This is a genomic window from Paenibacillus sp. SEL3 (assembly GCF_054602585.1).
In genome coordinates, this window is record NZ_CM137725.1 from 5834332 (window position 1) to 5890908 (window position 56577).

The following is a 56577-nucleotide window of genomic DNA, read 5'->3' on the forward strand; positions in this document are numbered from 1 at the left end:
AACTACAACGGCAAGGACATCACCAAAGAGTTGTCCGATTACTTATTGGACTTTACTTATACCGATGCGGAGCCGGGGACGCTGGACGATCTACAAATTAACCTTGAGGATAAGGCGCGTAAATGGTCAGGGCCTTGGTCCCCAAGCGCTGGAGACAGGATAACTGCCTATATAAAGACGGTCGGGTGGGACAAGCCTGGGGAGATTAAGCGGCTTAATTGTGGCACGTTCGAGGTCGATTCAATCGACTTCGCTGGCCCACCAGATACAGTTAGCATTAAAGCTGTATCGCTTCCCGTTTCCACAAACGTACGGCAGGAAAAGAAAACGAAGGCTTGGGAGTCGGCTACTCTCAAGTCTATTGCTGCTGAAATCGCCAAGCGTGCGGGCTTCTCCTTGATGTACGAGGCTTATAACAATCCGAAATACGACCGTCAGGATCAGACCGATGTGTCTGATCTGGCTTTTTTAAATGACCTGTGTAAGCAGGAAGGTATTGCGTTGAAGGTTACAGGCAAGAAGCTGGTTTTATTCGATGAATACGTCTATGAACAGAAACTGCCAGCGCTGACCATAGAACGCGGTGTGTCGGACATTATCAGCTATGGTTTTTCATTCACCACTCAAGACGTGGCATATGCAGGCTGTGAGGTCAGTTATCAGCCTGCCGCAAAAAAGAGCACGTCTAAGAAAAAAGATGATAAGGGTACAACAAAAACTGCTGCTGAATCTACTTCTAAGGATTCGAAAAAGAAGAAAGAAAAATCGGAACAGCCAAAACCGATTAAGGTGATTTATCGCCCGCCTGGTGCTCCAAAAGATGGACCAATCTTAAAGGTGTCTCAGAGTGTTGGTTCACAGGCGGAGGCTATCAACGCGGCCCGTAAAAGCCTCCGTGAAAAGAATAAAGAGGCTGGTAAAGCTACTTTGTCCCTTATGGGGCATGTCGGCCTTGCAGCCGGGATGACGATCACTATAAAAGGGTTTGGCAGGTTTGATGGTAAGTACATTATTGTTTCTGCAACCCATTCGGTCGGAAGTTCTGGATACACAACAAATTTAGAAATTAGGAAAGTGCTGGGGTGGTAACATGGCGGCAGATGAATTAGTAAGGATCGGGGTTGTCTCCAGCGTTGACACTGACACTGGAATGGTCCGGGTAGTCTTCCCCGACATGGATAATATGGTTTCCCCGGAGCTTCCTCTTTTAACAACTGGGACAGGCTGGGGGCTATCAAATGCGATGCCGGAGCCGGGCGACAATGTGCTGTGTGTTTTCCGTGGGAATGGTCGGACTGATGGTTTTTGCTTAGGGTCCATTTATGACGGTAGTTATGATATGCCTGCGGACCAATCGCAGCGTGGTATCTACTTCGAGGATGGCAGCTATGCATATTTTGATAAGACTACCGGCTCTATTGAGATCAACGCGGTCGGAACCGTGAACGTACAGGCGAAGGCTGTAAGCATTAAAGCGGAGTCTGTTCAAATAAATGGGGAATCCGTGACTATTCAGGCCAAGAGCGTGAATGTCAATGCCGATACCGTGCAAATAAGCGGTAAATCATTCACTGTCGATTCACCAAAGGTCCGTATGAACAGCAATGTCACGGTTGTAGGCAAGCTTGACGTACTTAATCAGGAGATTGGAGGGGGCTGATTGTGGCAGCTAAAATAGGCAGTTATGGAGATATCCCTTTTGTAGTCACACCAAAGGTTATACGCACGTTCCGCGAGCTTACCCGGTCTAGTGCCAGCCGATGGGCGGACCATGAAATAATGCTCAGGAAACCTAAATCGCAGTTTCTTGGTCCTGGACTGGACACCGTGACATTTACGATGTACTTTGCCGCTTGGCACGGCACCAACCCCCGCAAAGAAATGGAAAAGCTTGTGGAATGGGACCGGAAGGGTAAGGCCGGAGCGCTGACAATTGGCGGTAAAAAGTTGGGTGTCGGTCTGTGGGTTATAACAGGGCTTGAGCAGGCTTGGAGTTATGTGGACAACCGTGGAAACCTGTTAGCAGGGACCATCAACATAACACTAAAGGAGTACGTTAAATGAGCCAGTACAATCTTACGTTATCCGGTACCCGCTCGATTGACTTTGCACCAGCTACTAAAGAGGAAGAATTACGACAGAATCTATTCGTGCTGCTCACAACATGGAGAGGATCAGTTGTTTTAAATCGACAGTTTGGATTCGATCCAGGAGCATTGGACGAGCCGACAGAGGTCTCCAAGGCACTTATCACCTCGCAAATCTATGAGCTGGTTGGGGAATATGAGCCAAGAATATTAATACAAGAAGTACAGTTTGTAAATCCGCAGGACGATCCAGCTGGCGGCCGATTAATTCCGGTCATTTACTTCGAGGAACAGGAGGTGAGCGACGAATGAACATGCTGGCTGAACTACCAGATATTGATTTTGTCCAAGCGGATGTTAAGGCTATGCAGGATTCTCTTATTACGCTGTATGAATCTATCGCAAAGCGACAGCTTGCCCCTGCCGATCCGCTGCGAATTTTTATAAATGCGATATCGTACAAGATGTTAATGCAAGAGGTTAAAGTGAATCAGGTAGCCAAAGGGCAACTACTCCGGTATGCACGCGGTGCTGTACTGGATCATTTGGGGGCCTTTGTAGAAACACCACGTTTGGGTGCTGATTATGCTGTCACCCTAATCCAGTTCACGTTGTCCACTCCACTCACCAGTGTTCAGATTATTCCTGCAGGGACCCGAATAGGTCCAAGGGAGGGTGACGGTACTATATACTTCTCTACAAAAGAGGTCGTTTCGGTGCCGATCGGTGATGTTGTGGTAACAGTGGCAGCGGAATGCAATGTGTCCGGTCCAGAAGGCAATGGATATATCGCAGGCCAACTCACAACGTTAATTGACCCGCTGCCTTATGTAGCGTCCGTGACGAACTTAACCGAAACATCGGGCGGAGCTGCCGTGGAGGACAATGACCCATACCGCGAGCGAATTCACATTGCTCCAGAGTCTTTTAGTGTAGCCGGTCCAGATGGTGCGTATGAATATTGGGCCAAAACTGCCAGTGCATCAATAGCAGACGTACATGTGGATTCTCCAGGTCCTATGCAGGTAGTGGTTACCGTGTTGCTTGCTGGTGGGGTCATCCCCACACAAACCGTTCTTGACGAAGTGTTCGTGGTGTTGGACGACAGAAAGCGGCGACCTCTAACGGACAAGGTTACTGTTCAAGCTCCTACAGAGGTCGATTACGATGTTGATTTGACCTACTATATCCGTAAATCAAGGGCAACAGATGTAACGAGTATTCAAAAAGGCGTAGAGGCCGCTTTATCCGAGTACAAGCTATGGCAAAAGTCGCGATTAGGCCGAGACATAAACCCATCTCAGCTAACGCATATGTTTGTTGCAGCCGGAGCTTCACGACTTGAAATTCGATCACCTGTATTCTTGGAGCTTAATTCAAGTCAGGTAGCCAAGGAAGGGACTACGACGGTGGTTTTTGGAGGGCTGGTCGATGATTAAGCTTTCAGAATTAAGCCTGTTGGACGTGTTACCTGATAACTTGCGGACAGATAAGCAGGTGCATGACGCAGCGATGGCCCTAGACGTGAAAATGGACGAGCTGACGGCGACGATCCAGAAAGTCAATTTGTTTGGACGAACGGATTGGACGGACGAAGAAACGGACGAACTGGCTTGGCAGTTCCATGTAGACTACTACGACCCTACATTGCCGCTTGAGCAGCGTAGGGAGCTTGTTCGACAGTCTATCCCACTCCATCGTCGCAAGGGCACACCTAGCGCTGTAGAGGATCTAGTGACCACTATATTCGGCTATGGCAAGGTGGAGGAATGGTGGGAGTATGGCGACGATCCTGGCTATTTTCAAGTGGTTGTATCCAACCCAAAGGCAACAGAAGAACAGGCACAGCAGTTCATCGAAATTGTTGAATCTGTGAAGCGAAAAAGCGCCCACTTGCGCCGCGTTGTTGTCTTGGATTCGGCAAAGGGGACGCACTATTACGGCGTGGGTACTCAGCAAGTGGATATTATTACTCTAAGGCAGGTGAACTAAATTGGCGTTCGACGGAATCCAAATTACAATTCGCGGTCAGAATCTGCTGGCAAAAGCGGAAGCTGGCCTGACTAAAATAACATATACAAGATTTTCAGCCGGGGATGGGAAGTTGTCCGGTCAGATGCCGATTGCATTAAAGGCGCTTATTAACGAGAAAATATCTTTCCCGGTCAGCCGCTTAAAAGTGCAATCCGAAAATGTGGTCGTACCTGGGTTCGAATTCAGCAATCAGGGGATTGTCACGGGTTTCTATTTTCGTGAAGTTGGATTGTGGGCGACTGATCCAGACTTGGGTGAGATCCTTTATGCGTACGCTAATGCAGGTGAGGGGGCAGAGTATGTCGATGCTCAAAACACATCCGCTGTCCTGAAAAAACTATTCAACTTTGAACTGACGGTAAGCAATGAGTCGCGAGTAACTGTGGTAGTGGACGATTCGATTATATACGCTACTCCGCAGGATGTAGCGGATTCCCTTGATGCTGCTAAACAATATACGGATACGGCGATCAATAATGTAAAAGTGCCAGACGCAACGACTACGGTTAAGGGTATCGTCAGACTAAGTGCAGATTACAAGTCTACATCTTCTGCGACTGTGCCGAATAGTAAGGCTCTTTCGGACTTGTACACCGCTTCAATGGCTGACAAAGGCAAGGTTTTTATGGATGATTTTAATTTTTTGCTGTCTCCGGGTGCGTGGCGGGTTGACAGGTCTTCTTTTACTCCTGCCACGGACCATAGCCCACCGGGAGCATATCCTAAAGGTGTCCTTTTTGTCGCAATATCAAATGTGACGGAAGGGCTAGCGGTTGTCCACGTGTACGTAGACGATACAGGTGGTATTTTTAAACGAGTAAGGACAGTTGCTGGAGTTTGGACAACTTGGAGCGAATTAGCCGACAAGAATTACGCAGCTCCAAAGCAACATAGTCATACGGCATCAGACTTGCCCTCTGCGTCAACACAGGCGCGGGGCATTACACAGCTTAATACGTCTACCAACAGCACTGCTACCGATCAGGCAGCTACACCGTCTGCCGTTAAAGCGGCATATGATCGGGCTGACCAGGCTTTTACGCAAGCCGTTGATTTGAAAAATAAAATTTCAGGCGCGATCAACGGCAAGGGTGGAAGCGCCAACCAGGATATGAATGGAGATCAGTTAGCAGCAGCAATAACGAACCTACCCGTAAAGCGCTTTGCGTCTGGTACATTTAATGGTCAAAATGCGCAGGCATCTAGTTGGGGAATGTCCATATCCATGCCTGTTTCTGTTGGTGGTCTTTCTTTCACTCCTTCGAGTGTATTTATAAGAGTCCGGTTAACTGAATCGGACGGCTTCCGGCAGGTTGAAGGTTTCGCACGTACCAGCACCTCCAGTGATGACACTATTTACGGATGGAGGGGGAATAAAGTATGGGTTTCTATTCTACGCCAACAAGCCGGAGGGTTTAACGCGACCATCGAGGGCAGCAAAATAGACGCATACGCCGGGGGGTCGCCTGTTTCTAAGGTATGGGCGTATGAATGGTGGGCATTCGAATAATAGAAAGGGTGGTTTATATGAAAATTGGGCCAAAGGTTTACTGGAGAAAATCAAGCGGTGAGGTTATTTTTATGACTTCCCAAGTCGAATCAGAGTCAGCACGTGAGACCACTAAAGAGGATGATATGGGCTTTTATCCTCAGTTAAAAGGATACGATCCTGGACAGGTAGACGTCCTCAAACTTGAGTTTGATAAGTATACTGAAGACTTCTACCACGCGACCAGTTACAGAGTGAATCCAGATACTAAGACAATGGAATTCACATACCCGTCCAACAGTGGTAGTGACTCGCCCCCTACGAAACCTCTTACGGATCAGGTGGCAGAGCTCAAGACGCGCCAAGATAGTACGGAGGCCGCTATGCTTACTCTTATGGATGTTACAACCAAATCCTAACGGAAGGAGGTGAAGCCTTATGTATGGGTTCTTGTTGAACATGTGGACTATGAAAAAGGTCGATGAACAACGGCTAATTTCATACACTCCAAAATTTATAACAGAAGATGAGCAAAAAGCGATATTAGCAATACCGCAAAATGTCTAAGCAGCGTATCCAATGGGATGCGCTATTTTTATGCCCTCGGAGTGGTCGGGGGCATATTTATTTGAGAGGACGGGGGAAGTCATGGACGACAGATTAACACACATTTTTAAGGGAGCGGCGGCGGGGTTTGGAGCGATAGCCGGCTACCTGCTTGGAGAGTGGAGTGTCATGATACATTTGCTTTTTATTTTAGTGATTGCGGACTGGTTGACCGGATGGATTGCTGCATGGATTCGAGGGGAGTTACGCAGCCGGATAGGGTATCACGGCATAGCGCGTAAGGTAGTCATTTTCTTGATCGTGGTGGTGGCGCATTTCATAGATGTGGCGTTGGGCAACCTACATTATTTTCAGGACGCAGTGATCTTTTTCTATTTGGCGAACGAGTTGTTGTCCATTATAGAAAATGTAGGTCGCATGGGTGTTCCGATGCCAGATGTACTCAGGAATGCGGTCAAGATTTTTGAGTCTCGCTCAGAGGCTCCTAAAAATCCAAATATGCCAGAACCAGAAAACAAAGATCAGCAGAAGCCTGCTGTATAGGGGGGATTGTTTTGCAAGCGCGAAAAAAGGGTAACGCCCAAGGGATCGACGTGTCCCATCACCAGGGCGACATAAATTTTAAAAAAGTAGCTGCTGACGGCATATCGTTCGTTTTTATAAAGGCAACGCAGGGCAAGTCATTCCGCTCCAAAACGTTTCTTGAATTTGTGAAGGATGCGAAGGCCGCTGGCTTGATGATCGGGGCGTATCACTATGTCGATGATTCGGCAACCACTCCAGAGATGGCCCGACAAGAGGCAGCAAACTTTGTCTCTGCCATCAAGGCTGCTGGAGGCATTCAGGTGTTTGATTTACCGCCTGTTATGGATTATGAGTCCAATAAGTCCAACCTGAGCAAAACGGCGATTACAGCCGTAGCCAAGGCGTTTCTACAGGAGGTTGAGCGGCTTACTGGAGTGTTGCCTATCATATACACATATCCGTCATTTATCGGTAACTTTTCGTGTTTGAGCAATTACCCGCTATGGATTGCGCGATACCATGCCACAAAGGCTCCATCTGACGCGTCTGGATGGTCACGTTGGGACTTTTGGCAGTACAGTGACGGCAGCCAGGGGGGGTACAGGCCAGACGCCACACGTAAAGTCGATGGGATTGATGGAGCGGTTGATCTGAATGAGTACAACGGGACTGAGGCAAACCTGAGAGCAAGATTTACTAAATCTAAAGGGGATGAGAAAGGTATGGAAGAACGGGACGTTGACCAGGTTAGCGAATGGGCAGCAGCGGCTTGGGAGGAAATGAAGGCAAATGGGTACTTTGATGGCAGCCGTCCCGGTGCGATCGCAACCCGCGAAGAGGTGGCCATTGTCATAAACCGGTTACGTGGTAATTTCCTGAAGCTGATCAGTGGGAATAGTGAGAATATAGCTGATTTCAAACGTTTAAAAGAAATCGAAGCCGCTGCTGCAAAGGATGGTGAATAACCATGAACAAATTGATTTGAAAAGCAAACTTTTCAGCCGTAAGTTTGGGTGCTACTGGCCGGTCTGGTAGGTGCAGTGATGACCGCTGCAAAGAATGAGTATGATCGGTGCCTTTGCTTCCATTGCCGTGTACATTTAGGTTAAGTCATATGGCTGACGGAAAAAGTGGGATCTTGGACTAGAAGAAAAAGTGAAAAAACGACAAGCCCTGCTAGCATGTATGCGCAGGCAGGGCTCTCTTGTTTGAAATTTTAGAATCTCCATGTTCCAGTTACAGTTCCTGATGCATTTCCCCTACTGTCAGCGGTTATAGAACCGGTAACAGGCCCCCAAGTCCCTGTTACAGTTCCTGAAGTATTTCCTCTATTGTCACCAGATACAGATACAGAACCAGACTCTCCTAAGGGATAAAGTGCACTGTCAATTTCAATTTCTCTAAGCCCTTTAATACCTAGCTCTTGAAGTATTTCTACTCCATTTGGCATTGTTGGGAATGTTTTAATCATATCGTTTATAATGGAGAAAATTGAAATCCCTTCGTTATTGACAAACTTACCATTAATACTTTGGCCAGCTGCATGATGCAAACCCACTAATTCCCAATTATCATTATAGATTGGACTTCCAGATGCACCTGGTTCTGTATCAGTAGTGTATAAAATGAAGTTGTGATCATTTGGATTAATCTTCTGAAAAAAGTTGTTTCTTATAGCTATTTCTTTACGTCTCATTCCTGGATGTTGAATAATATTTAGATTATCGGTCACGTTGACAGACAACTTAGGGCTTAAAGGGGTAAAACCTTGTGCGTTCCCAGGAATGGACCTTTGAAAGCTGCCGTTTTGAATAATTCTGTTAACCTTAACAACTGAGTAATCTAATTGCTCATTTGTATAAAAGAAATCATTAGGGTTGCAGAAGTAAACCGAATATGGTTTTGCATTCCCATGAATGTCATTATCAAAATTAAAGTTAATTTCAGCTTCATCTGCTGTTTTGCTATCTGGAAATACATGGTTATTTGTCAGCAGTAGATCATTAGAAATTAAAAAACCACTAGCTCCTCCATTTGGCAATTTGATAAAGCTTACAGTTTTCGCCTTTTCTACAGCTGCTTCTAAAAAAGCGACTGAAAGAAGTTCGTTAGGACCAATAAGCACCTCGTTATTTAGATCCCCGCCAAATCCCTTGATCAATTTTCTGCGTTGATCCATTTCTAAAGTTGTTTTTCTAATTAATTGTTGCATCTAAATAATCACTCCTTAAATTTGCTTTAGCTAAACAACATTTGCTAAGCTAAAATAAATTTTGCGGAACTTTGCTGTCTTTTATACAGTAAATTTTATTTGCCTTAGAGTAGTAAGGTCATCGACTTTATTATTTGGTACAATTAAAATAAACTGGGGCAGATACATTATCTGATGTAATAAACAAGCGCGACAACAATAAAGGTCCATTCAGTAGATCGTATCTTAACGTTTGAAGTAAGTGAATATTCTAAATAAAGCAATCCCCGCCGACCAATAAAGGTTAGCGGGGATTTTCTTTTAGACAATAAACTCGGTGAACACTGGACTCCGCAGCAGACCCGCCTTTGTCCAGTTCCGCATTTTAACACGGGCTCTTATACGCGGCTCCACATAAACATACGCTCGGTCCTCACCGGTTATCAATGATTTAGACACTCCATAAAATGCCTTCTTATGTGTCGGCGTTGCACCCAGCTCAATGATACCGGAAGGACGAATTTTACCACTCTCATTCGGTACGCCTGCAAGCCACCCGAATTCCCCTTTGCGATAACCTGTTATAAATACGTCAGCATAGGACCAGTTAATGACCTTCTGCCAAGACGCTGATCGACGGCTGACATACATACTCTCTTTACGCTTGCCGACCACGCCTTCCATACCGCGCGCTTCTATTTGCTCAAACAACGCCTCACCGGCGCCTTCGATATACGGAACAAGCCCGAAACTAGAGCTAGGGAGCGTTAGACTAGCGAGTATGGACTTACGTTCCATAAGCGGAAGGCTCCGCAAGTCCTCGCCTTTAAAGCTCAAGACATCGAAGACAACGAAAGTAGCCGGTAATTTAGCTTTGAGGTTAGTAATCTTGTCCGCCTTCTTCGCCTGAAAGCGTGACATAACGGATTCAAAATCCGATACACCCGTTGTCGGATCAACGCACGCAATCTCACCGTCCAACACAATGTCATCCGGGAATGTGACGCTGGCTATCTCCGGGTATTGGCGCGTGCAGTCGTTGTTATGGCGCGTGTATAGGCGTACAATGCCGTTTTGTTGCGAATATATTAAGCGGTGTCCGTCTATTTTCGGTTCAAAAATATAACGCGAATCTGAGAATGGGCCCGCTGCTGTTTCAAGTAACATTGGAGAAATAAACAATTAGACCACCTCAAGTTAATTATAACGCTCATTTGTGCTGTAGTGAGGCGGTAAGTATTGGAGAGAAAAAGCTCTGCTAACCTTTATTGGTCGGCAGAGCTTGTTTGTTATTTGAAGTAATTGCGGACATTCAGTAATAGCGCAGCAAGGCTTATCACCAGGCCAGATATTGATATGGTCCATAAGATTACATCATACATAGAGTTACCTCCTTATAGAGGGGCATATAGCCCCGTTATTTACCGCTTGGAAAGTCGTATTTGTCTATATGCTCGCGGAACCCCTTGTAGTCTGTGACCCACATTTCGCCCGTTTCGTTGTGCTGGAACAGGTACTGCCTACAACCTTCGTCGTAAGCAGCTCCTTTGTATACCCAGCCTCCAAAGTCATAACCGATCATCCTTGAATAGCGTTCGCGCTTGACTGCTTTATCCGACTGTCTGCCAGATGTATAGCGGACTCCATCTGGAGCACTGACGTCATATTTCATGCGCTACCTCCCTGTATTAAAGGGGCCGAAGCCCCTTGATGATTAATTGTTAGCAGCCTCCAGTTCTTGCATTTTTGAATTTACCGAGTTGTGAAACATGATGTGCCAGTTACTATTCTTAAATTCTTTGTAATCTTTCTCCGCTCCTACCTTTTCAATTGGATGGCCCAGTTCCTTCATTGCGCTTTCTAGCAAAATTACATTCTGCTTTGTTGCTCTGTACTTTTTAAACATTATCATTGCCTCCCTACTAAGGCCGCCGCCATTTGGTATTGGAAAACGAGTTACCGTTTATGTTAAGATTGGGTATAGAAGGCGCTGTGTAAGCCGCCCTCTATCAAGGAATCCTTAACGTTTGCGCCGCACGCGTCGTTTGGTTCCTTTTTTGTTTTTCTTGCTCTCCTTAAACACTTTGACCAAACCGATAATTGCAGTTATCAGGTTTGTGAGTGCTGTGGAGAGCAAGACCCAATCTATTGCTCTCAAATTTCTTTCACCCCTTTCGGAAGTTAATGTTTCACTTCCTGAATATAATATACCATATCCTACACGCTATTGCAACCATTTTCGGAATATTGTATTCTGTTTATAGAAAATAATATTCCACTATCGGAATAAAAGGAAGTTGGTACGTATATGCCGTTTTCATATAAGCCGCTGTTCAAGTTGCTGCTTGATAAAGACATGAAAAAAGAGGACTTAAGGCAGGCCTTGAGCCTTGGAAGGAACACCATTGCAAAGATGGGAAAAGGGGAATACGTGTCATTAGAGGTAATAGACAAGATATGTTCTTACCTTGACTGTACGCCAAATGATATAATTGAGCACATAAAAGAGCAGGAGGAATAACCTCGCTGCTCTTTTTTTATCTTGAATAACGAACGCATGTTTGCATATAATAGTTGCAGAGGTGATCAGCATGTTACCAGACATCGAACGAAAACTACTGCGGATATTGTTCAATTTTTTTCGCCAAAAACTTAGGATGCCGACAATGCCAGAATTGGAGGTCAAGACAGGTAGAAGTGTAGAGGACATCAGAACCGGGCTGCTGGCTTTGGAGAAGGGTAACTATATTACTTGGGAAGACAAGTCAGACACGCGAAATATCGTCATTATTGAAGGATGGGACAGAAACCCGAATATTTCTACACCGCCCACTCCTCCAGGTGCGGCAAATAGGTACTTCACAGAATATTAAAGCCCCGGAGCATATTGCCCGGGGCTCTTTGTTATTTACCGATATCAATTAATTCGCTTTTACCAGCTTCCCAACCAATTCCACTGTCTGCTTTAAGTTTGAAGTTCTTACTGTCCTTTGGAACCTCAAATACCACATTAGCTGTCTTGGTCAATCCTGGGTTGATCTTAGCCAAAAACAACATGTTTCCTGAATCGTTTACGTACAGATCGGCGTCACTCATTGGCTCATATTCAAGACCTGCAGCATCGATAAGTTTGAACATGCTTGCATCAAGTGTGCGTGCCTCTTTGTCCAGGTTTTTAATGGAGAGGTTGACCACAATGTATTTATCAGAAGTCTTCTTCTGCAAATATTCATTCTGTCCAATGGTGGTTTTAGAACTGGCTTTGTTGGCCTGAACAGCAAGATTTCCTACCTGTACAGCTTCACCTATTTTAGCCATTTTCGGAGCCTCTTCTTTTTTAGGTTCAGCTTTGGGCTCTGCCTTCTTGTCAGATATCACTGCTGGCACTGTTGTAGTTTTAGCAACTGCATCTGTACTATTAGTTGAGGCTTGTTGTGTCTCTTTATCTTTTGAATTCAATCCTCCGATAATAAATAACACAACAATTACCCAGAACCACCACTTCTTATAAAACGGCTTCTTCAAAACGATATCCCCCTATTTAACCAATAGTTTTATAGAATTAGTATATATGGCCTAGGAAAATATTTCTACAAGAAATATGTACATGCTGCTACTAAAGTCATATACTGGTCATATATTACGGAAAATTATTACTTTAGGAGAGTTCAATTTATGACAGAAACGAAAAAGAGTCTTCCAAAAAAAGAGGCAGAGGAGGTGAAAAAGTCTTGTTTTATTGTTATGCCTATTTCGGATGCAGAGGGTTACGAGAAGGGGCATTTTGGACGTGTCTATGAACATATAATAAAACCTGCCTGTGAATTAGCAGGTTTTGAGCCTATTCGAGCGGATGATGTGAAACATACAAATGCAATTATTTTGGATATCATAAAAAAGATTATAGAGGCGGATATGGTTCTCTGTGATTTGAGTTCGCGCAATCCCAATGTACTTTATGAATTAGGAATAAGGCATGCTTTTAATTTGCCTGTTGTATTGATTAAAGACAAAATTACACCGCGCCCTTTTGATATTTCTGCTCTTCGTGATGTAGAATACGACTCCACTCTTAGAATTGACACAGTTAATTTAGCTATAGCTTCGGTAGGAGAGGCTTTGAGAGAAACTTATGAGCAAAAGGGGAAGGATACGAATTCTTTGATTTCTCTGTTAAGTGTACGAGCAGCAAAATTACCTGAGCCTCAGAGTATAAGTCCAGATACTTCCATTTTACTAAATGCTATAGAAAATTTGAATTTTAATTTAAGTAGTCAGAATAAAACACTAGTCTTAAAAAAAGAGGATGCATATAGAGAGATGTTTGTTCGAAATAGAGATAGATTATCGAAACAAATTTACCCAGGTGCAAAGGTTTTAAGTAGGAAGAGAGGTAATGGAGTTATTGTCGAGATGGACTTCGAAAACGGGGACATACTTGTTGAGCACGGGGATTACACCTCCTCATACCGTTACCCTTACAATGAATTAATACTTTTAGCTGACGATGAGAAGAACAATATCTCATAATTAAAATGAATTGCTTCTGTTAATCAATTGTGATATATTACCCTTATAAAATTTGCCTGTTTATTGTTACTATATTTCTAATTGACGAAGTCCTTAAAAAGATTGTTAAATCTCTTGGGCCGCTACATGTGTGATACATAGTTTTTAAAAAAAACGAACAAAACTCGTCGTCTTCTCTATTCCTTCAAAAAGGAAAGAAGATAGCTAGTTTTAAAGTTTCTTTAAAAAACATGCACACCTTGTAGCGGCCTTTTTGCATTCTCATATTTTATTAAAGGAGATGATTTAGATGGAATCGCAAAGGAGTTAAACGCATTAATGAGGCTAATAATGTGTGGGGAATTGTGGCCCGTATAGGTAAAATTCCTGTTGTTGAAATCTATTCGGGCCTTGTTACTATCAGCTTCTCGTACATATAAATCACCATTATTAATGATATGTTCTCATTTTGTTCGCATTTTTTTCTAGTTTGTAAAATACTGTGTTATACTCGACTTAACCTCTCAAACGGAAATTATTACATCTAGGAGTGATGACCTATTCAGAAAAAAGTAATCGATTTATATGAGCTGGCCGCTTATATGAAGAAAACACCAGAACACTACCTTAAATTTATTTCGGATACTACTTGTCAAACTCTCGATCCAAACGAACCTGTGCAATTATCTTTTGAATCTGTTTCTCGGAAAGGTTTTTCCCGTCAACCGCTATCGTAAATTGTTCCAAAAGCTCCTCGTCAGTCAGATCAATTTTAGAAACAAACTCCTTCACATCGGAAGATGGGAGGGGGTTTGTTATATTGTGTTTTTTTATTACATTTTTGAGTTCTTTAATAAATCGTTCTTGAGTGTCCTCACCATTCTGCTCAAAAGCCGTCATAATTGTTCTGAGTTCGTATGCTTTATTGAACTCCTCTACAAATTCAACCTCCTCACTATTTGAATGGTTTTCTTCAGAGTTGAAATATTCATTAAAAAACCTTTCGTACTCATCACCCTTAGATGCTTGATGATATGCAGGGGACATATATAGCCCTGAATTAATTATAGCTAAGAATATATCTTCACGTAGTTCTTCGTAAAAAAATCCACCATTATCAGTGAGCACCTTTAGGATACTAGGAAGTTCTCTTGCCGCTTTGTAACGTTCTGTTGAGATTGTGACATCTTCATCATCTGTAATAACAGAAATTGAAACGCCTAGCGCGTCAGCAATAGAACGCAAAGTTTCAAGACTGGGATTGTACCGATTACCTTCGACATCCGCAAGGTAAGACCTAGACATATTTGCCTTCTTAGCTAACTCAACTTGAGTTAGCTTTTTTTGTTTTCTAAGCGTCTTAATGTTTTGACCAATAGACATGTCCAGACTCCTTCACAATAGTTTCACTTTATTCTACCTTTCGTATGTCGGTAATACAAGTTGCTGAATGACGGAAATACAAGTAAATAAGAGTAAAATGACGGCTTTACAAGTATTTTATTCGTTTTATCTCCATAATGCTTGAATATGCCCTAATTCGGAGTTAGACAGAAAGGACGGAAATACAATACAATTTGCTCATCGGAGGTGAACAACTAATGGACAAACGACTTATAGCTGCGGCCATAAAGGAAAAACGCAAGGAAATGAAAAAGCGCCAAAATGAAGTGGCTGTTGAAACTGGACTATCCCGGAATTATATTTCTGATATCGAAAATGGAAGATATATGCCGAGTGTAGGAACCTTAGTTAAGATAGCTTCGTGTCTGGAAATGGATTTAAACACGCTTCTAATGACGGAAATACAAGATAAAAACAGTGTAACCCAATAGATTGATTTTTATTCCTAAGAGAAGAAAGACCACAAATGAACCCTAATGCAATCGTGATGACACCTGAACAGTTTGCTGATTTGAAGGAAAGTCTTATTCGCGAACTTGAACCAAAAATCAAATCTCAAGTAGAGGAAGAAAGCCGAAAACAATCAGCTTCGGTAAGCCTCAGTATATGGCCCCCTATAAGAGACGAAGCATTGCACCGTCTCAGACACTTGGTAACATACAATCGGTATCAAGTCGTCAATGCACTATCAACAATCGTTCGTAACTCATTGGGTGTCAGTAATGTACAAGGACTGACGACAGATCAAGCACAGGCAGCCAGAGAAATTGTCGATGCTGTTGTCTCCACAATGCTAAAGTACAGCAAAGTAAAGGCTGGTGAACAGGGTGAACATACGAACTGAAAACTGGCTTGGACATACCATTCGCTTTGTCGAGAAGGTACCAGGTGAATGGTGGGCGGTAGCCGCAGATATCACTAAAGTGCTGGGTATAAGAAACGGCCGTGATGCGGTAGGTCGTTTGCCGGATACCCAAAAGGGTGTAGCTTTAACCGACACCCTCGGCGGAAAGCAAGAAGTTGCAATTATCTCTGAAAAAGCCCTTTACCGATTGATCATGCGGTCACGCCGTAAAGAAGCTGAGGCTTTCCAAGATTGGGTATTCGACATAATTAAGCAGCTTCGCCAGTCCACCGGACTCGAAGGCTTTCAAATATTCAGGATGTTGGACAAGGACCACCAGAAGGAGGCCATGCAGAAACTACGATCCAGCCTGAAACAGCCTGTTCGGGTGGACTTCATCAAAGCTAACACGATAGCGAACAAGGCGGTTTCAAGTAAATACGGTCACCCGAAAATGATCAAAAAAGACCAAATGACGCCAGACATGCTGGTGACCCGCCAAGAGATTCTGGAAGATACGGTTGACTTGATGGGCACCAAAGAACGGTTTGGGCTGGACATAGCGGTATCTCAAACGATCTACGACAAGCACATACATTAACCGAAAGGAGCATGCACACACATGCGCAATAACGAGGAAAGGTTAAGGGAACTATGCGAATTCTTCGGCAAAATGGAACGCCGGATGTTAGAGAATGGTCGTGTTCTGGTAGCTCTACACGCTCGGGGCCAGTATCGCAAATACCATCGGCAGTTGGTTGGGCGGTGGACAGCATGAAGGTTTTGATGTCAGGTAAAGACGCTTGCTGTGCTATATGCGGAAACGTAATGCATAAGCAGTTTCTACGCCGCTGGAATGATCGGGAAGTATGTAGACCGTGCATTACGGAAATGACGGCAGATTATCCCTTGGAGGGAGGTGAACACATTGCAGAATCACGAACAGCAGTTATTCCTTCAATTCTATAACTCTCTTGCCCCGGAAGTGCAGCGGGACATTAAGCATTATCTATTCTTGTACGATTGGTACCTGGACGAGAAGGACCCGAAAGCTCGGGGAACGTTGCAGATAGAAATGAACATGCTGGAGCGCAAATACAATTTGGAGGTAACACATGGAAATAAAAATAATCAGCGCGAAGGCGCATAACTTTAAAGCGCACCGTGACCTGTCAGTTAACTTTGGACGGATAACACAGATCACGGGCGACAATGAGCAAGGTAAATCCAGTATTTTGGAAGTCCTTACGTGGACATTGTACGGCACAGACACCATGGGTGGCAAGCTTGATCCTACGCCTACCAATTATGAATACGATTATGTTCAGGCTGAAACCCTGCTGGACATTGACGGAAAACAGATGCTTCTAGGTCGTGGAATCGAGAAGGGAAAAACCACTTATTACATTAACGAGGTCCCAAGCAAGGCCGGAGACTTCGATGAGATTGTTAAATCTCTATTCGACAAAGACCTGTTTCTTTCTCTCTATAACCCTTCATACTTCTTTACCTTGCATTGGAGCACACAGCGAGACTTGCTTCTGCGGTACGTAACCCCCGTTTCCAACAAAGAGGTATTTACCGAAATGAGCCGGACAAGCCCGGACGAGAAGGCCAAGGACATAAAATTTAATCCACAAGCTGCCAAGCTGTCGGAGTTGGTCAAGAAGCACACGATGGATCAGCTTGGGGAAATCCATAAGAAGAACAAGAATGACAAGGACACGGCCTATAAGCGGGCTCAAGGGCGTACAGAGGCGCTTGTCGATCAACTCCAGAAGCTTCCTGCAACACCAGAGGACATCGAGGCGGTTAAAGCAGAGGATGCTGCGCTGCTTGAGCAAATAAAGGCACTAGAGGTACAAACGGATCTTGCAGGAGAAACAAACCGAAAGCGCACCGTTCTGGAAAGTACCATACAGTCCCTACAAAGGCAGATTGAGCAGGCCAAGGATCGGTATATGAAGGTTTACAACGAACCTATAGAGGATCATTGTCCAGCTTGCAAGCGTCCGCTTGATACGGAGTCTGTGGAAGCTGTCATAGAGAATAAGGAACACCGGAAGGAAGAACTCCGGGCAGCACATCAAAAGCTTGTAGACGAGCGCAAGGATCTGGAAGTACAACTTGCCGCTATTGAGCCAGTGGACGTATCCGAACAGACCTCACAGATTCGAGCTTTGGAATCCGAGCGGGACGCAACAGCCACTGCCATAGCAGCTCATAAATCACGTCAGGGCATGCAGGACGACATCGACAAGGCCCGCGCTGACGAGGCTGATACACTTTCCAGCCGCAACGACTCTATCTTTGTTCTGGACGCAATCAAGGCGTTTGAGGCGAAGGAAGCCGAACTGCAGGCCGCCAAGGTGCAGAATCTGTTTTCTACTCTATCAATCTCTTTATTTAAAGAACAAAAGAATGGCGAACGTAAGCCGGACTTTGTAATTGAAAAGGACAATAAGCCGTATCCAATCTTGTCGCTTTCCGAGTCTGTCCGTGCTGGTCTGGAACTGCGAGAAGTCCTTAGTGAACAGAGCGGCCTAGTATCGCCTGTAGCCGTGGACAACACCGAAAGTACCTTCAAGATTAAAAAATCTTCTGGTCAACTCATTCTGGTTAAGGCCGTCGAAGATGCACCTTTAGAAATAAAACAGATAGGGGGCGAGTCGGCATGAAGCCACATGAACAACTGGAATATGAGATGGCAAGGGAAAACATACTCAAGGCTCTTCCGTCCATGTTGGGGATGTATGGGGCAGTAGCCAAGGCATCTAAAGCGTACTTTGACGAACTGGTTGCCGCTGGATTCAGCGAAGCTCAAGCAATGCACATTGTTTCCACACAGGGCATTACAGCTCGCCTAGGAGGTGGGGAGTCTTGAAGAACGGAAAGAAGCCTACCCGCCGCCAGAAACAAGCAATTGAACGAGCTGGCTATGACCCTGCTGATTGGCTTGTATGCAAAAACGGACCATTCTTCATGGAAATCATCAATCGTAAAAATAACGAAACAAGCATTATCAGCACCGGAGAAGAACGCACCAATTAAATAATAGGAGGCTTTCAGCCCATGGCAAATACAAACAACCAATTAACAATCTATGACTCTTACGCTTTCGGTACACTCACCCAAGAGGATGTCCAAACAGTTCATCAAACAATCGCAAAAGACTGTAATGAATCGCAATTCAGGCTTTTTATGGGCGTTGCCAAGGCAGCCGATGCTAACCCGCTTATCGGGGAGATTTACCCAACAGTCTATCAAGGAAAGCTCACATGGCAATTCGGGATTGACTACCATATTCGCAAAGCGAAAGAGATGGACGGATTTATGGGATATGACGTTCAGGTAATTCACGAAAACGATGAATTTGAATATTCCATGGAACGTGCTGAGGACGGTCGCTACTATCTTTCAATTGAAAAATATAAAGGCGGATTCCCGCTTGGCAAGCCAATTGGTGGGTACGCGATGGCATACAAAGAAGGGTTCATGCCTTTCTCAGTATTGATGGATATTGAAGAAGTTGAGCACTACAAGCGTTCTGCCATTGGGATGCAAAAAACAATGTGGACCAACAATTTCAAGGACATGTTTAAAAAGCACATGGTTAAGCGTGCGTTGAAAGCAGCCTTCGGCCTTCGATTTGATGATGGTGATGGAGAACAGGGGGAAGGTCCAGCTCCATACAATCCATATGAACGGAAAGACATCACTCCAGAAACGCACAAAGCACCTGTCATTGGTGCGGGGGACAAGCAGCCGACTGGTACCGATACAGAATCGACAATAAGCCCGTTGGACCAAGCCCGCGATGATATGAAGAAGAAATTCAGCCAGCTTGGAATCACAGATCCGGCAGACATGCAGGCATACATTGCAAAACACGCCAATCCGAAGGGACCTAAGCCCACACTCCCCGAACTGAAAGGCTTGTTAAAAATCATGGACATGCACCTTGCGGAGAAAGCCGCCCAGGAGCAGGCGAATGACGTTCTTCCAATCTAACCAAGTTGAAATATACGTCCGCTGTGAAGACTGTCACGTTTGCGGCAATGAGATAAATCCCGGCCGGGAAGAGTACATTCGCGATTTGCGGGTGTGCCCCCGGTGCTACGGAGAGTTGAGGGGAGGCGGCAAAGTTGTCCGAGGACATGGAGCAAATGGACCTGTTCGACTTCTGCAGCGCTGAATCTTCTCGGACCGCGGGTCCGGTCCTAAACGGAATGTACTACGAGCGCAGCACGGATATGTTTGTGTCGTTTGTGCTCGGGCGAAGGCATTACGAGGAACCAGCAAAGGGATGTCCACACCTTAAAGAGTGGCAAGATCGGATTAAGAGGGAGCGGAGCATATGAGCCGTACTTTTGGAAAGTACAACATTAATGATATTCACTCTCTAGCAGATACCCCTAAGAATGAACAGGAAAGCAACGACTATGCCAACACTTTGGCTCAGGGGAATTATCCCGCTGGTCTTGATGGATGTTTCACGGTCGGTATTTCTGGCGGATGTGGTCCTGATTGTTGGGTGTATCAAAACGGTGAGTGCGGTGAGCCGAACGAAATGATTGACCGATTAACTTCGGATGAACTGGAAGAGCACTATCAATTGTATCCACGGAAAGTAGGTAGTACAGATGAAAGTTGATATCCTGGCATCCGGTTCAAAAGGCAACTGCATCGCGTTAACATCTTCTGATCAAACGATTCTTATAGATGCAGGCATTGCCAAGACAAAAATAGAAAAGCGGCTGCTAGACGTTGGTGTACGGCCTGACCACATTACGGGCATATTCATCACTCACGCTCACGGCGACCACATTAAGGGCCTACCGATGGCTAACAAGTACCGCATTCCGGTTTGGGCCAGTGAGGGCGAGTGGAAAGGCATATCGGGCGTTGATGAAGAGTTGCGGCGAGTGGCGGAGACCCGCTACGGGCAATACGAAACTATCAAGTTGGGTGAAACCTGGCTATATCCATTCCGAACCCATCACGATGCTTACGAGCCAGTTGGGTATGCCATTGAGGACGATAGCCGGGAACGAGCCTGTGTATTATTCGATACTGGAAAATACGATCAAGACATGCTGAACGTGATGGAAGGCAGTATTTATATCTTGATCGAAGCTAATCACGAACCCGACATGGTAGAGGTATCGGATTACCCTATCAGCATTCAGAGCCGTATCCTTTCGGACCTTGGACACCTGAGCAACCAACAGACAGCAGCAGCGCTCCAGCAGCTTATACGAGGCCGTGGAGAGCGTATATACCTTACTCACTTATCTAGCAAAAATAACATGCCCGCGCTGGCTGAAATGACCGTAAAGGCGGCACTCAAGCAGCGGGGATTTATAGCAGGAGAACATTACACATTGGAGGTTGTCAGCGAATGAAAATTAAGGTGATTAAGAAAATTCGGACCAGCGCTAAACAGTGGATTGCTCAGGGGGAAGTATTCGAAGCTCGAAGAGTTACAACAAAGTTACTGGATTTTAACGCTCCATTCCAAATCATTTCTGGCCCGTTTGCAGGAGAGGAAATACCTTTCAAACTAGCATTGGTTTTACCGCATGAGCCCCGGCCTACACAACAGCAATTTGACGAACTGAAACGAATGAGTGAAGACGCACTGGTGAAGGTGACTGCGAGTCAAAAAATACTGAATGAGATTAGCGCAGTGATAGGAGAACATGACGGTTCTTTAGTGGATGCTGTTTTGCAACTGGTACAGGATAAGGCCGAATTACTCCAGACAATTGAACGCCACACTGACGAGCAGCTTAACAGCGAAAAGCTTCTGCAGCGTATCCGGGAGTTGGAGACAATCGCCAACGAGCGCGATGAAATGATTAAATCCATTAAATCCGTAAGCGTTGTGATACGAGATAAGCGTAACCCCGTTGAGGTGCCTCGGAATGTAGCAAAGGCGCTCGACTGGTACAGATGGAACGGATTCGATAACGACGAAATTGTGGGGCATTTGGCTGCTGGAAATAAGGGGCCGAACGTGGATGTTTTAAGATCGTATGTTCAAGAGGGAAGCAACGGACACAATCTGTTGTGCGCCTTGCTCAACGGCTACACGGCAGTTTCTGAAAAGGACGAAGCTGCTGCCATGTTGGAAGGCGTGACCGCCCTTGTAGATAAGTGGTATCACGCTCCTAGCGCAGACAATGATGAAAGGGTCTTGGTTGAACGAATCTGTGATTTTATCAGGGAACGGGAAGCAGCAGGCGAAGCTGTGACTATTTAAAGCAGGTGAAACGGAATGGCAGGACCAGAGCTCGAAGACGGATATACCCGTGTAGCGAATGAGATTTATGAAGAGGTGGCAATGCGGAAATTTAACGGCATACAACTGAGAATGCTCCTGATCGTCTGGCGTTACACCTACGGGTTCAAGAGAAAGTCAGCCGAGTTGTCTGCCACGTTCCTTGCTACTGCCCTTCGTAGTGACTTGAGCGGTATTAAAAAAGAGTTGAAAAAACTCTTTGAAATGAACGTCCTGAAAGTGTTCAGACAGGCTCAGGGCAAACATGGTCGCATGATCGGATTTAATAAATATTCTGAGCAGTGGCTAGTGGGGTGCAATCCTCCACCGCAACTGCCAGAATCAGACGAATCTACTGGTGGAGAATTACACCCCCTTCCGGTGGACAACTCTCCCCCGCTAGAGGGGGGCAATCGTCTACCCAAGAAAGAAAGAAAGAAAAATATAAAGAAAGAAGAGATAGAAGATATGTCACCTACTCCTGAAAAGATTCAATTCCATGACACTGTTTTTCTGACTCAAGAACAATATGAAAAACTCTGCTCTGACTTCGGTAAGCAAAAAGTGGATGACACTATCGAAGCCTTGGACGAATGGCAGTCCAACAAAAAGCCAAGCCAGCATAAAAAGGACCATAACAAAACTCTGCGTGTTTGGATTAAGCGGGATCAGGCGAAAGCTCCTGTTAAAACCAAGCAGCAACGCAACCAAGAGGAAATGTCTATTTTAAACCAGTTCTACGAGGAGGGAGCAGCGCGTGAAGCAAACGGAAACAGCCAGCTTCCTAGCGGTAATCAAGACGGCGTATCCCTACTTTGAAATAACGGTTCCTGTGACCAAGTTATGGCATCAAATGCTTGCGGATATTCCCTATGAGGTTGCAAAGGAGCGACTGGGCAAGCATATACGCACAAGCAAGTTTGCTCCTACCATTTCTGACATTTGCACCGAAGAGGATACGCAGCCCTCTTTCTACGAGCTACAGCGGGCAGAAGAACAGGCGGAAGCCCTGGCCCTTGAAGAGTATAACCAGCAAGCCGTGCCTATGCCTGACCACATTCGGGAACGACTGGAGCGCTTGAACGCTCGAATGAGGGTGAACCATGAGTCTTGATGCTGAACGCGCAGTCCTCGGGTCAATCTTGAACAAACCCGAACTGCTAGATGATTGTTACCTGACTCCCGAAGATTTTGGAGCCGATGAAAGACACGGGCTTATCCTTACAACACTTCGGTATGCATATGAACAGTTCACCGGAAACCCTGACCCATTTGACCCGCTGTTAATGGTCCAACATTGGGGTGCGAATATTGCGAAGATCGGCGGAGTGAGCTACCTTATGCAGCTTCGTGATGCGGTCCCTGCGGTTTATAACTACCAAGCCTACCAAACCATTGTTCGAGAGGCTTATGTACAACGAGAAGCAGCCAGAGCGTTTGAAGAAGCATCTGCTACAGGGGCAATTGACGTAACGGCTGTACAGGAACGTATGGACGAGCTCAACCAGCTCCAAAAGGGGCAGGCCGAGAACAACATGCTTCGGATGGCGGAAGTGCTGGACGGTCACCACTTAGAGATTATGGATCGCGGTTCAAGGGCAGGGATTACAGGGACGAAAACAGCATCCGATGATCTGAACGAGATGGGGAGCGGTCACCAGCCTGGGGATGTAACCATCGTAGCTGCGCGACCCAGTATCGGAAAGACAGCCTACATTGTTAATGACTCTATAGCGGCTGCTGAGGGTGGAACTACTTCTGCTATATTCTCGGCTGAAATGCCTTCCAAAGACGTGTCAGAACGCCATATATGCGCTCTAGGCGGCATTGACAGCAAGAAGATACGAACGGGCCGACTGACAGAGAACGATTGGGACAGCTACAGTAAGGCGCTTGAGATTTTAGAGTCTCTACCAATCTACATTGACGACACTCCAGGCATGACCATTGAGTATATTTGGCGGCAGGCCAAGGCACTCAAAAAGCGGAATCCGCGCCTAATCATTTATGTTGATTATCTTCAATTAATTGAGTCAGAACGAAAATTTTCAAGTACGTCTGAACGTGTATCTTATGTTTCAGCTCAGTTCAAAAAGATGGCTCGGGTGCTGGGTATCCCTGTAGTGGTAATCTCTTCGGTCGGACGGAAATGTGAGGATCGGCAGGACAAGCGTCCGATGATGTCAGACCTGCGGGATTCGGGGAACATCGAGTTTGACGCGGACGTGATTATCTTCCTTTACCGGGACGACTACTATTACCCGGACACGGTCCTAAAAGGGGTCATGGAGTTGATTGTAGCCAAAGGCCGCAAGATCGGTACCGGAACAATACAAATGATGTTCAATCGGAAAACAAGCCGCTTCATGAATCTGACCAAAGACGATAAATATGAGCTTGAAAAGAAGGTGAGAGAGCATGGGGCAAATCGTAGATGAAGTAGGCTATCAGAAGTCGCTGGAATGGCTTCTTTCAAAGGCTCCGAAGCTGGATGATCCTTTGATTGAGGAATCTGCTAAAACGAATTTGAGAAAGCAATATGATCTTGTATCTGAAAAGGTCAAAGAATATCGGCGTGGGGAACTGGTAGCCAAATTTCCGGGCCTAAAAGAGCAATACAAGATTCTCGGGTGGACGTATCAGGAAATGGCTCCACAGACTGAACAGCAAGCCTCTAACACTGTGAAAGAAGCGGAACCAACCAACACACCTACCGAACCGGAACAGGCTCCAGAAACGCCACCAGAGCCGCCAAAAGCTATACCGAATCTATCAGGCTGGTTGGACTAAGAAAGGGGATAGAGGAATGAATAATAGATGGCGACAGATAAAAAAGCTTACTATGCCAGCGTGGGAATACTACGAATTTTATTACCCTGACCCTAAGCCACAATTATGCCCTGTATGTCGTGGGAAATTAGATGTCAGTTCGTACCATGAAGAATATCATGGGTGCGTAGAAACATATAAGGGCTGCAAGGGTTGCAGTTATACACGTCACTGGTCATACGGAACGACATATCTTGAAGTCGGTAAGTGGTCTACCAAATACTTTTACTCCACCCCGGATAAAGAAGTGGAACGGATTGAAGATGCATTTGCAAGAGAAATAGTGAAAGAACGAAACCGCCGGAAGATGGAAAGACAAAAATACTATCGCAAACGTGGATGGAGGAAAGCGAAATGAGGATAGATATTAACAAGCTTCGAGCAAAACACCGCAATTATTCTGAGCCTGTTCATGTGCTGTCCGTTGACTTGGAACTTCGAATCTTCTGCTGGGACTACATGGGGGAGGAAGTACAAGACACATTCAACTACGTTGAATATTGGGAGGCAGACGAGGCATGAGCGAACAATTCATGGTCTTCGCAATCCCTGTATTGGACTATCCGGTTAATGGGTACCAGCCAGGAGACATGCGGGTCAAGCTCCAAGAGGAAGTTAATGAGCTGATCGAGGAAGTTGAGTCCAAGGATTATGACCAGCGTCGGACGCTATCGGAACTGTTCGACGTGCTGCAGGTAACGGTCGGTCTGATCCGGCAGCAGGCGCGTGAGACTCTACCGCCTGGAGAAGCTACCAAGGTTCTGCAAAACGTCATTGCCCGAGCCAACCAGGACCACCTGTACAAGATTACAGAGTATGGTCGTCAGCGTAGTTGGGAGGCGGCGAGGTCATGACACGGTTTGTTGGGATCGACCCGGCGACCAAAACCGGATTCGTTGCTTTGGATATTGACGGAAATGTGCTGGTGCAGACGGAGTTAAAAGGCAAGGGCTCCAAGGTGCCAGGGGGAATATCCACAAAAGAGCTTGTATCCTTGGAAAATCAGCTTTTTCAGCTCCTTCAATCAGGCGATGAAATAGCAATTGAACAGCCCGCCATGGGTACGCAAATGGGCGTGACAACCGGGATGATACATGGTGGACTCAGGTCTATGATCTATCGAAAAAATTTGACTCACAACGATGTTAACCCGGGATGGACAAAGAAATATGTTGGCGTTACTGGTTGGACAGGTGAGCCAGGCAGCAAGCGGAGGCTCAAAGATAAGGAAAAAAAGAAGGCTATCGGTGACGCTGTGAAGGCAATGTCTGGTTACAACCACAAAAGCGACAACGTAGTGGACGCATACATCATCGCACGTATCGCTCTCAACCTGTACCGCATGCGCGAATACATGCCGCTGCTGGACACTCAGCCGTACCAAATCGAAGTCATAGAATCCATCTTAAATAAGGCGTAACACCCGGGGCTATTGGGTCCTGCGGCGGGTAGCTGCGCCCAAAAACGGCTAGAAAGGGGATTTTCATGGGAACATCCGTCCCGAATTGGAAAAATGAGTTGTCTTCACAGGTCCAAGGTGACGTTAAAACGTACACCCTCAGCCCGGAAGAACTCGAAAAGATTGTTGGTAAGCCAATACCAAAGTCACACACAAAGCCGCTGACATTCCGGGCCAAGACAAAGACTATCAAGGAGGAATTACCCGTGGCAAAAGCATCAAAAAATGATTATTTAAAGCTCCGTGCAGAAGCTTTATCCCGTTCAAACGCAGCTAAGAAGCTGGGTATTACACCGAATAGCCTTAACTCTTACTGGTTACCCAAATGGGGCATTAACTCAATAGAGGCCGAAGAAGTGGCGATAGCTCGGTTTAAGGAGTCTCGCGACCCTCAGCCGAAGGAAGATCCAACGCCTGCTGATCCTGTTGAAGAGGTTGCAGCAAAAACGGAGCCTTTCATTCAGGAGGAATCAGGTGAAGATGATGAACTTTATAAACCTGTGCTGACCAAGGCAGAGGACGAGGCGATAAAGTATCTGCTTTCTGGATGGGGAAAACAAGAGCTATTGCAAGAGCACGCTAAATCCCCACTTGGCTGGAAGAGCGGAACACCTGCAGAGGCGCTTAACGGTATGTCTGTTTGGTTGCTGGCTCAGGCGCTTATCACAGGGTACGAAGTGGAACTGACCACGGAAGAAACTCTGCTAGCAATCTATCAAGATTCATACAGCATCAAGAGCGAACATAACACCGGATGGCGCGCTGGTGTCCGTTGGGCCCTGAGTATTCTTGGGAAGGAAATTGAAGGTATAAATGTAGGCTCAGTAAGTAAGGAAGCATAGCCCCCAAGGGCAGAGAGGACAAACACATGAAACTTTCAAAGAAACGGATTGAGGAAATGATTCTTGAATTTGGACGTGGACGAATTTTTACGGATTATACAGACGAAGAAATTTTCCAACTTGGCATGTGTAAGGCTCTTGAAATTTTGAACATTGAAATCGAGGAAATCAAGGCCCCATAGGGGATAAGAAGGAGGGAACAGCCCTCCATAAGGGGGATACACCCCCTACTACCTATGCCAAAGGAGAGAGATACAATGTCCATCGAAGCACATCGCTGTAATGCTGCTGGATGCAAAGGGTTCGTCCTTTTTGAAAATGCTGATTTTGATTTTAAAGATATTCCTACGGATGAAAAACGAGGTGTGTATGCATTCGGACACCCTACATGCAGTGAATGCGGAAAGGAATTTTTAATTGTGCCTCATTATGTTGTCATTGATGTAAAAAGCGATGATTTTAGCGATTCCGAACAAATAGAATCTGCATGTATAACCGCTTGGGAGAAGCGGGAGAAAGAGCGCAAGTATGAGGCATAACAGCCTCTTACCCTATACCCCTATAAGGAGACGATAAGCATGAGAGATAGTAAATTCCGTGGTAAAAAGATCAATTACGGCGAATGGATTTATGGTGTGCCTGTATTTGATGGGGATAAAGCTTGGATCGTAAAACGAATCGGGGACAATTTTAGCGCGGATGAAGTGCATCCCGAATCAGTAGGTCAATATACCGGACTCAAGGATAAGAACGGTGAGGAAATTTATGGCGGTCACTTGGTAGCTCGGGTACGCAGCGTACGGACTGGCACCACACGAAGAAGAGTTGGTAGAACCTACAACGAATACGCCGTTACTTCTGAAATCTTGGTAGTCGGTGAAGTTCGATTTGGGACACCTGAAAAATACCCGATGGACGGGGCTGTATCATGGTACGTCTACACTGATCAAAGCACTTCATACCCTTCATATTTTTGGGGAGATGGCAAGGCAAGTGATAAACCATATCACGCCACAAATAACCTATCTGAGTTTTTAGATCCTAAATGCAGTTATGAGATTGTTGGGAGTATACACGATAACCCGGAGCTGCTACAGCCCCAAGGAGGCGGTAAAGGTGAGTGAACACACACATGTACTAGCTGGGAATATAGAGAAATGCAGCGCCTGTAACGGTAGAGGATATACGGAATCGGAGATTCATCCTGATTGCCCAAGATGCAGCGGTGCGGGTTGTGTAGAAAGGGATGGTGGTAAGGATGAGTGAACGGACAATTGATTTGCCAAATGGTCTGGAACCTATGTCAGAAGAAGACATAACGGAAATATGGAAGAAAGCTAACGATGCATATGGAGACCATTCTTTTCTCTCATCGGATGTGATTGATTTAGTTAACGCCCTCGAAGCGGCTTATGCACAAATAGACTCACTCCAGCAGCAGGTTAAAAAGTTATCGGAATACAAAGTATCTTCTAAGCAGTTTGGAGAGCTTTACGATAAAGCCATTGCCGTTGTACGACAAAACGAGAGTAACAAAAAGAAATCTGATGATAATTACCGTGCTTTATTGGAGGACGCCGTCCAGCTTCGCGATCAACTGGCAGAGAGGGACCGGACAATAGATCGACTCCGCAAGTCCCTAGAAGCAACCATAATACCGTTTAAATTTTACGCTGATCCACACACGTATGATCCTGCTCATTTGGACAAGCTTGGATACATCATTATAGACGAGGATGGCGGGGCATCAGCCAAAGATGCATTGGCAGCTGTCTTGAGGGCATTAGGTAGTGATTAAGCATCATAACGGGGAGGTAAACGGAATGGTCAAACGTCAGTACCGCACAGGCGGTCAGGTGCAGAAGCGTCAACGCAGTATGGGTCCAAAATTGCCGGGCTCAACTGCTTGGGATATTCCAACTCCGGTGCCGGACTTACTGCTAGATAGCCTGAGTGATCCTATTCCTAAAAAGACTGTCAATGAGATTCACAGATTAGCAAAGGCTGGTGTATCTCGCTCGGATATCGCAAAGCAGGTCGGTGTCTCTAAGATGCGAGTGATCCACGAGTTGTCCAAAAAATATAAGAACAAATTCGCTCCTAAAGATCAGCGGAAGGAGTGACCGTAAATATGTGGTTTAAGATCCTGCTGGGCTCAATTCTAGTAATCTCTTTCCTTTGTATCTTTGCTGATAGAGAACAAAATAAGGAATTTATCAGTGACATGTTCTATATATGTATTACTTCTATCATTGCACTGTCGATACTAACTGTTTTTCAATAAATCAACTGAGAGGGGTAACCACCCATGAACGTAACTATTAAAGCTCATTTCAATAAACAGACAAAAGACTCCAAAAAGGAGCTCGTGCAGTTCTATGTTAAAGGAGAGGATGAGCGGCGCCCAGAGCTTAACCAGATGACTCGCGAGGTTGTCGTATTGTCAATTAAGGGACTGGAAAATGTGGAGCTGACAGCAGAATTCAAAAAGTCTGTTAAGGACTCCAAAAAGACCATTCTGGAGTTTGAAGTAAAAGGCGATTCTTCTGCTGCTCAAACATTTGAATTTTACAAGTTAGCTGGCACGGATGTTGAATTGAACATTACCGAGTCCCAAATGGACATTGACGAGTTTCAGGAGGGACAAAAGGCGTACCGTGAAGGACTTAAAGGGACCATTGCCAAGGACGGTACAGTGGACGTTAATCGGGAATACGATCCTAACCAGGCTGAATTGACTTTGGATGACGAAGCAGCCGCAGCCGCTGAGATTGCCGCAAGTGCTGCAGGTGAAGATAACCCGGACGACGATTTGCCTTTCTAAGCAAACCGCACTTATACGCTCCCCGGCTTCGGTCGGGGGATTTAATACAGAGCATGAGGTGATTACAAGGTGGGTCAACAGAGTTTTTTACCGGAGATCGACCGGAAGCGGACACAGGCTGCTGTGGAGGCAGCTCTTGAGAAATACAGGATATACAAGTACCTCAGTGTTGAAGAACGGGAAGCAAGCACAACTGCGGCGTATAGTGATATGCCGCGTAGCAGTCCAACGAATGTAACCAGCGATCAGACAGCCAGCATTGCCACTCATAATGTGGATTCGGCGGCATATCGCAAGGAATATTGCGAGCGGATAGAACGAGCTGTAAGGCGTATGCCCAAGAGGGAAAGCTTCCTGATTGAGTCGCGGTACATGACAAAGGAGCATGATTACATTACAGATCAGCGGGTATACAGCTTCGTGTTTCAGCCTCCAATCTCAGAACCAACATACAGTAAGATCCGTTGGAGAGCTTTTTATAAACTTGCGCTTGATTTAAAGATAATCGTTGAAGGAGGATGAACAGGTGGGGGCTAGAGAAATAGCACATCAAGAGGACGAGGACAATTCAACTCCCGAAATAAGTTATAATGATGAAGGACAAAAGATTGTGAAGTACCGGCGTCATGGATATAACATAACAGCAACCGTTTTGAACCAGCCCTCACAAGAAGCGATTAAAGCAGCCAACAAGGTATACAATGAGTTATTCTATAAATTCAATCCACAAGACCTCGTTTGAGGTCTTTTAGTTTTCTTATGAAATGGTTATATTGAAAGTGTAAGAATGAATACAAGTCTTTGGGAGGTTTAACGATGAGAGAGTTTATTGAAGGCAAGGAACGGAAGGCTAACCGCTTAATAAATGAAAAGTCCCCCTATCTGCTGCAGCATGCTTATAACCCAGTGGATTGGATGGCTTGGGGCCCCGAAGCCTTTCAAAAAGCCTCTCGGGAGGGTAAACCTGTATTTTTGTCAGTAGGCTATTCCTAGTGAGGCTTAAGTCAACTTGCCATTGGTGCCATGTAATGGGGAGAGAATCTTTCGAGGATGAAGAAGTGGCTGAGGTATTAAACCGGGATTATGTATCCATTAAGGTGGATCGTGAAGAACGTCCAGATGTGGATCATATCTATATGTCCATCTGCCAGACGATGACGGGGCATGGAGGCTGGCCACTGACGATATTGATGACGCCGGATCAGAAACCTTTTTTTGCGGGGACGTATTTGCCCAAGGAGCAGAAGTTTGGCCGTGTCGGACTGTTGGAGCTGCTTGGCAAGGTGGGTACCCGGTGGAAAGAACAGCCGGAAGAGCTGGTGGAGTTGAGTGAGCAGGTACTGATCGAGCATGAGCGGCAGGACTTGCTTGCGGGTTATCGGGGTGAACTGGATGAACAGAGCTTGACTAAAGCTTTCCATGAATACAGCCACACCTTCGATAAGGAATATGGCGGCTTCGGGGAAGCACCCAAGTTTCCTTCTCCGCATAACCTGTCTTTTTTGCTGCGATATGCACAGCATACGGGGAATCAACAGGCACTGGAAATGGCAGAGAAGACGCTGGATGCGATGTCCCGGGGCGGAATCTACGACCATATAGGCATGGGGTTCTCACGATACTCCGTCGATGAGAAGTGGTTGGTGCCGCATTTTGAAAAAATGCTATATGACAATGCTCTGTTGGCCATCGCGTATACAGAGGCTTGGCAGGTGACAGGCAAGGAACTGTACCGACGGATTACAGAACAAATCTTTACATATATCGCAAGGGACATGACGGATGCAGGTGGTGCCTTTTATTCGGCGGAGGATGCGGATTCCGAAGGAGAAGAGGGGAGATTCTATGTCTGGGACGACTCTGAGGTAAAGGCTGTACTAGGCGATAAGGATGCCGCCTTTTTCAACGATTTGTATGGGATTACACCTTACGGCAATTTTGAAGGTCACAACATTCCAAACCTGATTGATATCAATCTGGAAGCCTATAGGATCAAGCATGACTTGACTGAGCAGGAACTGGAGCAGCGGGTTAGTGAGCTACGGGCCAAGCTGTTTGCTGCCAGAGAACAACGGGTTCATCCTCACAAAGATGACAAGATTTTGACCTCGTGGAACGGATTGATGATTGCTGCACTGGCGAAGGCAGGACAAGCTTTTGGAGACACGAGATATACAGAGCAAGCTCAGAAAGCGGAGACGTTTTTGTGGAACCATTTGAGACAGGAGGACGGACGGCTGTTGGCGCGTTATCGGGACGGCGAGGCAGCTTATCCCGGTTATGTGGATGATTATGCTTTTTATGTGTGGGGCTTGATCGAGCTATATCAGGCGACCTTCGATGTACAATATCTGCAACGGGCATTGACGCTCAATCAAAATATGATCGATTTGTTCTGGGATGAGGAACGGGACGGATTATTCTTTTATGGGTCAGATAGTGAGCAGCTCATTGCCAAGCCTAAAGAAATTGATGACGGAGCCATTCCGTCAGGTAACAGCATTGCGGCCTATAATTTTGTGCGGCTTGCGCGGCTAACGGGTGAATCTGGATTGGAGAACTATGCAGCCAAGCAGTTTAAGGCTTTTGGCGGTATGGTTGCTCATTACCCGTCAGGCCACTCCGCGTTGCTCAGCGCGTTGTTGTATGCGACGGGAACGACGAAGGAGATTGTGATTGTGGGTCACAGGGATGATCCGCAGACCGTACAGTTCATTCAGGCGGTTCGAGCTGGGTTCAGGCCGAATACGGTCGTTATTTTGAAGGATGAAGGACAGTCGGAGATTGCAGAGACGGCTCCTTATATCCGTGATTATGATCTTGTGGAAGGCAAATCAGCCGTATATGTGTGTGAGCATTTTACCTGTCAGGCACCTGTTACCAGGCTCGAAGATCTGAAGGTGTTGTTGGATTAGAACTGAATAAAGCGATCGAACTTAATCCCCTTGGGAGTAGAAAATATATGGCGATTTTCAAAAATGACCCTATGTTTGCTACCTTCAGGGGGATTATTTTCATGTTAAGTGGTAGGTATAGTGAGATGAAACTAACACTTTCTTAACATCTATACTGCATTTTTTTTAATATTTTTTAGGTATATTATATCAAAGAACCGGTTCCGACCAGCCTTGCTGTTTTCGAAAATAAGTACATATACCTATTTAACTAGCGTGTTTATATCTTTTATGTCCAAGCGTTTTAGCAGCAGATGTGAAAAATGTGAAAGAGAGTCTGTCGGGTGATTGTCGTCATCGGCAAGACGAAGAGGTTCGCTATAGGTTGGGAAATCCAGGTAATGAAATGGAGATGTTTATTAATGAAGAAGTTATCGGGGAAAAAGTGGCTAGTCGCAAGGATGCTCAGCAAAAATTTTAAAACGAAGCTAATGGTCGCCTTTATTGCATTTTTGATTTTACCGTCCATGATCGTGGGGGCTTTGTCGTTTATAAGCGCGAGTCAGCAGATTCGAAACCAGATTGAAGAAAGTGCCGAGCAGGCTATTGTCCGCACTAATTTTATTATTGATAGTACTATTGAACCCAAGGTACATGACACAGACTATTTTGCAGAAAGACTAAAAGGCAATCGGGTAGAGACGGAGGAACAAGCGGCGAATTTGGAAGAATTCTTTAAGCAATATATTGTACTCCATCCTGAAACAGAATCCATTTATTATGGTACGAAGGACGGCAAAGTTACAACCTATCCACCAAAGCAATTACCAGATAATTATGATCCACGTATTAGATCATGGTATGAAGAAGCAATAAAGGGAAATACAAAGACAGTGATTAGTTCACCTTATCTTTCGGCAGACTCAAAGCAGATGACGGTTACGGTGTCCAGAGCTACCCCAGATGGATCAGGTGTTATTGGCATTGACCTGAAAATCAGTGGTATTAAAGATACATTGAATAATATTAAAGTAGGCCGTGAGGGTTATACCATTTTGCTGGATAGCAACCATACTTACATTGTTCATCCGACGAAGGAAGTAGGCGCCAAGATTACAGATATTGAATCACGCATGTTTCAGAGTGATACTGGTGAATACGAGTATGAGTATGAGGGCCAGCTCAAATATATGAACTATGCGACTAACAAGCTGACTGGCTGGAAGATAGGCGGAACGCTGTATTTGTCTGAAGTCGATGATGCAGCAGGACCGATTTTGATCAGCACTTTACTAACCATTGTCGGTTGTCTTGTGATTGGTATTATCATTGTTTATTTCCTGATCCGTTCCATCATCAAACCGATTTTAAAGTTAAAAGAACAAGCGGTAAATGTGAGCGCCGGAGATCTCACACAGGACATTCAAGTAAAGAGCGAGGACGAGATCGGAGAATTAGGAGTGGCTTTTCAAAATATGCAGAATAACTTGCGATCTGTCATTCAGAACGTAGGGAACAGTGCAGATCATGTCACAATTTCTTCCAATGAACTGACAATAAGCGCGGAACAAACCAGTGCTGCAAGTGAGCAGGTGTCCCAGGCTGTACAAGAAATTGCCAGTGGTGCAGAGAAGCAGACTACAGGGCTGGAAAATAATTCGGTGGCCCTGGATGAAATTGCACAAGGGATCACCCAAATTGCTGAACGATCGATTTCGGTAGCTGATTTGGCCAAACGATCTGCCTTGCAAGCCGAGGAAGGACGAAAGTCTGTTGAGCAGACAGGCGAGCAAATGAATTCCATTCATCAATCAGTAGAGCGTTCCAACCAGATGATTCAAACCTTGCAAGCCCGCTCTCATGAAATCGGTGAAATTACGAAGGTTATCGGCGATATCTCCAATCAGACAAACCTGCTGGCATTGAATGCAGCTATTGAGGCAGCCAGAGCGGGCGATCATGGAAAAGGCTTTGCCGTCGTTGCTGATGAGGTGCGTAAGCTGGCAGAGCAGTCTCAGACATCCGCCACACAGATTGCCACCTTGATTGCCGAAATTCAGCATGAAACCGAAACAACAGTGAAGACGATGGACAGGGTCACGACTGAGGTGCAGGATGGACTACAGATTTCCAAAGCAACCATTGTCAAGCTGGGTTATGCGATGGAAGGCATTCGAGAGACAACACCTCAGGTAGAGGAGGTCGCTGCGATTGCAGAGCAAATATCAGCCAGTGTACAAGAAATCGCAGCGACAGCCAACGAGCTGGCGACGATTGCAACCGGTAATGCCGCCACATCTGAGGAAGTTGCTGCCTCCTCACAAGAGCAACTGGCTTCCATGGAGGAAATATCAGCTTCAGCACAGTTGCTTTCGACGATGGCTGCTGATTTGAAGATGATGATCAGTCGTTTCAAATATTAAAACGAGCTTGAACCTTATGGAATCTATAGTACAATGAATGCTCGGGACAGTTCTTTAAGCCTTATGGCATAAGGAATCTGTCCTGAGTTTTTTTGTGTTTTTAATATATTATAAAAAATGGAAGATTATAGGGGGTGAACACTTGGTTCGAGATTTAGTGCTATGTGCTATCGTGATTTTATTGTTAGTTTTGGTTTTTCAGCGTCAACTTGTTCGTCAGGCGATCACAGGTGTATTTTATGGAGGAGCGGGAATTTTGTTCTTATGTTTTGGCATAAGCGATAAAACACCGTTGACCTGCGTGCTAGAGTTAGGGATGGGTCTAATGTTCATGACTCTGTTTGTGCACACTTTAACCACCGCTAAGTATACATATGGACAACGTTTGTTAAACAAAGACCGTGATCTGCTGAATTTACTAGGTGTTCAACCTGGCTTTACCTTCAAGCTGGAGAAAAGCGGTAATGAATTTTATTATAGGCTGCTTGAAGGTGAATTGCTGGAGCGCGTGGGTCTGAATATGCAAGTCAACTACAATAAAAGGGAGCATGTGAAGCGTCTTGGGGACATTTTGGAGCTTTCCTCTGAAACGATGGAGCAGCTTTGCCAATACTACAAACAGGCCTGGTTCGGTGATCGGACCGTATTTGAATTGGAGTTTTGGGAATATTCAGCTCTCATTACCTTACATCCGGTTATGGAGGACGGGATTACTAGGCATGTTATCGGTCACGTGTTGGACATTACGGAGTATAAAGCCTCAGAGCAGAAAAGAAAGGAGATGGACGAGGCTAACCGTGCGAAAAGCATTTTTTTGGTTCATATGAGTCACGAAATCCGCACCCCGCTGAATGGAATCATCGGTCTGTCAAAGCTGTTAAATAAGACTGAACTGACTGCCGTTCAAAGAGATTACCTCCACAAGCTTCTCACTTCCTCTCGTACCCTTTCATCCATGCTCAGTAACGTATTGGACTTTTCCAAAATGGAAGCCGGCAGTCTGGAACTGGAAAAGGTAGAATTCGAGCCGGAAAAAATGCTTCGGCATCTCGCAGATACCGTTGGAACTTTGCTAGAAGATAAGGAAATAGAGGTCGTATTTATAACGGACCCGGCGTTACCGAAAAGCTTTAAGGGAGACCCGCTTCGAATGGAGCAGGTGCTTTCAAATCTTCTGACCAACGCCATCAAGTTTACGGATCAGGGACATGTATTGTTACAGGTAAAAATGCTAAGTCAGCAGGAAGGGCGAGTAGGCGTTTCTTTTATGGTAGAAGATACGGGCATAGGAATTTCCGAGACGTGTATGGACAAGCTATTCGTCCCTTTTATCCAGGCGAGTACATCAACCAGCCGCAGATATGGGGGCTCTGGGCTGGGTTTGGCCATTAGCAAGCATTTGGCTGAAGCTATGGGGGGGAAAGTAGAGGTGAAAAGCCGATTAGGAGAGTACAGTCAATTTCACTTTAATGTCGAGCTGGAAACTGGGGAATTGAATGCAGGAAGTACACGAATAGAAAAACAAATCAAAGGCAAAGCCTTAATTGTTGCGCAGCATGAACTGGTGAGATACAGCTTGAACGAACTACTGCAAGACTTGGGATTAAAACCTTTCACTATTTCATCCTTCCAAGAAAGTGTGGATGCTTTTCAAAAGGGTGAGCATTTTGATTATGTTATCATTGATATGGGGATGGAAGGTTTGAGAGAACTGGACTCCCGGAGGCAGTGGCTTCAAATGCTGGATAAGCAGATAACTCAGATCATTGGACTTACAACCGTGTTTCAGATGGAAAAAATAGCTGCAGGGGACATGGATCATAGTGTGGATGCCTTTTTGTCCAAGCCCGTTACCCGGAACGCTCTGCTGGAGGTTCTCTGCTGGAAGAAGGAAGATTCAGTGCCTGCAGATGGTAATACTCTGGAGACTCATGCGACGATGAGTTCCCGCAATGAGATAGGGGATACAACACAAAAGTATCAAATTCTCATAGCAGAGGATAACGAAATTAACCAGGTGGTGATTACCGAGTTTTTAGCAGAGCGTAACTTTGAGGTAACGATGGTCACAAACGGAAGGGAACTAATAGCGTTACTTGAACTGCGTTACTGGGATATGGTGCTGCTTGATTTGCATATGCCAGAGATGGATGGTTTTGAGACGGCGAGACATATTCGGAGAAACAAAGCTTTTAACAGGCTTCCCATTATCGCTTTTACCGCTGATGCTGTGCAGCATGAACAGGAAGTTTGTCTTCGTGCCGGTATTAATGCCGTGTTGCTCAAGCCTGTCCATGAACTGACCGCTGCTAGAGTGTTAACTAGCTGGATTAATTTAGCGTGGCTGCAAGATTTACATGGTATTCACGCTGAGCAGTCGATAGCAGGTATGGATGGCAAGGTGTATATTTTTCAATTTGCCCTTTACAAATGGATACAGGAATACCAGTATCTCGATAAAAGAGTTGTGAGAAAAATGGACAATGGACAGTTATCTTCTGCTCTTCGATTAATCCACTCGCTTAAGGGAGGAACGGGGAACCTGTGCGCGCCTGAGTTGCTGGCAAAGGTTATAGAGCTGGAAAAGGCATTGAAGCGCAGCAATGAAACCTCAACAGGAGAACTGTATCCAGACTGGAAAGAGCATCTGAGCGCGGTTCAGAAGGATATTAACCAAATCAAGTCATCACTTCCTTGGAGCTGACCGTGTTATTGCATAAATTTGTAGCCGATTCCCCAGATGGTCTTAATCAATTGCGGTTTCTTAGGGTCTTTTTCGATTTTTCTGCGTAAATGGTTAATATGTACGTCCACGGCCCTCTCGTTAATAAAGGAGTCTGTGCCACGGAGAGCCTGAATTAAAGCATACCTGCTGAATACAATTCCTCGGTTCAAATAAAAAAGCTTCATAAGCTCAAATTCTGAATATGTTGTCTCCACATTTTGTCCGTTAACGGTAATCATTCTTCTCGCTAGATCCAAAGTAATGCCCGTTTCAGGTTCAGGTGCTCTGCCACTTCCTTGTAAGCGCGTGATTTCAATACGACGAAAAAGAGCCTCCATCCGTGCTTTTAGCTCTTGCATACTAAAAGGCTTGCAAATATAATCATCTGCTCCCAACGTAAGTGTACGAATGCGCTCTGATATGTTGTTTTCTGTAGAAATCACGATGATGGGGACGTCCGTATGCTTGCGTATCAGTGGGCAGGGATTCACGCCATCCAAATCTGGAAGCAGCAGATCCAGCAAAATAATATCGGGCTGTACGACCTTAAGCCTTGCAATACCCTCAGACGCTTGTTCCACTCGAGTAACGTTGTAGTCTTCTCCTGTTAAATACAAGGAAAGGGTATCTCCCAGCATATTGTCATCTTCAATAATCAAAACATTAGACATGATCATATTTCCTTATCTTTCTATCAAATTCGAGCCAAATAGTTAGGATAACTGCAATGTTTACAACAAGTTTTGACAGGTTCTGTTGATAGAGTAAACTCCTTTGGACAGTCTGTCAAAAGATCAGGTTTGTTGTGACAATCCTGTGGACAATTAGTCCAGATGTATATCTATTTGATATGGAAATGTACTATTTTTGAGATTTATCACTATAATACGACATTTTTCGTTTTATTTTAACAATATACTACAAGCCGCTGATGATAAATTACAAAAATTTAACAAAACACCTCAGAAACATGCATTGACTTAAATGAAAATTATGGTATTTTATTACATAGGAGTTGACATCCTCTGATAGGCCTCTTAGAAAAACCCACTATTTAATCTTCTACTTATCTACTCTCATGTGCTATCTCTGTATTTAATTTTAGTACTTTAATTGTTCTTGTAATCGTACTCATGATTCTTTGGTGTGGATATCCCATTATGAATTCAGACTGTCTTCTCATTTAGATTACATATTTACACTTTTTTGCTTTCCATGCTTGTATGTTTTTAAAATCAGGTCAGCGGGAGGACGAGAGATCATGAACACATTCGAAGCGCTGGAGTCCAATGTAAGATCCTATTGCAGAAGTTTTCCAGTTGTATTCAACAAAGCTAAAAACGATGTACTGTACACGGAGACAGGCAAGGGTTACATTGACTTTTTTGCCGGGGCTGGGGCTTTGAACTATGGGCATAATAATGATTTTATGAAAAACCGGTTATTGGATTATTTAACATCCGATCGGATTATGCATGGTCTGGATATGTACACGACGGCCAAGCAAGAGTTTATGGAGTCTTTTTCAGAGCGTATTCTCCAGCCCAAGGGCTTGAATTATAAGCTGCAATTTTGCGGACCGACCGGAACCAATGCGGTGGAAGCAGCACTGAAACTTGCACGCAAGGTGAAAAACAGAAATGGTATTTTTGCCTTTATGGGTGCGTTCCACGGAATGTCGCTGGGTAGTTTATCGATTACCAGCAACACCTCCATGCGAGAGAGCGCAGGGGTTCCCCTGAACAATGTTACCTTTATACCTTATAACAGCACATTTAACGGAATGGATACCATTTTGTATATGGAGCAGCTTTTAACAGACACCCATTCAGGTGTGGAAAAGCCTGCCGCGATCATTTTGGAAACGGTACAGGCTGAAGGCGGCATTCATATTGCAGATACCGAATGGCTGCGTGATTTGCGACAGTTGTGCGATGATCATGATATTTTGCTTATTGTGGACGATATTCAAGTCGGTTGCGGTCGAGTTGGTTCGTTCTTCTCATTCGAGCGGGCGGGAATCGTTCCTGATATGGTTGTTTTGTCCAAGTCGATCAGTGGATACGGTTTGCCCATGTCTCTATTGCTGCTCAAGCCAGAATTGGATATATGGAGTCCGGGTGAGCATAACGGCACTTTCCGTGGAAATCAGCTTGCTTTTGTCGGGGCAAAGGCTGCGCTGGAGTTCAGAGATACGGTAGAGCTGGAAGCACAAGTGAAGGAAAAAGAGGCTTTTGTTCAGCAGTTCTTGCGTGAACAAATCCAATCCATAGATCCTCTTATTGAAATTCGCGGCATGGGATTGATCTGGGGGATTGATGTATCTCATCTGGGAGAAGCGTTCGCCAAGGAGGTAACGACTCTCTGCTTTAGTAGGGGACTCATTGTTGAGCGTGCTGGACGTAACGATACAGTAATTAAAATTATGCCAGCGTTAACGATAAGCTTGGAAAACTTGCGTAAGGGCTGCGACATCATTAAAGAAAGCATGGCACAGGTAACCAGTACCTTGGTTACGATGTAATCAATCAGTAAAGCCCCTTGGTTGGAGCTGCCGTCTGCTGTAAAGCAGGTATGACAGGCGCCGTCCAAGGGGCTTTCTAGTAAAAAATTAAGAAATAACTGTTTGCGCGTATTTTTGTGCGGATTGGTCTAGTTGCTCATCGGTCAGTACTGCAGCACCATATTGTACGAAATAAGGGAGCAATTTGACACCAATCATATGGCCTGTAGCTTCCAGAGGTCTCAGTAGCTCTTCGATCGTATACCTATTCCGTCCGTCATGTTGATAGTTTTCCTCAACACTGGCAGCAGACAAGGCAATCAACAACTCTTTGCCCTGTAGCTTGCCACCTTCGCTCCCATAAGCCCAGCCGTAGGTTAGAACCTTATCCAGCCATTTTTTCAGTAGGGAAGGAGTGCTGTACCAGTAAAAAGGAAATTGCAGAACGATACGGTCATGCTGCTCTAGCAGTTCCTGCTCCTGGGCGACATTGATTTGCTCATCCGGATATACTTCATACAGGTTGTGAACGGTCACGCCGGATTGTTTCTTGAGTTCTTGCACCCATCTTTTGTTAATTCGAGATTCCGCAAGATCAGGGTGAACGACAATAACGAGGGTTGGCATACAAAAATCATCTCCTTAGACTTATTTTTAGTAAGTAAATAACCAATACATATGTAACTATTTTAGTTTCAACTTATGGAGTTGTCAACTCTATTACATTTTAAGCTCTATATTCAAAAGACTCCGGCAAGCTCATGCCGGAGTCTCATCAAATGAAGTGTTTTTACATTAAGCGATATGATTAAGAGCAACAATTTTGTTTTTCCCGGAGCGCTTAGCTTGGTACAGATAGTCATCTGCTTGCTGAAAAAATACATCTTTATCTTTGTTCATTTCCTCTGTATAGCTTTTCAGTCCAATGCTTACGGTTACAGAAACGATTTGCAATTTCTCATGAAAGGTCATTTTCTCCACTTCACGCCGGATGTTTTCGACGATCTGATAAGCTTCTTCGAAAGTATGCTCGAACATCAAAATAGCAAATTCCTCACCGCCATAGCGAGCTGCAATGTCATTTGCGGTAATCTGTTCTGTAATGATTTGCGAGATGCCTTCCAAAATTTTATCTCCGAACTGGTGTCCGTAAGTGTCATTGATCTTCTTGAAATTATCAATATCCACTAACGCCAGATGGATGATCGCTCCTTGTTCGGCATATTCGAGTGCTTTTTCATAAAAGTTTTGAAAGGACAAATGATTGTACAGCTTTGTCAAACCATCAGTCATTGACATTTTGCTGATAATCGCATTACTGATCATTAATTCCTGTTGGGCACGCTTTGTTTTATACAAATCCACTAACAAATCGCGGCCGCTGGCCTGAATAATGAGAGCAATAAAGGTGGACATAATCAAAAAGGTTGGAATCGCCACAATATCAAAGTCTGACAAATAGCTGCGGAATGATCCATCTGCTGCCAGCAACAGAAAAAAGACGACCACTTGCAATACAAAGGAAAGCCATATTAAGCGACGATTGAAGAACAGAATAGAAGAGAAAATAGGCAACAAACATAGCGCAGGAATAATCCGGATATCATAATTTAGGCGAATAATCATCCAGCAAATGACGGTGCTTGCCATAAACAGGATCGCAAAAGAATACCTGTTAAATTTAAAATGAGCCAACTCTGCCAGTAAGTTGGAACCACTCATGATTAGCGTAGGAACAATCAGGGTTCCGACGTAAAATTCATAAGGCGAAGCGGCGTAATCAAGAAATAAGTAGCTGCCCAGCTGGACGATAAAATGTACAGCTATAATCATCCAATACAGTAATAACATTTTGCGTACCCAGTGGGCTTGCTTTGTTTTGTAATCCATGGTTTGAGTAAGCCGTTTTGTCTTGTTCATGATGTCACCACACTTAATGTATCTTTAGCCATCCTCGTATTATAAGATACTATGTGATGAAGTTGAAGCTAATTTTTTTGAAGGCCATGAACTTGTTAGCCTAGTAACACTTTTACTTGGTGGATAGCCCCGTCCGCTGCAACCGGCAGAATATTATTCGTTAGGAGGGTACCGTCTACAGTAAGCGTAGCTACACCCTTGGAGACATGCTGTGGATTCGTGATATGGATCACGTAGGTATCGCCACGGAAGACGCGGGTGACTATGAATTCGTCCCAGGCTGTAGGAATGCACGGGTCAATACGCAGACCGTCCCATTCCGGCTGGATACCGAGGATGGATTGAGTAATAGCTATAAAATTCCACGCCGCTGTACCCGTCAGCCAGGAATTTTTGGCTTCGCCTTCACGAACAGCATCCTTGCCCGCAATCATTTGAGCATACACATACGGCTCGGTGCGGTGAATGTCGCTGATGTCCTCCAGATAGGCAGGTGCAATTTTGCTATATAGCTCAAAAGCGCGATCTCCACGTCCTATTACGGCTTCCGCCATCATAATCCACGGGTTATTGTGGCAGAAAATACCGGCATTTTCCTTATACCCGGGAGGGTAAGATGAGATTTCGCCCAGATTGATGTGGTAACGGGAATAAGATGGATGTTGCAGCACGATGCCGTAGGGAGTTTCCAGTCGATCACGTGTAGAATCGAGAGCTTTATGTGCCAAGCCTTCTTCAACACCAATTCCTGCCATGACACAGAAACCTTGAGGTTCAATGAAAATTTGACCTTCCTCACAATCCTTGCTTCCGATTTTGTCTCCATAATGGTCATACGCACGTAAGAACCATTCCCCGTCAAAACCATGCTCCAATGTAGCTGCTCGCATATGATCCACATGGGCTTGAGCTGTGGACGCTTCTGCATCCAAACCTCTGCGCTTGCAGAGCTCAATAAAATCCGGTCCCGTATATACGAATAGTCCGGCGATAAACACGGATTCAGCTACTCGGCCCTCCAAATTCTGTGTTGTCTGATAGGACTCATCGGGTGTAGCGGAAAAACAATTGAGATTCAGACAATCGTTCCAGTCAGCTCGGCCAATGAGTGGAAGACCATGCGGACCAAGATTATTTATTACATGGTAAAAAGAACGCTTCAAATGTTCAAACAGCGTAGCCGCACGCTCTACATTTCCGTCAAAGGGCACTTGTTCGTCCAGTATGCCAAAGTCTCCCGTTTCTTTGATATACGCTGCGGTACCGACAATAAGCCATAACGGATCGTCGTTAAAGCCACCGCCAACCTCGTGGTTTCCTTTTTTGGTTAACGGTTGGTACTGATGATAAGCTCCGCCGTTTTCAAATTGAGTAGAGGCAATGTCGATAATCCGTTCCCGTGCCCGCTCCGGTATTTGGTGGACGAAGCCGAGCAAATCTTGATTTGAATCCCGGAAGCCCATACCACGTCCGATACCAGATTCAAAATACGAAGCTGAACGTGACATATTGAATGTAACCATGCATTGATACGGGTTCCATATGTTTACCATTCGGTTCAGCTTGTCGTCGTGGCTTTGAAGGGTGTACTTGGACAGCAGATTGTTCCAATAGGCTCGGAGTTCACTCAAAGCTTGTTTTACATCGGTTTCATCCGCAAACTGCGCAATCATGGCATGTGCCTGTTTTTTATTAATAACACCGTGGGACTCCCATTTCTCTTCCTCGGGATTTTCCACATAACCGAGTATAAAGTTACAGCTTGTTTCTTTGCCTGGCTCCAGCGTGATCTCAATGCAATGTGATCCGACAGGGGACCATCCGCTGGCAATAGAGTTCGAGGCTTGCCCAGCGGCGACCGTTTGAGGCTGATCTAATCCGTTGTAGAGTCCCAGAAAAGCTTCACGATCTGTATCATAACCCGCTAGCGGACGATTAGCAGAGAAAAAAGCATAGTGATTGCGGCGTTCACGGTATTCCGTTTTGTGATAAATGACAGAGTCCTGTATCTCAACCTCGCCCGTGTTCAAGTTGCGCTGGTAGTTGGTCATATCGTCATAGGCGTTCCACAGACAAAATTCCACGAACGAAAAGAGTTTGATCTTTTTGGTTTGTAACGATGTGTTCTGAAGCTTAACCTGATGGACCTCGCCGTCAAAGGATAGGGGTACAAAAGCCAGCTGAGTGGCTCGAATACCGTTGCGTTCTCCCATAATTGAGGTATAACCAAGTCCATGGCGGCATTCATACTGCTCCAGCTCCCGTTTGACCGGCATCCAGCCTGGAGTCCAATAATCCCCATCATCATAAATATAAAAATAACGACCACCGTTATCGACAGGAATATTATTGTAACGGTAACGGGTTAAGCGACGTAAGCGAGCATCCCGGTAAAATGCATAGCCGCCACTTGTATTGGAAATCAGTCCAAAAAATCGTTCATTACCTAAATAATTAATCCAAGGATAAGGGGTTTGAGGGGTGTGGATGACATATTCTTGATTGACATCATCGAAGAAACCATACTTCATGGCGCAGAACTCCTCTCGATTTGAAAAAATAAAAGGCCCAATACATGATTATATTCAAACATGAAGCCGTTCTTCCTTTAGGAAGATATTCCCCTCTTTATGTAAAATGCGCTTGATTTTCTCAACCTTTCTTCTGGGATTTGCAAAATATTTGAAATGGGTAAATATACCTTTTTATGCTAAAATGAAAAAGTTAGAACTTAGCAAGGCAGGAGGTTGCAAGAATGGCACCTATCACATTATTTTTCATCCCATATGCAGGCGGATCGGCGTCGGTCAGCTTCAAATGGAAAAAGTCGCTACTTCCGCAGATTAAGCTTGTTCCACTGGAATTAGCGGGCAGGGGTATTCGTTCTGGGGAACCGCTTAAGGAAAGCATTGAGGAGATGAGCGAGGATCTGATGCACAAGATCAGCGAAGAGATAGCCCCCGGCAATCCTTATGCCATATACGGCAACAGTATGGGGACGATGATCTCATTCGAGCTGTACTACAAGCTGGTGGCCGGTGGATATGGCAAGCCTGCTCATCTGTTCGTTTCGGGTGGACGGGCACCGCATGTCCCAAGAAATTCCCCGTGGTTACACGATCTGCCCGCAGATCAGTTCAGGACGCATTTGCAGCGGTACGGTCAGCTTTCGGAAGCGATTTTTGGCAATCAGGAATTATACGACTATTTTATGCCCGTGTTAAGAGCGGATTTCAAAGCTGTTGAGTTGTATAAGTACACGGCTAAAGCCGCACTTTTACATTGTCCTATCACCGCTTTGACGGGAATGACCGATAACACGGTGACCTTACAAGATGCGGAGGCATGGGCACAGCATACGGATCAGCAATTTCGTATGTTTACCTTTGAGGGAGGACACTTTTTTATTCATGATGAAGTGGAGCGGATTACGCACATCATCAATGAGACCTTGGAGCAGATTACGGTAACAAGTAGCATACAAAAATAAAAATAAGAGGTGAATTTTAGTGACAGTAGGTGTATTGGCACATTTGTTTGGCAAGTTGCCTTATCGCGAATTGGCTGCAAAGGTAGGCGCAGCGGGCTTTACTCATGTTCAGCTGGCTCCGTGGAGAGCGATCAGTGATGTGGATTTTAATAAACCGGGTAAGTTCAATCCGGGATTGGCACTGTCTATCGCAGAAGAATTTCGTAAGCATGGTGTTTCCATATCGGTGCTCGGGTGCTATTTGCATTTTTTTGTACAGGATGAGGAATTGCTGCGTGAAAATGTAGAGCGCTTTAAAGAGCTGATCCGATATGCGGGTCTGTTAGGAGCACCCATGGTTGCAGCTGAAGTGGGACGTAATGAGGATGGTACCGCCTATACGGAACGTGACTGGAGAGTTGTAAGGGAAGTAGTGCGTGAATTAGCAGATGAAGCGGAGAAGTGGGGCGTATTCGTAGGATTGGAAGCTGCAAACGATCACTTGGTAGGAACTGCCGTAGAGTTGGCTACCTTTCTGGAGGAAGTGCCCTCTTCACACATCGGTGTTGTGATTGATCCTGGTAATCTGCTGAAAACGGAAAATATGGCGCAGCAGGATGAGATCATTCGGGAAGCTTTCCAACTGCTGGGCCCCCGGATTATCGCTGCGCATGCCAAAGACCGGCGTTTGTCATCGTCGGGTGAAATTGAGACGGTGCCGCCGGGTTTTGGAGACATGAACTATGGCCTCTACATGGAACTGCTGGAGCAGTACAAGCCGGGGGTTCATATTATTATGGAAGCTGCTCAGGAGCATGAGATGGCTGAATCCAGACGTTATATCGAAGGACACCGGATAGCCGCTCAGAAAGCGCAACAAGTGCAGACGAAATAATGTATTCTATCATAATACTCAGGAATGCTACGTTAATAATTCGAGAGACTTGGAAGCGCCTCCTTTTCCAAGTCTCTGTTTCTTTACCCTTGTTTAACCCTGCACAACCGCCACGATCACAATGACCCAGCTTGCCAAAAAAGCCAACCCGCCAATGGGGGTGATTGCTCCAAGCTTTTTCACACCGGATATACTAAGGGCATACAGACTACCGGAAAATAGGAGAATACCCACCAGCATAACCCAGCCTGCGGTTACGATGAGAGAAGAATGGACAAGTCTGTCAGCAAGAACTCCAAGCAGCAGCAAACCCAGTCCATGAGCGATTTGATATTGAATTCCTGTCTGGAATATGCTCATCATGTCTGCGGAAAGTCTCTTTTTCAATGCGTGTGCGCCGAACGCTCCAAGCGCTACGGCTAAAAACATCACGATACAACCAAGCAATAGCAAAATTTTCATGTTTTAACGCCTCCCTGTGAAATAGTACCGATTCCAATTGATTTCGTCAATTTTCCTTGTGAAACTCTAAACATATATAATTTTTCGACTCTCATTTGGCGCCTATGTGGCAACGTTCAGGGACGTTTTGTGAAACTGGATAAGGCCGTTACAGGCGCAGATTATTATCTGGAAATCACCTTTGTATATAAACGACAAACGTGTCTGTGGTCTGGAGCCTTAATTGTGAACTGATTGTGGAAATCGCGGGCGGAATGTAGAGCACTGAACTGAATTCATTTCCGTCCGTTTTTTTGTGATCGGATTCGTGGTACACTATGATCGTTACATCATTACATACATGACCGAGGTGACCTGAGACATGAATGACAATTTGGCACAGGCTCTGAATGAGCAAATGAACTTTGAATTTTACTCCGCTCACGTATATCTGGCGATGGCTGCTTATTGTTCCAGTGAAAGTCTGGATGGGTTTGCAAACTTCTTCCTAGTACAAGCTGAGGAGGAACGGTTTCATGCCATGAAACTGTATAAATACATTAATGACCGTAGAGGACGCGCTACATTGGCTGCATTACCAGAGCCCAAAAACAGCTACGATTCCATGCTGGACGTATTTGAGCATGGCTACAAGCATGAGCAGCAAAACACGCAAAAATTTTATCATTTGGCTGACTTGGCCCTCGATGCACGTGAGCATGCAACGATCCATTTCTTGAAATGGTTTATTGATGAGCAAGTCGAGGAGGAAGCGCTGTTCGACAGTGTTATTCAGAAGCTTAAACGCATTGAAAGAGACAGCAACGCCTTTTATATGCTGGACAGCGAGTTTGCCAAACGCAGCTTTACTGCCCCTGCGGAGTAACACTGCAAACATGTTGTGTTTGAAAATGCCTGAGGCATGGACAGCATTTTATTCGCCTAGAAATTAAAGGAGCCCGGCTTTCGGGCTTTTTTGCGTTGACTTTGATTTACCGAATGCCCCTCTTTCGAGGGGATATTGTTATTTTAAATGGAGTTATAGAAAAAATTAATTTGTCGCTGGATGGTGAGCATGCTACAGTTATGTTAACTTTTATATCTGATTAAATAGATAGGAATAATTATATAGTGGTTCACGCGTTTTATAAAAACACTATAAGGAGGCGGGTTAGTATGAGTGAAATCTATCGTCTGGCACTCCAAGAGGACGCAGAAAGATTGCAGTATGTGACGTATGAGGCGTATGAAACAATTCGGCAGTTGGGGCTTCGATGGCCTGCCGCTCAGGCAGACGTTGCTCTCATTCAAGAAAATATTAAAAATAATGATTGCTATGTGCTGGAAGTAGACGGTGTCATTCAGGCTACCGTAAGCCATCTCAAAAATAGAGCCCTTAATTTTATAACCGATCTACCGTTTGTGATGTGGTTTGCTGTAGACCCGGCTACCCAGGGCAAAGGATATGGGAAAAAATTGTTGAATTGGGTAGAGCAAACGATTATACGTGATCAGGTGGGAGCTCCTGCAGTAACACTGGCGACTGCAGAAAAGCATCCCTATTTGCTATCCATGTACGAGCGTTGGGGATATGAACGTATCCATGCTTTTGACCATGGAACAGGGGACGGGACGATGCATTTACTGCGTAAAGTGGTGAATCCTGAATTATTCTCCACTTACATTCGTGAAAAAAATGAAGCCGAGACAGCCAACCAAAATTAGACCCGATCACCCGGAACAGACGAAGCCGATTCGTTCGCTGAAAGGGGCTTGGAGCGAATGAATTTTCAGTTATGATTGATGAATAACGTTACCCTCTCTCATGAAAGCAACCGAAATAACGGTGCTTTCTGGTCGATAGCGGCTGAGAGAGGGGCTTTTTAATTTTGGACAAATTGACAGAAATAAATTAAAAGAGTAACGTAATTGTATAATTATTATAATCACATAAAATTAATCGGATTAATTAAAATTTGAAAATGTGGAATCTGATGATATAAGGAGGAATTTTTTTGAGCGACTCGCAATTTAGCACGACCAAGCGCTGTATAACAGCCGAGGATTTATATCGACTTCACTGGGTTAGCGATCCAGCTATTCATCCTATTAGTGGTGAAATCGCTTACGTAGAACAGTATATTAATAAAGAGCGGACAGATTATAACTCAGGAATTTGGCTATTATCGTCCGATGGCGCTAGCGCATTACCCTTTACATACGGACCGAAAGATGAAACGCCTGTCTGGTCACCCGACGGATCACAACTAGCTTTTCTCCGTACAACAGACGGCAAGCGCCAGGTATGGATTATTCCAGAACGCGGGGGAGAGGCACGACAGCTTACATACGTAGAGAACAACGTTCGTTCATTAGCCTGGTCTCCTAATGGGACCTGCATATCGTTTGTAGCTAAAACGGCCGAGAACCCGTCAAGCCCGATATCCGATGAAGGAACTCAGGAGACGCAACTTAAGGGACGAGTTGTTAATCGAACGAAAGCTAAATCCGACGGCTATGGACTGTGGGATGATACTCGTGATCACTTGTATGTAACGGATATGACTTCGGGGCACACAGTTCAACTGACTTCCGGCGCTTATGATGTGGCAGAGCCTGTGTGGTCACCGGATGCTCAACGTATTTTATTCGTCGCCAGAATCGCAGAACATTCGAAAGAGGATACGGATTTACGTGAACTAAATGATTTGTTTACGATAACTCCTGCGATTTCAAATGATGATGCCGCAGCACCGCTTAAGCTGACCCATTCTGAACTGCACATCGAGAGTGCTGCTTATTCTCCCGACGGTTCAACGATTGCCTTTTACGGCCATGATCGACATGCCAAAGGCGCTACTCAGACCCGACTGTACACGGTTCCTTCCAGTGGGGGGAAGGCAGTATGCGTTAGTGAGACGCTTGACGCTCACCTTGGTAATGCGGGTATGAGCGACATGCGTTCACATCTTCATATAGGACCACCACGCTTCAGTGCGGACGGTCAATCCCTGTATACGCTGGTAAGTCTTGAAGGCAATGTACACGTATATCAGTTTGCGCTTGATGGAACTTTTAAAATTTTAACGCAAGGAGAACGAGAAATTTACCAATTCGAGCTTACATCGGATGAGCAGCATATCATTGCCGCTTCCACCGATGTAACTTTACCAGGCGATTTGTTCCGGATTGCGATTCATTCAGGAACTGAGGAACAGCTGACACGAGTAAATGATTCTTTGCTTGATGAGATTGAGATCAGTGTGCCTGAGTGCTTTTGGACGGGGGTTGAGGATGGCCGACGGGTGCAGGGATGGGTAATGAAGCCTGCTGGGTTTAAGGAGGGAGTATCCTATCCTGCCATTTTGGAGATTCACGGTGGCCCTCATGCCATGTATTCCAATTCTTTTTTTCATGAATTTCAGTTGCTGGCCGCTCAGGGATATACAGTCATCTACACGAATCCCGGAGGAAGCCGAGGGTACGGACAGTCTTTTACCAATGTCGTCCTTAGAGATTACGGCGGACGCGATTACACTGATCTACTGAGCGCAGTGGACGAGGCTATACGCCAGTTCCCATTCATTGATCCGGAAAAGCTGGGTGTAACAGGGGGCAGCTATGGTGGCTTTATGACAAACTGGATTGTTGGCCATACCGATCGTTTCCGCGCAGCTGTAACCCAGCGCTCCATATCTAATTGGCTGTCAATGTATGGAGTGAGCGACATAGGGTACTCGTTTACTGAAGATGAAGTCGGCGGGAATCCGTGGGAGGATTGCGAGCTCTTGTGGAGGCAATCTCCGCTGGCTTATGTGCAGCAAATTAACACACCGCTGCTCATATTGCACGGGGAGCAGGATCTGCGATGCCCTATAGAGCAGGGAGAACAGCTGTTTACAGCATTGCGTCGCTTGGGGAAACCTACGCAATTTGTCCGTTTTCCAGCTTCAAGTCACGAGCTTTCACGAAAAGGGCACCCGCAGCTTCGCGTGGAACGACTGCAACGCATTACCAATTGGTTTGCCCAACACGAATTATAAGTTAAATCGATTTCTTGTGTTGATGTAAAAATGTCAGGTCCTCATCATAGGACTTGGCATTTTTAGTATGCCTTGCTACAATTCTCTCAACCTCATTCAAAAGGAGATATATAATGGCTGAGCCCTTAAAAAATATGTACACGGAGAATTTTCTTCAACAATTCGGTGAAAAAGTACAGTCTGCATACAGGCCGTTCGATACCATCGGATTTATCCATCAAGTGATGGATGAAAAATGGGATGAGCTGGAGCTGAAAGAACGAATACGGCGTATTTCGTTAACATTAGGGGCATTTTTGCCCAGTAATTATGAAGAAGCTCTGGGTATTCTTTTTACTATAGATGAGCATTGCAGTGGTTTTCCGTACTTGTTTTTCCCCGATTTTGTGGAGGTGTATGGGCAGGGAGAAGGGGATTGGGACCTGTCCATGAAGGCGCTGGAGCGATTCACATCTAGGTCCTCTGCGGAGTTCGCCGTAAGACCCTTCCTCCTGCGTGAACCGGAACGGATGATGCAGCAAATGACGACCTGGGCGGGACATCAAAGTGAGCACGTTCGCCGTCTTGCCAGCGAAGGCTGCCGTCCACGGCTACCCTGGGGACAGGCGTTGCCTGTGTTTAAGCGCGATCCTGCTCCAGTATTGGCTGTATTGGAATTACTGAAAGCCGATCCATCACTATATGTACGTAAAAGTGTAGCCAACAACCTGAACGATATTGCCAAGGATCATCCTGATGTGGTCATTGCTACGGCTCAACGGTGGAAAGGGACACATCCTGACACCGACTGGATTGTGCGTCATGGCTGCCGGACCCTGATTCGCAAATCCATCCCCGAAGTGATGGCAATGTTCGGCTATGCGGATGAAACAGACGGGGGACCGTTGGTCACGGGTGCCTCTTTCACCACAGACCCTGCCGTGCTAAAGCTTGGTGATAGCTGTGAGTTGAGCTACGCGCTTCAGCTTCGTGAAGGTGACCCGGTACGAGTCCGCATCGAGTACGGCATTGACTTTGTAAAGGCGAGGGGACAAGTCTCACGTAAACTGTTTTTGCTATCTGACAAAACGGTCCCCGGAGGAACCCATCTTACAGGTACACGGACACACCGTTTTGCAGACCTGACAACTCGTCGCCATTATGAGGGAACGCATCGGATTGCGTTGCTCGTAAATGGTCAGGAAGCGGCTTATACAGTGGTAGAACTCCAGTTGTAGATCAAGATTGCAGTGAAGAGAAAGAGTCTGAAATCAGGCTCTTTCTTTTTGTTGTTGGTTTTACCTAATTTATTTTTTTCCAAAAAAATGATTAAAAAATGATTCTGGTATTAGAACCTGGTACTAAGACGTGTTATACTACAGTAAGAAAGTGGATCTCATCTTATGTATAAAGGGGAAGGTATAATTTGACAGATCAACAACAATGGCTTGCGCCTGAATATTACAATATGACTTCGGAAATGGAACACCATGAGGCTGATAAAACAGCACTTAAGTGGCTGAGTGAGACAGGAGAATACGAAGAAATCACCTATGGAGAGCTGTTGAAAAAGGCTAACCGACTGGCTGGAGGACTCGCAAGTCTGGGATTTAACAAAGGTGACAGAGTTCTGGTCGTAGTACCACGGCGTATTATTGCGTATGTAATTTATTTAGCCTGCTTGAAGCTGGGGCTTGCTGTCATTCCATCTTCAGAAATGCTGCGTGCCAAGGATATTGCATATCGTCTTCGCCATTCTGAAGCACGCGCAGTCATTGCCTGGACCGGAGTAACAGGTGAAGTGGACAAAATAAGCGATGATTTGCCTACTCTGGATTATCGTATCGTGGTCTCCGGGGACGACACGCCAGATGTATCTGGCTGGCTCGTGCTGAATGAGCTGATGGATGGACAGAAAGATACTTTTGAAGCTGTGAAGACGCACCGTGACGACATGGCCATTCTGGCCTATACTTCGGGCACCACGGGAAATCCTAAAGGTGTTGTACATAGCCATGGCTGGGGATATGCTCATCTGCGGATAACATCACCATGGTTGGATATTCAAGCTTCAGATATAGTATGGGCTACAGCTGCACCAGGATGGCAAAAGTGGATTTGGAGTCCGTTTTTATCTGTACTGGGGAATGGAGCGACCGGATTCGTATATAATGGTCCGTTTCGTCCGGGTCGCTATTTGCAGTTCATGCAGCAGTACGGAATCCAAGTGTTGTGCTGTACGCCGACAGAATATCGGATTATGGCGAAAACGGATGGTTTGGATCAATATGATCTATCCCAATTGCGCAGCGCAGTTTCTGCGGGAGAGCCTCTCAATCAGGAGGTCATTAATAAGTTTCAGGAGCAGTTCAACATTACGATTCGTGACGGCTATGGTCAAACGGAGAGCACATTAATTATTGGTAATTTAAAGGATGCACCTCTGCGTACAGGCTCGATGGGCAAATCTATTGCACCGGGACTCGTTGAGGTCGTAGACGAGGATGGCATTCCGCTGGCTCCGGGGCAAGTGGGCGATATTGCGGTACGCGCTGATCTGCCGGCATTATTCCAAACGTATTACCATGATCCAGAACGCAAATTAACTAGTGTCCACGGAGATTATTTTGTTACGGGAGACCGGGCTCGCAAAGATGAGGATGGATATTTCTGGTTCGAAGGACGTGGGGATGATATCATTATCAGTTCTGGCTATACCATTGGTCCTTTTGAAGTAGAGGAAGCGCTTATGAAGCATGACTCCGTGCAGGAATGTGCTGCCGTAGCCAGCCCTGACGAAATCCGTGGACATGTTGTAAAGGCTTTTGTCGTACTCAAAGCTGGGGTAGAAGGATCACCGGCGTTAGTGAAGGAACTGCAACATCATGTGAAAACATGGACGGCGCCTTATAAATACCCACGAAAAATAGAGTTTATTAAAGAACTCCCTAAAACCAGCTCAGGCAAAATACGAAGAGTGGAGCTGCGTGAACTGGAGAAGCAATCCGTACTGTAATGATGAAATTATTCAATATAATCAAAACGGAACAGGAGCGTGGAAAAATGAGTACATTTGAATCATTGTTGGAGCAATACGCAGAACTGGTTGTAAGAGTAGGGGTTAACATTCAGCCTGGACAGGTGTTTTTGGTAACTGCACCACTGGAAACTGTTGAGTTTACACGCCTGATTGTCAGCAAAGCCTATGAAGCAGGCGCTAAATATGTACAGGTAGAGTTTGAGGATGATTCCATTACACGTAGTCGTTTTGAACATGGTGACGAAGCTAGCTTCGATTACTACCCTGCTTGGAAGGCAGAAATGATGGAGAAATTTGCCGAAGAGGGTGGAGCCACACTAACGATTAAAGTGCCGAACCCCGATTTATATCAAGGCATTGATCCACAAAAGGTATCTCGTGCGACTAAGGCGGCAGCTACGGCGAGAGAAAGTTTTTCCAAATATACCCGAAATCATAAAATTAGCTGGTGTTTAATTAAAGCGCCGACGAAGGCTTGGGCCGATAAAGTATTTGCAGATGTAGCAGAAGAGGATCGTATACGTGTCATGTGGGATACAATCTTTCAAATGAACCGTGTAGATGGCTCTGATCCTATTCAGAATTGGCAGAAACATTTGGAAAACCTTGAACAGGTACAAGACAAGCTGAATCATAAAAAGTATAAAAGTCTCCACTATCGTGCACCAGGAACAGATTTGCGAATTGAACTGGCTGACGGGCATATTTGGCGCAGCGGCGGTGGGGAGAACGAGCGCGGAGATTACTTTGTCGCGAATATGCCGACAGAAGAAGTGTTCACGATGCCTAAGCGTATAGGTGTGAATGGTCATGTCACAAGTACCATGCCACTCAATTTAAATGGACAACTGGTGGATCGCATAACGTTTACCTTTAAGGACGGTAAAGTCACTGAATATACAGCAGAATCCGGCGAGCAACATCTGACTCATTTGCTCGCTACGGATGAAGGGGCCAGCTATTTGGGAGAAGTTGCACTGGTGCCGCACGATTCACCGATCTCCAATCTCAATCGTATTTTTTACAATACAGGTATCGACGAAAATGCCTCCTGTCACTTGGCCCTAGGCAGTGCGTATCCATTTAATATGGAAAATGGGACACAAATGAACCGGGAGGAGCTGCTCCAGAACGGTGCCAATGTCAGTCTGACTCATGTTGACTTCATGATCGGCTCAGCTGAGCTGGATATTGATGGCGAACTGCAAGATGGAAGTAAAGAAGCCGTGTTCCGCAAAGGAAATTGGGCTATTTAGTCCTTTTCTCAACCTCAATTCAATCAACCCGCAAACGATCTCATTCGTATGCGGGTTTTTCTATTCCCTAAATCTCAAATTACTCCTTGTTTTGTGAAATATAAAGTGCTAAACTGAGTTCAAACAACAATTTAAACAACGTTTTAATTACTGTTTGAAAAATGATTTACATAAATTGTCCTATTTCATTCATCCGTTATGATTGACCAAACAGGAGGAGGAACAACATGAATCACCCAGACAAAAAACAACAAACCAAAGAAAAAATCTTAGACGCTACGCTGGAATTTATTCAAAAGGAAGGTTTTGAGGCGGTTACAATCCGAAAAATTGCCGACCTGTCTGCTACTAATATTTCTTTAGTTAATTATTATTTTGGCTCCAAGGAAAATTTGCTCAGTGAAGCTATTGAAGTGATATTAAATGGCTTTCAACACACCTTTTCTATTTTGGATAATACAGCGATCCCCCCCCAAGATAGACTGAAACAATTTTTATATAACTATTTACAGGTCATTCGTCAATATCCAGAGCTTCTTTCGCGAATTATTGCCATGGGCAGCACGCCCTTCACATCTCAACAGGAATACGGAAGGTTTTTAAACATAATGGGATTTCCAAAGGTTCAGAACACGATCAAGGAGCTGACAGGTGAGCAACAGCCGGAGCTCTTGTTAGCGATGATGCTGCAAATATTCGGAGCTATTTTTCTGCCTGCACTTATGAGTCCAATTCTTGAATCAGGGGCAGTTGTGGAAATACCTTCAATAGAGGAACAATTAAATCTGCTGTTTGAAAGATATTTTGATCAAAAATAAAGCATAGGGGTGACTAATATGAATTATTTGAGAAAATATTGGCAAGATGCAGGGGCTATAATCGGTGTGGTCGTATGTGTTGTTTTGCTTATGAATCAAGCTATCCTTTCGGATATAACAGGCATGTTATGGTTGAGTTTTGTAGCTATATTGTTTCATCAATTTGAGGAGTACCGCTGGCCTGGATATTTTGCTGGTTTATTTAACAACGTTATGTTTAAAAGTGAAGCACCCGATCATTACCCCTTAAACACTCAATCAGCGATGATTATCAATGTTGCAAT

Annotated in this window: 70 protein-coding genes and 1 pseudogene (2 of these 71 cut by a window edge); 59 read left to right on the forward strand and 12 right to left on the reverse strand. The window is 45.2% G+C overall.

Annotated features, from left to right (window positions below):
• From ACYCS5_RS26840 to ACYCS5_RS26885, 10 genes are all read left to right on the forward strand, one after another.
• A protein-coding gene (locus ACYCS5_RS26840; protein WP_459761343.1) for a phage late control D family protein crosses the window boundary here: on the forward strand, positions 1–1089 show its 3' portion. Its footprint begins 42 nt before the window's first position; the window shows 1089 of its 1131 coding nt (coding positions 43–1131); its start codon lies beyond the left edge, outside the window; it ends in the stop codon at positions 1087–1089.
• Between the two features lies 1 nt (position 1090).
• A complete protein-coding gene (locus ACYCS5_RS26845; protein ID WP_459760392.1) occupies positions 1091–1660 on the forward strand; it encodes a phage baseplate assembly protein V in 570 nt (189 codons plus the stop codon).
• A gap of 2 nt (positions 1661–1662) precedes the next feature.
• Positions 1663–2064, forward strand: coding sequence for a phage tail protein (locus tag ACYCS5_RS26850; protein WP_064963709.1), 402 nt, complete (start codon positions 1663–1665; stop codon positions 2062–2064).
• Positions 2061–2399: a GPW/gp25 family protein gene (locus tag ACYCS5_RS26855; RefSeq protein ID WP_459760393.1), complete on the forward strand. Its 339-nt coding sequence runs from the start codon at positions 2061–2063 to the stop codon at positions 2397–2399. The genes ACYCS5_RS26850 and ACYCS5_RS26855 overlap by 4 nt, the downstream gene beginning before the upstream one ends.
• Positions 2396–3526: a baseplate assembly protein gene (locus ACYCS5_RS26860; RefSeq protein ID WP_459760394.1), complete on the forward strand. Its 1131-nt coding sequence runs from the start codon at positions 2396–2398 to the stop codon at positions 3524–3526. The genes ACYCS5_RS26855 and ACYCS5_RS26860 overlap by 4 nt, the downstream gene beginning before the upstream one ends.
• Entirely contained in the window at positions 3519–4079 is a 561-nt protein-coding gene (locus ACYCS5_RS26865) for a phage tail protein I (RefSeq protein WP_459760395.1), read from the forward strand. Before ACYCS5_RS26860 ends, ACYCS5_RS26865 begins: the two co-directional genes overlap by 8 nt.
• A 1-nt stretch (position 4080) precedes the next feature.
• Complete coding sequence (locus tag ACYCS5_RS26870; RefSeq protein WP_459760396.1) at positions 4081–5631, forward strand: tail fiber protein; 1551 nt, start codon at positions 4081–4083, stop codon at positions 5629–5631.
• A gap of 17 nt (positions 5632–5648) precedes the next feature.
• Positions 5649–6029, forward strand: a complete 381-nt coding sequence (locus ACYCS5_RS26875; protein WP_459760397.1) for a hypothetical protein — start codon at positions 5649–5651, stop codon at positions 6027–6029.
• Between the two features lie 229 nt (positions 6030–6258).
• The gene (locus ACYCS5_RS26880; RefSeq protein WP_459760398.1) at positions 6259–6720 is read left to right on the forward strand and encodes a phage holin family protein; all 462 of its coding nucleotides are present in this window, start codon (positions 6259–6261) and stop codon (positions 6718–6720) included.
• An 11-nt stretch (positions 6721–6731) separates the two neighbouring features.
• Entirely contained in the window at positions 6732–7667 is a 936-nt protein-coding gene (locus ACYCS5_RS26885; protein ID WP_459760399.1) for a glycoside hydrolase family 25 protein, read from the forward strand.
• 251 nt (positions 7668–7918) lie between these two features.
• Here the strand turns inward: ACYCS5_RS26885 and ACYCS5_RS26890 are convergent, their stop codons facing one another.
• The 5 genes from ACYCS5_RS26890 to ACYCS5_RS26910 all read right to left on the reverse strand — a co-directional run bounded on the left by ACYCS5_RS26890 (position 7919) and on the right by ACYCS5_RS26910 (position 11051).
• On the reverse strand, positions 7919–8914 hold the full coding sequence (locus ACYCS5_RS26890; protein ID WP_459760400.1) for a trypsin-like serine peptidase: 996 nt from the start codon (positions 8912–8914) through the stop codon (positions 7919–7921).
• A 300-nt stretch (positions 8915–9214) separates the two neighbouring features.
• On the reverse strand, positions 9215–10075 hold the full coding sequence (locus tag ACYCS5_RS26895; protein WP_459760401.1) for an ATP-dependent DNA ligase: 861 nt from the start codon (positions 10073–10075) through the stop codon (positions 9215–9217).
• A 235-nt stretch (positions 10076–10310) separates the two neighbouring features.
• On the reverse strand, positions 10311–10565 hold the full coding sequence (locus ACYCS5_RS26900; protein ID WP_459760402.1) for a hypothetical protein: 255 nt from the start codon (positions 10563–10565) through the stop codon (positions 10311–10313).
• A 42-nt stretch (positions 10566–10607) separates the two neighbouring features.
• Complete coding sequence (locus ACYCS5_RS26905) at positions 10608–10799, reverse strand: hypothetical protein (RefSeq protein WP_459760403.1); 192 nt, start codon at positions 10797–10799, stop codon at positions 10608–10610.
• 114 nt (positions 10800–10913) lie between these two features.
• Positions 10914–11051, reverse strand: a complete 138-nt coding sequence (locus ACYCS5_RS26910) for a hypothetical protein (protein WP_180984562.1) — start codon at positions 11049–11051, stop codon at positions 10914–10916.
• 150 nt (positions 11052–11201) lie between these two features.
• Between ACYCS5_RS26910 and ACYCS5_RS26915 the strand changes: the two genes are divergently transcribed.
• Together ACYCS5_RS26915 and ACYCS5_RS26920 are read left to right on the forward strand one after the other, a co-directional pair.
• The gene (locus ACYCS5_RS26915) at positions 11202–11414 is read left to right on the forward strand and encodes a helix-turn-helix domain-containing protein (protein WP_459760404.1); all 213 of its coding nucleotides are present in this window, start codon (positions 11202–11204) and stop codon (positions 11412–11414) included.
• Between the two features lie 145 nt (positions 11415–11559).
• Positions 11560–11766 carry a hypothetical protein gene (locus tag ACYCS5_RS26920; protein ID WP_459760405.1) on the forward strand — a complete coding sequence of 69 codons (207 nt, stop codon included), beginning with the start codon at positions 11560–11562 and terminating at the stop codon, positions 11764–11766.
• 31 nt (positions 11767–11797) lie between these two features.
• On the opposite strand, the gene ACYCS5_RS26925 is transcribed toward ACYCS5_RS26920, so the two are convergent.
• Complete coding sequence (locus ACYCS5_RS26925; RefSeq protein WP_459760406.1) at positions 11798–12418, reverse strand: DUF4352 domain-containing protein; 621 nt, start codon at positions 12416–12418, stop codon at positions 11798–11800.
• Positions 12419–12568: 150 nt separating this feature from the next.
• Here ACYCS5_RS26925 and ACYCS5_RS26930 point away from each other — a divergent pair, with 150 nt between their 5' ends.
• On the forward strand, positions 12569–13423 hold the full coding sequence (locus tag ACYCS5_RS26930; protein WP_459760407.1) for a hypothetical protein: 855 nt from the start codon (positions 12569–12571) through the stop codon (positions 13421–13423).
• A gap of 624 nt (positions 13424–14047) precedes the next feature.
• Here ACYCS5_RS26930 and ACYCS5_RS26935 read toward each other — a convergent pair.
• On the reverse strand, positions 14048–14785 hold the full coding sequence (locus ACYCS5_RS26935; protein ID WP_459760408.1) for a helix-turn-helix domain-containing protein: 738 nt from the start codon (positions 14783–14785) through the stop codon (positions 14048–14050).
• A 218-nt stretch (positions 14786–15003) separates the two neighbouring features.
• Here ACYCS5_RS26935 and ACYCS5_RS26940 point away from each other — a divergent pair, with 218 nt between their 5' ends.
• The 34 genes and pseudogenes from ACYCS5_RS26940 (at position 15004) to ACYCS5_RS27105 (ending at position 37908) form a co-directional block, all read left to right on the forward strand.
• Complete coding sequence (locus ACYCS5_RS26940; protein ID WP_459760409.1) at positions 15004–15237, forward strand: helix-turn-helix domain-containing protein; 234 nt, start codon at positions 15004–15006, stop codon at positions 15235–15237.
• A gap of 35 nt (positions 15238–15272) precedes the next feature.
• On the forward strand, positions 15273–15650 hold the full coding sequence (locus tag ACYCS5_RS26945; protein WP_459760410.1) for a hypothetical protein: 378 nt from the start codon (positions 15273–15275) through the stop codon (positions 15648–15650).
• Positions 15634–16251, forward strand: a complete 618-nt coding sequence (locus tag ACYCS5_RS26950; protein ID WP_459760411.1) for a BRO-N domain-containing protein — start codon at positions 15634–15636, stop codon at positions 16249–16251. Before ACYCS5_RS26945 ends, ACYCS5_RS26950 begins: the two co-directional genes overlap by 17 nt.
• A gap of 21 nt (positions 16252–16272) precedes the next feature.
• Positions 16273–16428 carry a hypothetical protein gene (locus tag ACYCS5_RS26955; RefSeq protein WP_430187803.1) on the forward strand — a complete coding sequence of 52 codons (156 nt, stop codon included), beginning with the start codon at positions 16273–16275 and terminating at the stop codon, positions 16426–16428.
• 150 nt (positions 16429–16578) lie between these two features.
• Entirely contained in the window at positions 16579–16800 is a 222-nt protein-coding gene (locus ACYCS5_RS26960) for a hypothetical protein (protein WP_459760412.1), read from the forward strand.
• Positions 16766–18328, forward strand: coding sequence for an ATPase (locus ACYCS5_RS26965; protein ID WP_459760413.1), 1563 nt, complete (start codon positions 16766–16768; stop codon positions 18326–18328). The genes ACYCS5_RS26960 and ACYCS5_RS26965 overlap by 35 nt, the downstream gene beginning before the upstream one ends.
• Positions 18325–18534: a hypothetical protein gene (locus ACYCS5_RS26970; protein ID WP_459760414.1), complete on the forward strand. Its 210-nt coding sequence runs from the start codon at positions 18325–18327 to the stop codon at positions 18532–18534. The genes ACYCS5_RS26965 and ACYCS5_RS26970 overlap by 4 nt, the downstream gene beginning before the upstream one ends.
• Positions 18531–18701, forward strand: a complete 171-nt coding sequence (locus tag ACYCS5_RS26975) for a DUF6906 family protein (RefSeq protein WP_459760415.1) — start codon at positions 18531–18533, stop codon at positions 18699–18701. The genes ACYCS5_RS26970 and ACYCS5_RS26975 overlap by 4 nt, the downstream gene beginning before the upstream one ends.
• 21 nt (positions 18702–18722) lie before the next feature.
• Positions 18723–19661 carry a RecT family recombinase gene (locus ACYCS5_RS26980; protein WP_459760416.1) on the forward strand — a complete coding sequence of 313 codons (939 nt, stop codon included), beginning with the start codon at positions 18723–18725 and terminating at the stop codon, positions 19659–19661.
• A gap of 134 nt (positions 19662–19795) precedes the next feature.
• On the forward strand, positions 19796–20011 hold the full coding sequence (locus tag ACYCS5_RS26985) for a hypothetical protein (RefSeq protein WP_459760417.1): 216 nt from the start codon (positions 19796–19798) through the stop codon (positions 20009–20011).
• Positions 20008–20304, forward strand: coding sequence for a hypothetical protein (locus tag ACYCS5_RS26990; protein ID WP_459760418.1), 297 nt, complete (start codon positions 20008–20010; stop codon positions 20302–20304). Before ACYCS5_RS26985 ends, ACYCS5_RS26990 begins: the two co-directional genes overlap by 4 nt.
• Complete coding sequence (locus ACYCS5_RS26995) at positions 20294–21055, forward strand: MBL fold metallo-hydrolase (RefSeq protein ID WP_459760419.1); 762 nt, start codon at positions 20294–20296, stop codon at positions 21053–21055. The genes ACYCS5_RS26990 and ACYCS5_RS26995 overlap by 11 nt, the downstream gene beginning before the upstream one ends.
• A complete protein-coding gene (locus ACYCS5_RS27000; protein WP_459760420.1) occupies positions 21052–21915 on the forward strand; it encodes a hypothetical protein in 864 nt (287 codons plus the stop codon). The genes ACYCS5_RS26995 and ACYCS5_RS27000 overlap by 4 nt, the downstream gene beginning before the upstream one ends.
• Positions 21916–21930: 15 nt before the next feature.
• The gene (locus ACYCS5_RS27005; protein ID WP_459760421.1) at positions 21931–22752 is read left to right on the forward strand and encodes a replication protein; all 822 of its coding nucleotides are present in this window, start codon (positions 21931–21933) and stop codon (positions 22750–22752) included.
• Positions 22691–23047, forward strand: a complete 357-nt coding sequence (locus tag ACYCS5_RS27010; protein WP_459760422.1) for a replicative helicase loader/inhibitor — start codon at positions 22691–22693, stop codon at positions 23045–23047. The genes ACYCS5_RS27005 and ACYCS5_RS27010 overlap by 62 nt, the downstream gene beginning before the upstream one ends.
• Positions 23037–24371 (forward strand): replicative DNA helicase, encoded by a 1335-nt coding sequence (locus ACYCS5_RS27015; RefSeq protein ID WP_459760423.1) that lies wholly within the window; start codon positions 23037–23039, stop codon positions 24369–24371. Before ACYCS5_RS27010 ends, ACYCS5_RS27015 begins: the two co-directional genes overlap by 11 nt.
• Positions 24352–24723 carry a hypothetical protein gene (locus ACYCS5_RS27020; protein WP_459760424.1) on the forward strand — a complete coding sequence of 124 codons (372 nt, stop codon included), beginning with the start codon at positions 24352–24354 and terminating at the stop codon, positions 24721–24723. Before ACYCS5_RS27015 ends, ACYCS5_RS27020 begins: the two co-directional genes overlap by 20 nt.
• Before the next feature lie 16 nt (positions 24724–24739).
• Positions 24740–25120 carry a hypothetical protein gene (locus ACYCS5_RS27025; RefSeq protein ID WP_459760425.1) on the forward strand — a complete coding sequence of 127 codons (381 nt, stop codon included), beginning with the start codon at positions 24740–24742 and terminating at the stop codon, positions 25118–25120.
• Entirely contained in the window at positions 25117–25284 is a 168-nt protein-coding gene (locus ACYCS5_RS27030; protein WP_459760426.1) for a hypothetical protein, read from the forward strand. The genes ACYCS5_RS27025 and ACYCS5_RS27030 overlap by 4 nt, the downstream gene beginning before the upstream one ends.
• Entirely contained in the window at positions 25281–25616 is a 336-nt protein-coding gene (locus ACYCS5_RS27035) for a hypothetical protein (protein WP_459760427.1), read from the forward strand. Before ACYCS5_RS27030 ends, ACYCS5_RS27035 begins: the two co-directional genes overlap by 4 nt.
• A complete protein-coding gene (locus ACYCS5_RS27040; RefSeq protein ID WP_459760428.1) occupies positions 25613–26182 on the forward strand; it encodes a hypothetical protein in 570 nt (189 codons plus the stop codon). Before ACYCS5_RS27035 ends, ACYCS5_RS27040 begins: the two co-directional genes overlap by 4 nt.
• A 245-nt stretch (positions 26183–26427) precedes the next feature.
• Entirely contained in the window at positions 26428–27063 is a 636-nt protein-coding gene (locus ACYCS5_RS27045; RefSeq protein WP_459760429.1) for a hypothetical protein, read from the forward strand.
• A 26-nt stretch (positions 27064–27089) separates the two neighbouring features.
• Positions 27090–27245 (forward strand): hypothetical protein, encoded by a 156-nt coding sequence (locus ACYCS5_RS27050; RefSeq protein WP_459760430.1) that lies wholly within the window; start codon positions 27090–27092, stop codon positions 27243–27245.
• 75 nt (positions 27246–27320) lie between these two features.
• Positions 27321–27602 carry a hypothetical protein gene (locus ACYCS5_RS27055; RefSeq protein WP_025364405.1) on the forward strand — a complete coding sequence of 94 codons (282 nt, stop codon included), beginning with the start codon at positions 27321–27323 and terminating at the stop codon, positions 27600–27602.
• A 39-nt stretch (positions 27603–27641) separates the two neighbouring features.
• Positions 27642–28187 (forward strand): YopX family protein, encoded by a 546-nt coding sequence (locus ACYCS5_RS27060; protein WP_459760431.1) that lies wholly within the window; start codon positions 27642–27644, stop codon positions 28185–28187.
• On the forward strand, positions 28180–28329 hold the full coding sequence (locus tag ACYCS5_RS27065; RefSeq protein ID WP_459760432.1) for a hypothetical protein: 150 nt from the start codon (positions 28180–28182) through the stop codon (positions 28327–28329). The genes ACYCS5_RS27060 and ACYCS5_RS27065 overlap by 8 nt, the downstream gene beginning before the upstream one ends.
• Complete coding sequence (locus ACYCS5_RS27070) at positions 28322–28861, forward strand: hypothetical protein (RefSeq protein WP_459760433.1); 540 nt, start codon at positions 28322–28324, stop codon at positions 28859–28861. The genes ACYCS5_RS27065 and ACYCS5_RS27070 overlap by 8 nt, the downstream gene beginning before the upstream one ends.
• 25 nt (positions 28862–28886) lie before the next feature.
• The gene (locus tag ACYCS5_RS27075) at positions 28887–29186 is read left to right on the forward strand and encodes a hypothetical protein (RefSeq protein WP_459760434.1); all 300 of its coding nucleotides are present in this window, start codon (positions 28887–28889) and stop codon (positions 29184–29186) included.
• Positions 29187–29371: 185 nt separating this feature from the next.
• Positions 29372–29887: a hypothetical protein gene (locus ACYCS5_RS27080; RefSeq protein ID WP_459760435.1), complete on the forward strand. Its 516-nt coding sequence runs from the start codon at positions 29372–29374 to the stop codon at positions 29885–29887.
• Between the two features lie 69 nt (positions 29888–29956).
• Positions 29957–30409 (forward strand): ArpU family phage packaging/lysis transcriptional regulator, encoded by a 453-nt coding sequence (locus tag ACYCS5_RS27085; RefSeq protein WP_459760436.1) that lies wholly within the window; start codon positions 29957–29959, stop codon positions 30407–30409.
• Positions 30410–30413: 4 nt separating this feature from the next.
• Entirely contained in the window at positions 30414–30629 is a 216-nt protein-coding gene (locus tag ACYCS5_RS27090) for a hypothetical protein (RefSeq protein WP_459760437.1), read from the forward strand.
• Positions 30630–30703: 74 nt separating this feature from the next.
• Positions 30704–32802, forward strand: a pseudogene (locus tag ACYCS5_RS27095) (thioredoxin domain-containing protein).
• Positions 32803–33203: 401 nt separating this feature from the next.
• Positions 33204–35204 carry a methyl-accepting chemotaxis protein gene (locus tag ACYCS5_RS27100; protein WP_459760438.1) on the forward strand — a complete coding sequence of 667 codons (2001 nt, stop codon included), beginning with the start codon at positions 33204–33206 and terminating at the stop codon, positions 35202–35204.
• 142 nt (positions 35205–35346) lie between these two features.
• Positions 35347–37908, forward strand: a complete 2562-nt coding sequence (locus tag ACYCS5_RS27105) for a response regulator (RefSeq protein ID WP_459760439.1) — start codon at positions 35347–35349, stop codon at positions 37906–37908.
• A gap of 5 nt (positions 37909–37913) precedes the next feature.
• Here the strand turns inward: ACYCS5_RS27105 and ACYCS5_RS27110 are convergent, their stop codons facing one another.
• Positions 37914–38600 carry a response regulator transcription factor gene (locus ACYCS5_RS27110; protein WP_029515042.1) on the reverse strand — a complete coding sequence of 229 codons (687 nt, stop codon included), beginning with the start codon at positions 38598–38600 and terminating at the stop codon, positions 37914–37916.
• A gap of 590 nt (positions 38601–39190) precedes the next feature.
• On the opposite strand from ACYCS5_RS27110, the gene ectB reads away from it, so the two are divergent.
• Positions 39191–40453, forward strand: a complete 1263-nt coding sequence (gene ectB / locus ACYCS5_RS27115) for a diaminobutyrate--2-oxoglutarate transaminase (protein ID WP_341070810.1) — start codon at positions 39191–39193, stop codon at positions 40451–40453.
• A gap of 87 nt (positions 40454–40540) precedes the next feature.
• Here ectB and ACYCS5_RS27120 read toward each other — a convergent pair whose 3' ends face one another.
• From ACYCS5_RS27120 to ACYCS5_RS27130, 3 genes are all read right to left on the reverse strand, one after another.
• Positions 40541–41059: an NAD(P)H-dependent oxidoreductase gene (locus tag ACYCS5_RS27120; protein WP_029515040.1), complete on the reverse strand. Its 519-nt coding sequence runs from the start codon at positions 41057–41059 to the stop codon at positions 40541–40543.
• 168 nt (positions 41060–41227) lie between these two features.
• Positions 41228–42352 carry a GGDEF domain-containing protein gene (locus tag ACYCS5_RS27125; RefSeq protein ID WP_430025785.1) on the reverse strand — a complete coding sequence of 375 codons (1125 nt, stop codon included), beginning with the start codon at positions 42350–42352 and terminating at the stop codon, positions 41228–41230.
• A 95-nt stretch (positions 42353–42447) separates the two neighbouring features.
• Entirely contained in the window at positions 42448–44883 is a 2436-nt protein-coding gene (locus ACYCS5_RS27130) for a GH36-type glycosyl hydrolase domain-containing protein (RefSeq protein WP_459760440.1), read from the reverse strand.
• Positions 44884–45107: 224 nt separating this feature from the next.
• Between ACYCS5_RS27130 and ACYCS5_RS27135 the strand changes: the two genes are divergently transcribed.
• Positions 45108–45842 carry a thioesterase II family protein gene (locus tag ACYCS5_RS27135; RefSeq protein ID WP_459760441.1) on the forward strand — a complete coding sequence of 245 codons (735 nt, stop codon included), beginning with the start codon at positions 45108–45110 and terminating at the stop codon, positions 45840–45842.
• A gap of 19 nt (positions 45843–45861) precedes the next feature.
• Positions 45862–46716 carry a sugar phosphate isomerase/epimerase family protein gene (locus ACYCS5_RS27140; RefSeq protein ID WP_039275066.1) on the forward strand — a complete coding sequence of 285 codons (855 nt, stop codon included), beginning with the start codon at positions 45862–45864 and terminating at the stop codon, positions 46714–46716.
• A gap of 93 nt (positions 46717–46809) precedes the next feature.
• Here ACYCS5_RS27140 and ACYCS5_RS27145 read toward each other — a convergent pair whose 3' ends face one another.
• Positions 46810–47178 carry a DUF423 domain-containing protein gene (locus ACYCS5_RS27145; protein WP_069011139.1) on the reverse strand — a complete coding sequence of 123 codons (369 nt, stop codon included), beginning with the start codon at positions 47176–47178 and terminating at the stop codon, positions 46810–46812.
• A gap of 129 nt (positions 47179–47307) precedes the next feature.
• On the opposite strand from ACYCS5_RS27145, the gene ACYCS5_RS27150 reads away from it, so the two are divergent.
• The 9 genes from ACYCS5_RS27150 to ACYCS5_RS27190 form a co-directional block, all read left to right on the forward strand.
• Entirely contained in the window at positions 47308–47412 is a 105-nt protein-coding gene (locus ACYCS5_RS27150) for a hypothetical protein (RefSeq protein WP_459760442.1), read from the forward strand.
• 127 nt (positions 47413–47539) lie between these two features.
• Positions 47540–48043, forward strand: coding sequence for a ferritin (locus ACYCS5_RS27155; RefSeq protein WP_039275069.1), 504 nt, complete (start codon positions 47540–47542; stop codon positions 48041–48043).
• Between the two features lie 290 nt (positions 48044–48333).
• Complete coding sequence (locus tag ACYCS5_RS27160; RefSeq protein ID WP_029515029.1) at positions 48334–48882, forward strand: GNAT family N-acetyltransferase; 549 nt, start codon at positions 48334–48336, stop codon at positions 48880–48882.
• 290 nt (positions 48883–49172) lie between these two features.
• On the forward strand, positions 49173–51200 hold the full coding sequence (locus ACYCS5_RS27165; protein WP_459760443.1) for a S9 family peptidase: 2028 nt from the start codon (positions 49173–49175) through the stop codon (positions 51198–51200).
• 113 nt (positions 51201–51313) lie between these two features.
• Positions 51314–52417: a DNA alkylation repair protein gene (locus ACYCS5_RS27170; RefSeq protein ID WP_459760444.1), complete on the forward strand. Its 1104-nt coding sequence runs from the start codon at positions 51314–51316 to the stop codon at positions 52415–52417.
• 188 nt (positions 52418–52605) lie between these two features.
• On the forward strand, positions 52606–54195 hold the full coding sequence (locus ACYCS5_RS27175) for an acyl-CoA synthetase (RefSeq protein ID WP_459760445.1): 1590 nt from the start codon (positions 52606–52608) through the stop codon (positions 54193–54195).
• A gap of 47 nt (positions 54196–54242) precedes the next feature.
• Complete coding sequence (locus ACYCS5_RS27180) at positions 54243–55475, forward strand: aminopeptidase (RefSeq protein WP_459761344.1); 1233 nt, start codon at positions 54243–54245, stop codon at positions 55473–55475.
• A 227-nt stretch (positions 55476–55702) separates the two neighbouring features.
• Positions 55703–56293: a TetR/AcrR family transcriptional regulator gene (locus ACYCS5_RS27185; protein WP_459760446.1), complete on the forward strand. Its 591-nt coding sequence runs from the start codon at positions 55703–55705 to the stop codon at positions 56291–56293.
• 18 nt (positions 56294–56311) lie between these two features.
• On the forward strand, positions 56312–56577 hold the beginning of the coding sequence (locus ACYCS5_RS27190) for an HXXEE domain-containing protein (protein ID WP_029516795.1). It continues 361 nt past the right edge of the window; only the first 266 of its 627 coding nucleotides appear in the window; the start codon lies at positions 56312–56314; the stop codon falls past the right edge of the window.

Coding starts and splice junctions, on each gene's coding strand:
- ACYCS5_RS26905 (WP_459760403.1), bottom strand. CDS start 10,799: ATGTTTAAAAAGTACAGAGCAACAAAGCAGAATGTAATTTTGCTAGAA.
- ACYCS5_RS26935 (WP_459760408.1), bottom strand. CDS start 14,785: ATGTCTATTGGTCAAAACATTAAGACGCTTAGAAAACAAAAAAAGCTA.
- ACYCS5_RS27035 (WP_459760427.1), top strand. CDS start 25,281: ATGAGCGAACAATTCATGGTCTTCGCAATCCCTGTATTGGACTATCCG.
- ACYCS5_RS27185 (WP_459760446.1), top strand. CDS start 55,703: ATGAATCACCCAGACAAAAAACAACAAACCAAAGAAAAAATCTTAGAC.
- ACYCS5_RS26990 (WP_459760418.1), top strand. CDS start 20,008: ATGAGCCGTACTTTTGGAAAGTACAACATTAATGATATTCACTCTCTA.
- ACYCS5_RS26995 (WP_459760419.1), top strand. CDS start 20,294: ATGAAAGTTGATATCCTGGCATCCGGTTCAAAAGGCAACTGCATCGCG.
- ACYCS5_RS27145 (WP_069011139.1), bottom strand. CDS start 47,178: ATGAAAATTTTGCTATTGCTTGGTTGTATCGTGATGTTTTTAGCCGTA.
- ACYCS5_RS27050 (WP_459760430.1), top strand. CDS start 27,090: ATGAAACTTTCAAAGAAACGGATTGAGGAAATGATTCTTGAATTTGGA.
- ACYCS5_RS26980 (WP_459760416.1), top strand. CDS start 18,723: ATGGCAAATACAAACAACCAATTAACAATCTATGACTCTTACGCTTTC.
- ACYCS5_RS27170 (WP_459760444.1), top strand. CDS start 51,314: ATGGCTGAGCCCTTAAAAAATATGTACACGGAGAATTTTCTTCAACAA.
- ACYCS5_RS27135 (WP_459760441.1), top strand. CDS start 45,108: ATGGCACCTATCACATTATTTTTCATCCCATATGCAGGCGGATCGGCG.
- ACYCS5_RS27070 (WP_459760433.1), top strand. CDS start 28,322: ATGAGTGAACGGACAATTGATTTGCCAAATGGTCTGGAACCTATGTCA.
- ACYCS5_RS26920 (WP_459760405.1), top strand. CDS start 11,560: ATGCCAGAATTGGAGGTCAAGACAGGTAGAAGTGTAGAGGACATCAGA.
- ACYCS5_RS27130 (WP_459760440.1), bottom strand. CDS start 44,883: ATGAAGTATGGTTTCTTCGATGATGTCAATCAAGAATATGTCATCCAC.
- ACYCS5_RS27040 (WP_459760428.1), top strand. CDS start 25,613: ATGACACGGTTTGTTGGGATCGACCCGGCGACCAAAACCGGATTCGTT.
- ACYCS5_RS27060 (WP_459760431.1), top strand. CDS start 27,642: ATGAGAGATAGTAAATTCCGTGGTAAAAAGATCAATTACGGCGAATGG.
- ectB (WP_341070810.1), top strand. CDS start 39,191: ATGAACACATTCGAAGCGCTGGAGTCCAATGTAAGATCCTATTGCAGA.
- ACYCS5_RS26970 (WP_459760414.1), top strand. CDS start 18,325: ATGAAGCCACATGAACAACTGGAATATGAGATGGCAAGGGAAAACATA.
- ACYCS5_RS26945 (WP_459760410.1), top strand. CDS start 15,273: ATGAACCCTAATGCAATCGTGATGACACCTGAACAGTTTGCTGATTTG.
- ACYCS5_RS27000 (WP_459760420.1), top strand. CDS start 21,052: ATGAAAATTAAGGTGATTAAGAAAATTCGGACCAGCGCTAAACAGTGG.
- ACYCS5_RS26865 (WP_459760395.1), top strand. CDS start 3,519: ATGATTAAGCTTTCAGAATTAAGCCTGTTGGACGTGTTACCTGATAAC.
- ACYCS5_RS26855 (WP_459760393.1), top strand. CDS start 2,061: ATGAGCCAGTACAATCTTACGTTATCCGGTACCCGCTCGATTGACTTT.
- ACYCS5_RS27030 (WP_459760426.1), top strand. CDS start 25,117: ATGAGGATAGATATTAACAAGCTTCGAGCAAAACACCGCAATTATTCT.
- ACYCS5_RS26965 (WP_459760413.1), top strand. CDS start 16,766: ATGGAAATAAAAATAATCAGCGCGAAGGCGCATAACTTTAAAGCGCAC.
- ACYCS5_RS27160 (WP_029515029.1), top strand. CDS start 48,334: ATGAGTGAAATCTATCGTCTGGCACTCCAAGAGGACGCAGAAAGATTG.
- ACYCS5_RS26875 (WP_459760397.1), top strand. CDS start 5,649: ATGAAAATTGGGCCAAAGGTTTACTGGAGAAAATCAAGCGGTGAGGTT.
- ACYCS5_RS27015 (WP_459760423.1), top strand. CDS start 23,037: ATGAGTCTTGATGCTGAACGCGCAGTCCTCGGGTCAATCTTGAACAAA.
- ACYCS5_RS27180 (WP_459761344.1), top strand. CDS start 54,243: ATGAGTACATTTGAATCATTGTTGGAGCAATACGCAGAACTGGTTGTA.
- ACYCS5_RS26860 (WP_459760394.1), top strand. CDS start 2,396: ATGAACATGCTGGCTGAACTACCAGATATTGATTTTGTCCAAGCGGAT.
- ACYCS5_RS27120 (WP_029515040.1), bottom strand. CDS start 41,059: ATGCCAACCCTCGTTATTGTCGTTCACCCTGATCTTGCGGAATCTCGA.
- ACYCS5_RS27055 (WP_025364405.1), top strand. CDS start 27,321: ATGTCCATCGAAGCACATCGCTGTAATGCTGCTGGATGCAAAGGGTTC.
- ACYCS5_RS26930 (WP_459760407.1), top strand. CDS start 12,569: ATGACAGAAACGAAAAAGAGTCTTCCAAAAAAAGAGGCAGAGGAGGTG.
- ACYCS5_RS26940 (WP_459760409.1), top strand. CDS start 15,004: ATGGACAAACGACTTATAGCTGCGGCCATAAAGGAAAAACGCAAGGAA.
- ACYCS5_RS26900 (WP_459760402.1), bottom strand. CDS start 10,565: ATGAAATATGACGTCAGTGCTCCAGATGGAGTCCGCTATACATCTGGC.
- ACYCS5_RS27100 (WP_459760438.1), top strand. CDS start 33,204: ATGAAGAAGTTATCGGGGAAAAAGTGGCTAGTCGCAAGGATGCTCAGC.
- ACYCS5_RS27110 (WP_029515042.1), bottom strand. CDS start 38,600: ATGTCTAATGTTTTGATTATTGAAGATGACAATATGCTGGGAGATACC.
- ACYCS5_RS27155 (WP_039275069.1), top strand. CDS start 47,540: ATGAATGACAATTTGGCACAGGCTCTGAATGAGCAAATGAACTTTGAA.
- ACYCS5_RS27125 (WP_430025785.1), bottom strand. CDS start 42,352: ATGAACAAGACAAAACGGCTTACTCAAACCATGGATTACAAAACAAAG.
- ACYCS5_RS26955 (WP_430187803.1), top strand. CDS start 16,273: ATGCGCAATAACGAGGAAAGGTTAAGGGAACTATGCGAATTCTTCGGC.
- ACYCS5_RS26880 (WP_459760398.1), top strand. CDS start 6,259: ATGGACGACAGATTAACACACATTTTTAAGGGAGCGGCGGCGGGGTTT.
- ACYCS5_RS27025 (WP_459760425.1), top strand. CDS start 24,740: ATGAATAATAGATGGCGACAGATAAAAAAGCTTACTATGCCAGCGTGG.
- ACYCS5_RS27080 (WP_459760435.1), top strand. CDS start 29,372: ATGAACGTAACTATTAAAGCTCATTTCAATAAACAGACAAAAGACTCC.
- ACYCS5_RS26890 (WP_459760400.1), bottom strand. CDS start 8,914: ATGCAACAATTAATTAGAAAAACAACTTTAGAAATGGATCAACGCAGA.
- ACYCS5_RS27005 (WP_459760421.1), top strand. CDS start 21,931: ATGGCAGGACCAGAGCTCGAAGACGGATATACCCGTGTAGCGAATGAG.
- ACYCS5_RS27020 (WP_459760424.1), top strand. CDS start 24,352: ATGGGGCAAATCGTAGATGAAGTAGGCTATCAGAAGTCGCTGGAATGG.
- ACYCS5_RS27075 (WP_459760434.1), top strand. CDS start 28,887: ATGGTCAAACGTCAGTACCGCACAGGCGGTCAGGTGCAGAAGCGTCAA.
- ACYCS5_RS26845 (WP_459760392.1), top strand. CDS start 1,091: ATGGCGGCAGATGAATTAGTAAGGATCGGGGTTGTCTCCAGCGTTGAC.
- ACYCS5_RS26915 (WP_459760404.1), top strand. CDS start 11,202: ATGCCGTTTTCATATAAGCCGCTGTTCAAGTTGCTGCTTGATAAAGAC.